The sequence below is a fragment of the Oceanobacter mangrovi genome, from assembly GCF_019740315.1.
GTDB classification, from domain to species: Bacteria; Pseudomonadota; Gammaproteobacteria; order Pseudomonadales; family Oceanobacteraceae; genus Oceanobacter; species Oceanobacter mangrovi.
The window spans coordinates 173,015-230,523 of record NZ_JAHXZR010000008.1; the positions used below are offsets into that span (position 1 = coordinate 173,015).

Annotated in this window: 57 protein-coding genes (2 of these 57 running past the window's edge); 24 read left to right on the forward strand and 33 right to left on the reverse strand. The window is 54.0% G+C overall.

Going from position 1 to position 57,509, the window contains the following annotated elements:
• A protein-coding gene (gene gcvP / locus K6123_RS16585) for an aminomethyl-transferring glycine dehydrogenase (RefSeq protein WP_221799750.1) crosses the window boundary here: on the forward strand, positions 1 to 2,609 show its 3' portion. It extends 304 nt beyond the left edge of the window; 2,609 of the gene's 2,913 nt are visible here — the last part of the coding sequence; its start codon lies beyond the left edge, outside the window; the stop codon is at positions 2,607 to 2,609.
• Between the two features lie 151 nt (positions 2,610 to 2,760).
• Here the strand turns inward: gcvP and K6123_RS16590 are convergent, their stop codons facing one another.
• Entirely contained in the window at positions 2,761 to 5,016 is a 2,256-nt protein-coding gene (locus tag K6123_RS16590; RefSeq protein WP_221799752.1) for an NACHT domain-containing protein, read from the reverse strand.
• Between the two features lie 729 nt (positions 5,017 to 5,745).
• Here K6123_RS16590 and K6123_RS16595 point away from each other — a divergent pair.
• From K6123_RS16595 to K6123_RS16605, 3 genes are all read left to right on the forward strand, one after another.
• The gene (locus K6123_RS16595) at positions 5,746 to 6,411 is read left to right on the forward strand and encodes a L,D-transpeptidase (RefSeq protein WP_221799754.1); all 666 of its coding nucleotides are present in this window, start codon (positions 5,746 to 5,748) and stop codon (positions 6,409 to 6,411) included.
• Positions 6,392 to 7,027: a hypothetical protein gene (locus K6123_RS16600; protein ID WP_221799756.1), complete on the forward strand. Its 636-nt coding sequence runs from the start codon at positions 6,392 to 6,394 to the stop codon at positions 7,025 to 7,027. Before K6123_RS16595 ends, K6123_RS16600 begins: the two co-directional genes overlap by 20 nt.
• Before the next feature lie 345 nt (positions 7,028 to 7,372).
• Complete coding sequence (locus tag K6123_RS16605; RefSeq protein WP_221799758.1) at positions 7,373 to 7,960, forward strand: hypothetical protein; 588 nt, start codon at positions 7,373 to 7,375, stop codon at positions 7,958 to 7,960.
• Between the two features lie 42 nt (positions 7,961 to 8,002).
• On the opposite strand, the gene K6123_RS16610 is transcribed toward K6123_RS16605, so the two are convergent.
• A complete protein-coding gene (locus K6123_RS16610) occupies positions 8,003 to 8,245 on the reverse strand; it encodes a hypothetical protein (RefSeq protein WP_221799760.1) in 243 nt (80 codons plus the stop codon).
• Between the two features lie 103 nt (positions 8,246 to 8,348).
• Positions 8,349 to 8,912, reverse strand: a complete 564-nt coding sequence (locus tag K6123_RS16615; protein ID WP_221799762.1) for an NADPH-dependent FMN reductase — start codon at positions 8,910 to 8,912, stop codon at positions 8,349 to 8,351.
• Positions 8,913 to 9,063: 151 nt separating this feature from the next.
• Here K6123_RS16615 and K6123_RS16620 point away from each other — a divergent pair, with 151 nt between their 5' ends.
• The 4 genes from K6123_RS16620 to K6123_RS16635 all read left to right on the forward strand — a co-directional run bounded on the left by K6123_RS16620 (position 9,064) and on the right by K6123_RS16635 (position 11,894).
• Positions 9,064 to 9,804: an IclR family transcriptional regulator gene (locus tag K6123_RS16620; RefSeq protein ID WP_221799764.1), complete on the forward strand. Its 741-nt coding sequence runs from the start codon at positions 9,064 to 9,066 to the stop codon at positions 9,802 to 9,804.
• A 278-nt stretch (positions 9,805 to 10,082) separates the two neighbouring features.
• On the forward strand, positions 10,083 to 10,421 hold the full coding sequence (locus K6123_RS16625) for a hypothetical protein (RefSeq protein ID WP_221799766.1): 339 nt from the start codon (positions 10,083 to 10,085) through the stop codon (positions 10,419 to 10,421).
• Positions 10,422 to 10,589: 168 nt separating this feature from the next.
• Complete coding sequence (locus tag K6123_RS16630) at positions 10,590 to 11,153, forward strand: cyclin-dependent kinase inhibitor 3 family protein (RefSeq protein ID WP_221799768.1); 564 nt, start codon at positions 10,590 to 10,592, stop codon at positions 11,151 to 11,153.
• A gap of 24 nt (positions 11,154 to 11,177) precedes the next feature.
• Positions 11,178 to 11,894: a hypothetical protein gene (locus K6123_RS16635; RefSeq protein ID WP_221799770.1), complete on the forward strand. Its 717-nt coding sequence runs from the start codon at positions 11,178 to 11,180 to the stop codon at positions 11,892 to 11,894.
• 5 nt (positions 11,895 to 11,899) lie between these two features.
• Here K6123_RS16635 and K6123_RS16640 read toward each other — a convergent pair whose 3' ends face one another.
• Together K6123_RS16640 and K6123_RS16645 are read right to left on the reverse strand one after the other, a co-directional pair.
• On the reverse strand, positions 11,900 to 12,184 hold the full coding sequence (locus K6123_RS16640) for a DUF3817 domain-containing protein (RefSeq protein ID WP_221799772.1): 285 nt from the start codon (positions 12,182 to 12,184) through the stop codon (positions 11,900 to 11,902).
• 111 nt (positions 12,185 to 12,295) lie between these two features.
• Positions 12,296 to 13,195 (reverse strand): DMT family transporter, encoded by a 900-nt coding sequence (locus K6123_RS16645; protein WP_221799774.1) that lies wholly within the window; start codon positions 13,193 to 13,195, stop codon positions 12,296 to 12,298.
• A 204-nt stretch (positions 13,196 to 13,399) separates the two neighbouring features.
• Here K6123_RS16645 and K6123_RS16650 point away from each other — a divergent pair, with 204 nt between their 5' ends.
• A complete protein-coding gene (locus K6123_RS16650; protein ID WP_221799776.1) occupies positions 13,400 to 14,269 on the forward strand; it encodes a helix-turn-helix domain-containing protein in 870 nt (289 codons plus the stop codon).
• 12 nt (positions 14,270 to 14,281) lie between these two features.
• On the opposite strand, the gene K6123_RS16655 is transcribed toward K6123_RS16650, so the two are convergent.
• Entirely contained in the window at positions 14,282 to 15,109 is an 828-nt protein-coding gene (locus tag K6123_RS16655; protein WP_221799778.1) for an amidohydrolase family protein, read from the reverse strand.
• A 174-nt stretch (positions 15,110 to 15,283) separates the two neighbouring features.
• On the opposite strand from K6123_RS16655, the gene K6123_RS16660 reads away from it, so the two are divergent.
• Complete coding sequence (locus K6123_RS16660) at positions 15,284 to 16,642, forward strand: TrpB-like pyridoxal phosphate-dependent enzyme (protein WP_221799780.1); 1,359 nt, start codon at positions 15,284 to 15,286, stop codon at positions 16,640 to 16,642.
• A 78-nt stretch (positions 16,643 to 16,720) separates the two neighbouring features.
• Here the strand turns inward: K6123_RS16660 and K6123_RS16665 are convergent, their stop codons facing one another.
• Positions 16,721 to 17,425 (reverse strand): TOBE domain-containing protein, encoded by a 705-nt coding sequence (locus K6123_RS16665; RefSeq protein ID WP_221799782.1) that lies wholly within the window; start codon positions 17,423 to 17,425, stop codon positions 16,721 to 16,723.
• 281 nt (positions 17,426 to 17,706) lie between these two features.
• On the opposite strand from K6123_RS16665, the gene K6123_RS16670 reads away from it, so the two are divergent.
• From K6123_RS16670 to K6123_RS16700, 7 genes are all read left to right on the forward strand, one after another.
• Positions 17,707 to 18,204 (forward strand): MarR family winged helix-turn-helix transcriptional regulator, encoded by a 498-nt coding sequence (locus tag K6123_RS16670; protein ID WP_221799784.1) that lies wholly within the window; start codon positions 17,707 to 17,709, stop codon positions 18,202 to 18,204.
• 30 nt (positions 18,205 to 18,234) lie between these two features.
• Positions 18,235 to 20,448 (forward strand): FUSC family protein, encoded by a 2,214-nt coding sequence (locus K6123_RS16675; protein WP_221799786.1) that lies wholly within the window; start codon positions 18,235 to 18,237, stop codon positions 20,446 to 20,448.
• The gene (locus K6123_RS16680; RefSeq protein WP_246624861.1) at positions 20,438 to 20,635 is read left to right on the forward strand and encodes a DUF1656 domain-containing protein; all 198 of its coding nucleotides are present in this window, start codon (positions 20,438 to 20,440) and stop codon (positions 20,633 to 20,635) included. The genes K6123_RS16675 and K6123_RS16680 overlap by 11 nt, the downstream gene beginning before the upstream one ends.
• Positions 20,636 to 20,644: 9 nt before the next feature.
• Positions 20,645 to 21,643: an HlyD family secretion protein gene (locus K6123_RS16685; protein WP_221799788.1), complete on the forward strand. Its 999-nt coding sequence runs from the start codon at positions 20,645 to 20,647 to the stop codon at positions 21,641 to 21,643.
• Positions 21,644 to 21,809: 166 nt separating this feature from the next.
• A complete protein-coding gene (locus tag K6123_RS16690) occupies positions 21,810 to 23,054 on the forward strand; it encodes a dicarboxylate/amino acid:cation symporter (RefSeq protein WP_221799790.1) in 1,245 nt (414 codons plus the stop codon).
• Positions 23,055 to 23,321: 267 nt separating this feature from the next.
• Positions 23,322 to 24,098: a hypothetical protein gene (locus tag K6123_RS16695; protein ID WP_221799792.1), complete on the forward strand. Its 777-nt coding sequence runs from the start codon at positions 23,322 to 23,324 to the stop codon at positions 24,096 to 24,098.
• Between the two features lie 142 nt (positions 24,099 to 24,240).
• Complete coding sequence (locus tag K6123_RS16700; protein ID WP_221799794.1) at positions 24,241 to 24,669, forward strand: hypothetical protein; 429 nt, start codon at positions 24,241 to 24,243, stop codon at positions 24,667 to 24,669.
• A 185-nt stretch (positions 24,670 to 24,854) separates the two neighbouring features.
• Here the strand turns inward: K6123_RS16700 and K6123_RS16705 are convergent, their stop codons facing one another.
• The 3 genes from K6123_RS16705 to K6123_RS16715 form a co-directional block, all read right to left on the reverse strand.
• Positions 24,855 to 26,189 carry a ferredoxin reductase family protein gene (locus tag K6123_RS16705; protein ID WP_221799796.1) on the reverse strand — a complete coding sequence of 445 codons (1,335 nt, stop codon included), beginning with the start codon at positions 26,187 to 26,189 and terminating at the stop codon, positions 24,855 to 24,857.
• 127 nt (positions 26,190 to 26,316) lie between these two features.
• Positions 26,317 to 26,991: a DsbA family oxidoreductase gene (locus K6123_RS16710; protein ID WP_221799798.1), complete on the reverse strand. Its 675-nt coding sequence runs from the start codon at positions 26,989 to 26,991 to the stop codon at positions 26,317 to 26,319.
• 127 nt (positions 26,992 to 27,118) lie between these two features.
• Positions 27,119 to 27,730: a TetR/AcrR family transcriptional regulator gene (locus tag K6123_RS16715; RefSeq protein WP_221799800.1), complete on the reverse strand. Its 612-nt coding sequence runs from the start codon at positions 27,728 to 27,730 to the stop codon at positions 27,119 to 27,121.
• Between the two features lie 97 nt (positions 27,731 to 27,827).
• Between K6123_RS16715 and K6123_RS16720 the strand changes: the two genes are divergently transcribed.
• Genes K6123_RS16720 through K6123_RS16730 form a run of 3 tightly spaced genes read left to right on the forward strand, consistent with a single transcriptional unit; the run spans position 27,828 to position 32,061 of the window.
• On the forward strand, positions 27,828 to 29,324 hold the full coding sequence (locus K6123_RS16720) for an efflux transporter outer membrane subunit (RefSeq protein WP_221799802.1): 1,497 nt from the start codon (positions 27,828 to 27,830) through the stop codon (positions 29,322 to 29,324).
• Between the two features lie 17 nt (positions 29,325 to 29,341).
• Positions 29,342 to 30,508 (forward strand): HlyD family secretion protein, encoded by a 1,167-nt coding sequence (locus tag K6123_RS16725; RefSeq protein ID WP_221799804.1) that lies wholly within the window; start codon positions 29,342 to 29,344, stop codon positions 30,506 to 30,508.
• 5 nt (positions 30,509 to 30,513) lie between these two features.
• Positions 30,514 to 32,061, forward strand: coding sequence for a DHA2 family efflux MFS transporter permease subunit (locus K6123_RS16730; RefSeq protein ID WP_221799806.1), 1,548 nt, complete (start codon positions 30,514 to 30,516; stop codon positions 32,059 to 32,061).
• Between the two features lie 61 nt (positions 32,062 to 32,122).
• On the opposite strand, the gene K6123_RS16735 is transcribed toward K6123_RS16730, so the two are convergent.
• From K6123_RS16735 to K6123_RS16755, 5 genes are all read right to left on the reverse strand, one after another.
• Positions 32,123 to 32,656: a cytochrome b gene (locus K6123_RS16735; protein WP_221799808.1), complete on the reverse strand. Its 534-nt coding sequence runs from the start codon at positions 32,654 to 32,656 to the stop codon at positions 32,123 to 32,125.
• Between the two features lie 93 nt (positions 32,657 to 32,749).
• Complete coding sequence (locus tag K6123_RS16740; protein ID WP_221799810.1) at positions 32,750 to 33,874, reverse strand: ATP-NAD kinase family protein; 1,125 nt, start codon at positions 33,872 to 33,874, stop codon at positions 32,750 to 32,752.
• A 54-nt stretch (positions 33,875 to 33,928) separates the two neighbouring features.
• Entirely contained in the window at positions 33,929 to 35,035 is a 1,107-nt protein-coding gene (locus K6123_RS16745; protein WP_221799812.1) for a phospholipase A, read from the reverse strand.
• A gap of 79 nt (positions 35,036 to 35,114) precedes the next feature.
• Entirely contained in the window at positions 35,115 to 35,564 is a 450-nt protein-coding gene (locus K6123_RS16750; protein WP_221799814.1) for a hypothetical protein, read from the reverse strand.
• Between the two features lie 72 nt (positions 35,565 to 35,636).
• Positions 35,637 to 36,545 carry a DMT family transporter gene (locus K6123_RS16755; protein WP_221799816.1) on the reverse strand — a complete coding sequence of 303 codons (909 nt, stop codon included), beginning with the start codon at positions 36,543 to 36,545 and terminating at the stop codon, positions 35,637 to 35,639.
• Between the two features lie 294 nt (positions 36,546 to 36,839).
• Here K6123_RS16755 and K6123_RS16760 point away from each other — a divergent pair, with 294 nt between their 5' ends.
• Positions 36,840 to 37,409 carry a MarR family winged helix-turn-helix transcriptional regulator gene (locus K6123_RS16760; protein ID WP_221799818.1) on the forward strand — a complete coding sequence of 190 codons (570 nt, stop codon included), beginning with the start codon at positions 36,840 to 36,842 and terminating at the stop codon, positions 37,407 to 37,409.
• A gap of 33 nt (positions 37,410 to 37,442) precedes the next feature.
• Here K6123_RS16760 and K6123_RS16765 read toward each other — a convergent pair whose 3' ends face one another.
• Complete coding sequence (locus K6123_RS16765; RefSeq protein ID WP_221799820.1) at positions 37,443 to 38,216, reverse strand: ferredoxin--NADP reductase; 774 nt, start codon at positions 38,214 to 38,216, stop codon at positions 37,443 to 37,445.
• Between the two features lie 148 nt (positions 38,217 to 38,364).
• Here K6123_RS16765 and K6123_RS16770 point away from each other — a divergent pair, with 148 nt between their 5' ends.
• On the forward strand, positions 38,365 to 39,243 hold the full coding sequence (locus K6123_RS16770) for a LysR family transcriptional regulator (protein WP_221799822.1): 879 nt from the start codon (positions 38,365 to 38,367) through the stop codon (positions 39,241 to 39,243).
• Between the two features lie 70 nt (positions 39,244 to 39,313).
• Here the strand turns inward: K6123_RS16770 and K6123_RS16775 are convergent, their stop codons facing one another.
• Genes K6123_RS16775 through nudC form a run of 3 tightly spaced genes read right to left on the reverse strand, consistent with a single transcriptional unit; the run spans position 39,314 to position 41,022 of the window.
• The gene (locus K6123_RS16775; protein ID WP_221799824.1) at positions 39,314 to 39,874 is read right to left on the reverse strand and encodes an LOG family protein; all 561 of its coding nucleotides are present in this window, start codon (positions 39,872 to 39,874) and stop codon (positions 39,314 to 39,316) included.
• 37 nt (positions 39,875 to 39,911) lie between these two features.
• Complete coding sequence (locus K6123_RS23520) at positions 39,912 to 40,178, reverse strand: cysteine-rich CWC family protein (protein WP_221799826.1); 267 nt, start codon at positions 40,176 to 40,178, stop codon at positions 39,912 to 39,914.
• Between the two features lie 4 nt (positions 40,179 to 40,182).
• On the reverse strand, positions 40,183 to 41,022 hold the full coding sequence (nudC, locus tag K6123_RS16785) for an NAD(+) diphosphatase (protein WP_221799828.1): 840 nt from the start codon (positions 41,020 to 41,022) through the stop codon (positions 40,183 to 40,185).
• Between the two features lie 150 nt (positions 41,023 to 41,172).
• Between nudC and K6123_RS16790 the strand changes: the two genes are divergently transcribed.
• Positions 41,173 to 42,771, forward strand: coding sequence for a tetratricopeptide repeat-containing sulfotransferase family protein (locus tag K6123_RS16790; protein WP_343224009.1), 1,599 nt, complete (start codon positions 41,173 to 41,175; stop codon positions 42,769 to 42,771).
• A gap of 79 nt (positions 42,772 to 42,850) precedes the next feature.
• Here the strand turns inward: K6123_RS16790 and K6123_RS16795 are convergent, their stop codons facing one another.
• The gene (locus K6123_RS16795) at positions 42,851 to 44,149 is read right to left on the reverse strand and encodes a homoserine dehydrogenase (protein WP_221799832.1); all 1,299 of its coding nucleotides are present in this window, start codon (positions 44,147 to 44,149) and stop codon (positions 42,851 to 42,853) included.
• A gap of 334 nt (positions 44,150 to 44,483) precedes the next feature.
• On the opposite strand from K6123_RS16795, the gene K6123_RS16800 reads away from it, so the two are divergent.
• Positions 44,484 to 44,993, forward strand: a complete 510-nt coding sequence (locus tag K6123_RS16800; RefSeq protein ID WP_221799834.1) for a glycine cleavage system transcriptional repressor — start codon at positions 44,484 to 44,486, stop codon at positions 44,991 to 44,993.
• Here the strand turns inward: K6123_RS16800 and K6123_RS16805 are convergent.
• The 13 genes from K6123_RS16805 to K6123_RS16865 all read right to left on the reverse strand — a co-directional run.
• Positions 44,980 to 45,615, reverse strand: a complete 636-nt coding sequence (locus K6123_RS16805; protein WP_221799836.1) for a class I SAM-dependent methyltransferase — start codon at positions 45,613 to 45,615, stop codon at positions 44,980 to 44,982. The two genes, K6123_RS16800 and K6123_RS16805, sit on opposite strands and share 14 nt — an antisense overlap.
• A 258-nt stretch (positions 45,616 to 45,873) precedes the next feature.
• Complete coding sequence (der, locus tag K6123_RS16810; protein ID WP_221799838.1) at positions 45,874 to 47,400, reverse strand: ribosome biogenesis GTPase Der; 1,527 nt, start codon at positions 47,398 to 47,400, stop codon at positions 45,874 to 45,876.
• A 67-nt stretch (positions 47,401 to 47,467) separates the two neighbouring features.
• A complete protein-coding gene (gene bamB, locus K6123_RS16815) occupies positions 47,468 to 48,682 on the reverse strand; it encodes an outer membrane protein assembly factor BamB (protein ID WP_221799840.1) in 1,215 nt (404 codons plus the stop codon).
• Positions 48,682 to 49,341, reverse strand: a complete 660-nt coding sequence (locus K6123_RS16820; protein ID WP_221799842.1) for a YfgM family protein — start codon at positions 49,339 to 49,341, stop codon at positions 48,682 to 48,684. The genes bamB and K6123_RS16820 overlap by 1 nt, the downstream gene beginning before the upstream one ends.
• A 64-nt stretch (positions 49,342 to 49,405) precedes the next feature.
• On the reverse strand, positions 49,406 to 50,686 hold the full coding sequence (gene hisS / locus K6123_RS16825) for a histidine--tRNA ligase (RefSeq protein WP_221799844.1): 1,281 nt from the start codon (positions 50,684 to 50,686) through the stop codon (positions 49,406 to 49,408).
• A gap of 7 nt (positions 50,687 to 50,693) precedes the next feature.
• A complete protein-coding gene (ispG, locus tag K6123_RS16830) occupies positions 50,694 to 51,824 on the reverse strand; it encodes a flavodoxin-dependent (E)-4-hydroxy-3-methylbut-2-enyl-diphosphate synthase (RefSeq protein WP_221799846.1) in 1,131 nt (376 codons plus the stop codon).
• A gap of 22 nt (positions 51,825 to 51,846) precedes the next feature.
• Complete coding sequence (locus tag K6123_RS16835; RefSeq protein ID WP_221799848.1) at positions 51,847 to 52,641, reverse strand: tetratricopeptide repeat protein; 795 nt, start codon at positions 52,639 to 52,641, stop codon at positions 51,847 to 51,849.
• Between the two features lie 12 nt (positions 52,642 to 52,653).
• Complete coding sequence (rlmN, locus tag K6123_RS16840) at positions 52,654 to 53,772, reverse strand: dual-specificity RNA methyltransferase RlmN (protein ID WP_221799850.1); 1,119 nt, start codon at positions 53,770 to 53,772, stop codon at positions 52,654 to 52,656.
• An 81-nt stretch (positions 53,773 to 53,853) separates the two neighbouring features.
• On the reverse strand, positions 53,854 to 54,279 hold the full coding sequence (gene ndk / locus K6123_RS16845; protein ID WP_221799852.1) for a nucleoside-diphosphate kinase: 426 nt from the start codon (positions 54,277 to 54,279) through the stop codon (positions 53,854 to 53,856).
• Between the two features lie 231 nt (positions 54,280 to 54,510).
• On the reverse strand, positions 54,511 to 55,668 hold the full coding sequence (locus tag K6123_RS16850) for an aminotransferase class V-fold PLP-dependent enzyme (protein WP_221799854.1): 1,158 nt from the start codon (positions 55,666 to 55,668) through the stop codon (positions 54,511 to 54,513).
• A 126-nt stretch (positions 55,669 to 55,794) separates the two neighbouring features.
• The gene (gene iscR / locus K6123_RS16855; protein ID WP_221799855.1) at positions 55,795 to 56,280 is read right to left on the reverse strand and encodes a Fe-S cluster assembly transcriptional regulator IscR; all 486 of its coding nucleotides are present in this window, start codon (positions 56,278 to 56,280) and stop codon (positions 55,795 to 55,797) included.
• 98 nt (positions 56,281 to 56,378) lie between these two features.
• Positions 56,379 to 57,227: a serine O-acetyltransferase gene (cysE, locus tag K6123_RS16860; protein WP_221799883.1), complete on the reverse strand. Its 849-nt coding sequence runs from the start codon at positions 57,225 to 57,227 to the stop codon at positions 56,379 to 56,381.
• Between the two features lie 21 nt (positions 57,228 to 57,248).
• On the reverse strand, positions 57,249 to 57,509 hold the 3' portion of the coding sequence (locus tag K6123_RS16865) for an RNA methyltransferase (RefSeq protein WP_343224008.1). The gene runs 648 nt beyond the window's last position; the window shows 261 of its 909 coding nt (coding positions 649-909); its start codon lies beyond the right edge, outside the window — the gene reads right to left on this strand; the stop codon is at positions 57,249 to 57,251.

Genomic DNA, 57,509 nt, shown 5'->3' on the forward strand with positions numbered 1-57,509 from the left:
TGATTCTGCGTAACGTGCTGGAAAATCCGGGCTGGTACACCGCCTACACCCCTTACCAGCCTGAGATTGCCCAGGGCCGTCTGGAAGCTCTGCTGAACTTCCAGCAAATGGTCATCGACATGACCGCCATGGAACTGGCCAACGCCTCCCTGCTGGACGAAGGCACCGCTGCTGCCGAAGCCATGGCAATGGCCAAACGTTCGGTTAAAAAGAACAAGTCCAACACCTTCTTCATCGACGAAAACTGTCTGCCACAAACCATCGACGTGGTGAAAACCCGCGCCGAAGCCTTTGGCTGGGACATTCAGGTGGGTCCGGCTGACGACGCCGCCACTGCCGACGTCTTTGGTGCGCTGTTCCAGTATCCAGGCAAAAACGGTGACGTGCGTGATTTCACCGCACTGATCGAAGCCCTGCACGGCAACAACGCCCTGGTTGCAGTAGCGACTGACCTGATGGCACTGGTAAACCTGAAAGCCCCTGGCGAAATGGGCGCTGACATTGTGCTGGGTAACGCCCAACACTTTGGCGTGCCAATGGGCTTTGGTGGCCCACACGCGGCTTTCTTCACCACCCGTGACGAATTCAAGCGCGCAATCCCGGGCCGTATCATTGGTGTTTCCATCGATGCCCAGGGCAAACAAGCGCTGCGGATGGCATTGCAAACCCGCGAACAGCACATCCGTCGTGAGAAAGCCAACTCCAACATCTGTACCGCCCAGGTGCTGCTGGCCAACCTGTCGTCTTTCTACGCCGTTTACCACGGCCCGGCTGGCCTGAAAAACATCGCCGCCCGCATTCACCGTCTCGCCGATATTCTGGCTGCCGGTCTGCAACAAGGTGGTGTGGAACTGGTCAACCACAGCTGGTTCGACACCCTGACCATCAAGGTAAGCGACCGCAATGCCGTGCTGGCCCGTGCCGAAGCCGCTGAACTGAACCTGCGTAACGATGCAGCACTCGGTTTGGCCAGCGACACCCTGGGTATCACCATCAGCGAAAAAACCTCTGCTGCCGACGTGCAACAGCTGTTCGACGTAATTCTGGGTGAAGGTCACCAGCTCAACGTTTACGCGCTGGATACTGACATTGTTGCCGCCGGTTCCAGCTCGATTCCGGCCGAACTGCAACGCAGCAGCGAATTCCTGACTCACCCGACCTTTAACCAGTACCACACCGAGCACGACATGCTGCGGTACATGAAGCGTCTGGAAGCCAAGGACCTGGCCATGAACCACAGCATGATCACGCTGGGTTCCTGCACCATGAAACTGAACGCCACCACCGAGATGATCCCGGTGACCTGGCCAGAATTCGCCAACATGCACCCGTTTGCTCCAGCCAGCCAGACTGCCGGTTACCAGCAAATGATCGGCGAACTGGAAGATTACCTGAAAGCCATCACCGGCTTCCCAGCCATCTGTACCCAGCCAAACTCCGGTGCCCAGGGCGAATACGCAGGTCTGCTGGCGATCCGGAAATACCACGAAAGCCGTGGCGAAGGTCACCGCAACGTCTGCCTGATTCCACGTTCCGCCCACGGTACCAACCCGGCTTCTGCCCAGATGGCGTCCATGCGCGTGGTGGTCACCAACTGTGACGACGAAGGCAACGTTGACTTCGACGACCTGAAAGCCAAAGCCGAAGAACTGAAAGACCAGCTGTCCTGCCTGATGCTGACCTACCCGTCAACTCACGGCATCTACGAGCAAGGCGTTAAAGAAATCTGCGACATGATCCACGCCAACGGCGGTATGGTTTACATGGACGGCGCCAACCTCAACGCCCAGGTCGGTATTACCCAGCCAGCCTTTATCGGCGCAGACGTCACCCACATGAACCTGCACAAAACCTTCGCCATTCCACACGGCGGCGGTGGCCCGGGCATGGGCCCAATCGGCGTAGCCGCCCACCTGGCACCCTTTGTTGCCAACCACAGCGTGGCCCCCATCGACAACGAATCGAAAGGAAACGGCGCTGTTTCCGCAGCCCAGTACGGCTCTGCCAGCATTCTGCCAATCAGCTGGATGTACATCACATTGATGGGCGGCAACGGCCTGCGTCTGGCTACCCAGAACGCACTGCTGAAAGCCAACTACCTGGCCAAGCGTCTGAGTGAACACTACCCGATTCTGTACTCCGGCCAGAACGGCCGTGTCGCCCACGAATGTATTGTCGACCTGCGCCCGATCAAGGCCGAAACCGGCATCACCGAAGTGGATATCGCCAAGCGCCTGATGGACTACGGTTTCCACGCCCCGACCATGTCGTTCCCGGTAGCCGGTACCTTCATGATCGAGCCGACCGAATCCGAATCGAAAGCCGAAATCGACCGCTTCGCCGACGCCATGATCAGCATCAAAGGTGAAATCGACGCCGTACAACGCGGTGAACTGGATGCCGAAAACAACCCGCTGAAACACGCCCCACACACCGCCGAAGTGGCCGTGGGTGAATGGGACCGTCCATACAGCCGCGAACAAGCCGTCTACCCGGTGAAAAACCTCGGAGCCCACAAGTTCTGGCCATCCGTCGGCCGCATCGACGACGTCTACGGCGACCGCAACCTGATCTGCTCCTGCCCGGCGATTGAAAACTACGAGGATTGATCCTCACCTGGGAGCGCGGGCCTCTGGCCCGCATCTATTTGCGGACGAGCCGTCCACGCTCCCGGACATATAGCAGCTCACGGCAAACGCTTCATGTAGGAGGTGGCTTGCCGCCGATCTAAAACACCAAATAATTTTATATAAAATATAGTCAGTCACTTAATTCTTTAACTTCCAGCCAAATTGGATCGTCGCTAAGCCATAATTCATCTTTTATAGACTTCATTCTCGAAGTAAACTCTCGCTTTGGATTATATATAATATTAGACGAATCTTTACTCCTCTCAACAAAGCCACGCTGAACGAGTATATTTAATATTTTATCAATCATCTTCCTATCATACTCAACACCAAACCCGCCTTTATACAAAGAGTTCTCTTTGCGACCTCCCCCTCTTTGAAAAAATATTTTCTGAATAATAGATAAGAACAACTTCTGAGACATAGACAAACCACTATCCTTAATTCTTTTAGAATTAGGAAGAGTTTCAAAATTCACAACTTTACAACTTTTAGATATCCAGCTTGGTAAAGCAGAGAGAGAAGAGAGCCCATTAATATTTAGAATCTCACTCGAATCAATAAATATCCCATCATCGACATCCACTTTAGAATCCATAAACGAGACATTTTCAAACAAACATTCATCAAAGCTGATATTTTTAAACTTTCTAACCCCAGTATCTAAAATTGCAACCTCTGCCACTGTTACTGCCAGCCCATTGAATGATATTTCTCCTCCAGGGATAATAATCAATGCACTCGCAATCTCAGATATAGCTTGAGAATTAACTGAGTTGCTACTTCTAAGAATCAAAGACAATGCATCATTTTCAAAAGAAAACACCTGCAACCACTGAGCCAAGAAAACAACCCCTCTCTCATCAAGAGATTGAATATATGCTTCCGACAACAGTTCCCCGCGCTGAGATTGAATATCTTTAACTAAGCAGTCAGCAAAAAGCAGTTGTACGATGTATGAATCTGAAAACTGCCTATCTGGAGATTCTGGCTCTATACGTCCCAAAGTACAAAGCCGAGACAACATTAAGTTCCCAGCTTCATCGGGAACCATACCAGTAGCTCTCTCAAAGGATTCATTGATATCATTTGGAGTAATCCGTCCCAAAGGACTTTTGCCTAGCCTTACTATTCGTGCAAGCTCAAGCAAAACATCTCTTACTGAGTCAGGGTCGATTGAGCCATGTATTTTTGCTTCCCTAATGCATACCGTATCGATGAACTGCCCCCAAAAGCCAATTTCACCATTTTCAGATTCCAAAATACGCTCAGCATCACTTCGCTCCAATGAAGAAATTATCTGAAACATCAGAGGTTTCTTAGGCAGCCAACGAGGGCTCTTAGAACTCAGTCCGAGTATAGAAAGGTATTCATTAGCTTGGTCTTCATTAAATTCATCTGAGCACTTTAGCAGACTAACATTTCGTCCTTTTAAAGATAACCCTAAAGCGCTCAATAGTTCATCATCACTCTCAAAATAGTTTGGCCTTCCCGTTATAAAAACACCAGCCTTACAACTAGATATTAAATCCCTAACACCAGACAGAGCATCACGCCTAACTTGATAACGCTTCTTGATGCTGCCACCAAAAGTTTGTGATCCGACTTCATCAAAACCATCCAGCAACAAAGAAATCTTACCCGCATTCAACATTCTTATTATAGAGTCGAAGGAAGCAGAAAGTCCGAGTCTTTGTATATGCCCAGATATTATCTCGATGCCCGTCGCTGCCCCCCAATGATCCCTTAGATCAATCGCAACCGGATAAACCAGTTTATCGAAATAATCTCTCGACATAACAGAAAAAAGCTCTTTGACACATCTACTTTTACCTGTGCCATAATCACCTTGCAAAACAACATGCCTATTCTGAGACAGTTCTTTAGAAATCCTAATTATATCCCAACTTTCATTATTATTTGAAAAATATTTTACAGGAATATAGGATTTTTCATCCGAAGCTCCTGATCTTGGGTCAAATGCACTACCAAATGACTTAGATTCCCGCAAGTGCTTATATCGTCTGTAGGCGAATGCTCTCGATATAAAGTCTTCTATAGAACAAACAGTAACTTTATTTTCCCTGCCTGATTCAACCATTGAATTCGATGGAGCACCATTCATGATAATAAAAGATCGAACTAGAACCCCATCATTAATTTTTGAATTTCTAGCAAGAGATATCTTTACAATATCCTCTCTGACTTTCGATAATGTTTGATTCTCAGTTACTTCAATAATCACCCACTCTTCATCGGAAACACGACCAACAGCGTCATAATCAACCCCACTAATGTGTTCTGGGCGAAAACTACACGAGTATATGACAGAGGCAATATCAATGACGTTATTCTCTAGTTGCTTCCAACTCGGAGTATTTTTCATTATAGACACCCTATTTTTCGATCATTTTTGTTAGGAATAATTATCGAATCCAGTATATTCCGAACATTGAAACTTCTATGGTACACGAATAACAGCTTAATTTTGTACCATTTCCCCCTGTAATGTACGCGTGAGCCGAGCCAACTGCATCTAGCCGAGAGGTGCATTGACCAACTTACAGCAACATACCTGCCCACCGATGTAATCTCTCGCACTGGAGTAACGCCAGTGTTCCACCTGATCAACATATCCCCGTTTGACCGGATTCTGATGAATGTACTCGATCTTCTCCGCATCATCTCGACGCTGCTAATCTACTCTCTACTTTGGCCTTCGGGGGGATGAGCGCCTCCTGCCAGAACTGGAATTCACGGTCGGTCTTATGGGCCAGTTTAAGATGCTGTAGCTGGTTCAGCAGTGTTGTGGCTTTTTGCTGTTGCAGGTATGCCAGCAGTTGATGGGCGGTGAAGGATTCTCCTCGTTCCCACGCTCCGCATGGTAATGAACACCCTCCATTGAACACCTCTTTGGCGACAAGGTTACCACCTATCTGGGTGTCCGGGATTATTGAACCACTACATACACTGAATAAGCAAAGTGCCGAAATTATGAGTATCTAATCACAGCTTGAATATTGAACAAGTGCTCACAGTAGCATAGTGCGAAGTAACACCAGAGTTAAGCGTTCATCGCGGCTAAAGTGCCCGAAACTCTTCGAGGGATTGATAAATGAAACTGCACTTCTACCCGGGTCAACATCTGCTCGTTCTAACCGAAAAGAACAAAGTTGTTGGCCGCTATGAGGCCATTGGTGGCCCCTCCCAAATTGGACAAGACCAACGTATGCCAGAAGAACCAACCTGGCCAGGTAGTTACCTCATCCATTCGACCCAGCGTTACATAACGCCAACATGGCAAATGTCGAGCTTGGCCTGGGGTACAGAACTGCAGGATAAACCGTCTCTTAATGATGTCTGGTACAAATTGCAGAGTGGTAAATGGGGTTCACTGTTAAAAGATTTCAAGATTAGCCGAGACGTCATTATCTTCTATAACAAGCGGCTGTACGGTAAAAATGCTGTTCCATCCCAATGGATATTTAATGATTTTGGACCTCTGGCAATACGCTGGTTCAAAGATCTTAATGGGAATGGAAAGCTGGATGCCAAAGAAAGATTATCCGGGCAAATGTTCCACACGACTCCTGACAATGAGGCTGAGCATTACCAAGGAATGGAAGTTAAGCTATACCCCTCTCATGGCTGTATACATATGAAGCCTGGTGATCGAGATACCATCCTTTCTCGCGGAGGCTTCAAAAAAGGAACGCCGTTTGTTGTTCACAAATATGCGGAACGTTTCAACCAAGAAAGGCTTGAAAACAGTGCTCAGTAAAAAGGTGACTTCCTTGCACATACTACCACTTTGCATTTTGTTTTCTGCGTCGTTATATGCAGAAGAAACCAAACTGCTCGATGCTACGCAGTATGTGTTTGAAAACAAACACTCAACGTTTCAGGTTGGCTACAAGCTTAAAAATGGCGAAACGATTACGCATGTGCTTCGCTCCGATCTTGGCGGTCAGCTGACCAACGACTCCGTATTCGAGGACAGCATCTTTCAAATTACTGACTTTGCTGGCCAGACCTATGCTATTCAGATGGATGGAGAATCATTCATGTGGACCGGCCAGGGCTGGCAAGTAACAGACTTTGACTTCGATATGCTGACGAAGATTATTTCCCACGATCAAAATCTGGTGTATTGCAGCGCAACCTTCCCATCCAAAGCCATGATGAATCAGGGCCGTTGTATGGGAGAAGGTTGGGAAACGCCTCAAAACGTTTTCTGGTACGACATAACCCCAGAAATTTGTGACAATGAGCTTTGGGTGGTTGAACCTGTTGGGTCTGCAAACCAACTGAAGCAGTTTGATCGATTTAGCGGAAAGTTGATCAAAACGCGTAGCATCCGTTTCGTAAAACCGGAATTGGATGTTTGTACTTTCTAGCCAGGCAGAGCAAGCCGAAATTCCCCAGGCATTCACTCCGCAGCATTCCTGAATAGACTTGGTGTATTACGCCTCCGGCTAATACATCCTGCGAGATGATTGCTACCTGATCTGCAGTCAAAACTACGCCTTGTGCATCGTCCGTCGCTGCGATTCCTCGTTTCCTCTCTCCGCGCAGCAATGCAACGGCTCAGCCCAAGACTACCACGCGGAGCATGGGAGCCAGGTCTGATTCAACAGCCTGCCCTTGCCGCCACTCCCGCTTGCTCCGGCACTTTGAGGCAATATGCTTGTCACTGGCGATGGCTATTCTGGTTTGACTGCTTGTCAGGGAGGGATTCCGTGATGTTCAGAACCCTGGTTTTGGTGCTTGCCCTGTCCGGTTGGATGGGTGAGGCTGTGGCCGCTTGTAATCCGGAGTCGCCCGGTTTGCTGAGCAGCCTTTATCTGAATGGTCTGGTGTTGCTGCGCAGTGAGGAGCTGCGTGATACCGAAATTTATAATGTCGCGTTTGGTGGTGAACACACGCGCTGGTGTTTGTCGGATAATCTGGAAGCATCCGTGGTTGGCCAGGTGTATTACAGCCAGCGGGAGATTCGTCTTGAAACGGCCCGTATCCACACCCAGATTCTTGGCCTGGGGTTGGCGCGCCTGGAATACAACACCTGGACCCCTGCGCAGGGATTTACGCCCTATGGCATTCTCAATCTGGAACGTACCAACACGCACCAGCGTAACAGTAACGGCACCACGGTGCTGGACCATTCCAGTGTGTTTGTCTGGGGTATCGGGATTGAACAAACCATTGGGCCCGGCAAGGTGCTGACGCTGGATCTCTCGCACCGACTCAAATTCGACAAGATCGCCAGCGACCGTATTGCCGATGAAACCCTGTTAACGCTGAAAGTGAATTTTCTGGCGTTGCTGAAATAGCGCCTTGCGCTTGCTTTTATGCGAGCCTGATTCGATCCAGAGCTACTTCTGAAAGCCGTAGAGCCGGTTCGGGTAGTAATAGGACTGGATTTCCTGGCCATCGACATGGATGCCAATCAGGGTATTGGAATAGCTTTCAATAATCGCCTTGCCTTCGCGGTCGGTGTATACCGCTGGCAGCAAGCGGGGCTGCATGTCCATATAAACGCCTTCCAGCGCGACGCCACGGATTCCTTTGCCGTGTTGGTCCATCACGTGAAAATAAAAACTGTTCTCTGCCGACATGCCGGTATTCCTGATTGATACGAGCCAATACTCGGCAAAAAAACGGCTTATTTCAACTATTCGGGCGGTCTGTCCGGGTTGTTGGAAAACCGCCCACCGTTTATCAAACGCGGTTCATTTTGGTCGCGAATTTGCTGAACGCATCCAGCTGGGCACTGAGGAAGGTACGGGTTTCTTCATCGACCAATACCCCTTCACTGATCTTGTTATGTACCTGCGGCACCATGGCCTCCGGCTTGTTCATCACCATGGCATCAAAAAACACCAGCACCTGACGCAGATGATACTGGGCGCGAGCACCACCAGCCTGGCCTGGCGTGGCAGTCTGGATCAGCACCGGCTTGCCTGCCAGTGGCTGTGGTGCCACGCGGGACAACCAGTCGAGGGCATTTTTCAGTACACCAGGAATCGAGTAGTTGTATTCGGGAGTGATGATAATCAGGCCGTCAGCAGCTTCGATAGCCTTGGCCATGGCCAGTACTTCCGCCGGGAAGCCCTGTTCCTGTACATCGCTGTTGTAATGTGGAATGTCGCCAATAGAGCCCAGTGGCTGAATGGTTACACCGTGAGGAACCAGTTCTGGCAAGGTTCTGGCGATGGCGGCGTGATGAGAGCCTTTGCGCAGGCTGCCAACCAGGGTTACGAAGGTTTGGGAAGTATCACTCATATCAGTACTCCTGATCGGGGATGGATGAATATCCTGAATCCACAGAGCTATGCTATTTAAGGGCTTACAGGACCTGTGGATGGTTGCCCGACACAACCAACCACAATACGATACAAGAATGTATCACCATACGATTCAAAAGAGTACCAGCATGGAAAATGACAAAAGCTCGTCCGGAGGAATTCAGGTCATCGCGCGGGCTGCTTCTATCCTCAGGGTGCTGGGTGATCAGGCCCAGAGCCTGGGAGCGATTGCCAGCCAAACCGGGTTACCCCGCTCCACCGTGCAGCGGATTGTGGATGCGCTGGCGCAGGAAAGTCTGGTGGAAGCAGGTAGTGGTGGCGTACGGCTGGGATGGGGGCTGCTGGAAATTGCCCAGAAAAGCCAGACCAGCATGGCTGAAATCGCCCGGCCAGTGCTGGAAACCCTGTTTGCCCGAACCCACGAGACGGTGGATATTTCAACCGCACTGGGAGCTGAGGTGTCTTTTCTGGACCGGATTATTTCCGATCAGGAGTTACGGGTGGTCTCATTTCCCGACAAGCCCCGGCCACTGTATGCCAAGGCCAATGGCAAGGCCTTGTTGGCAGCCATGAGCGACAGCGAAATCGAACGACTGTTCAGCTCCGGCATGAGCGCATTAACCCCTCATACCATTACCAGTCTGAGCGTTTTGCTGGAGCAAATCGCCGCTGTTCGCAGCACGGGGTTTTCCTACGATCTGGAAGAACATGCGGAGGGGGTATGTGCCATTGGCACCAGCTTTGTCAGCCCGGATGGCAAGGCTTATGCGTTTTCAGTGGCAATGCCGGTGAGCCGTTACGACATCATGAAGCCGATAGTCGAAAACGCCCTGAAAGAATGCCGGGAGATGATAAAAGGCTTGCTGTAAACCATCATGACTCAGGACGGCTTTGACCACAGCGAGCATCTAACGACCGCTTCATAGTACTTTATCCCCCTGGGTGCAAAAACACGGTGCCCGAGTCTGGCTTCCAGCAGCCATATTTATTTCAGCAGAACCAGGCCAATAATGACCTGGTTCTCAAAACTTATAAGAATCTCAATATTCCGTTCAGCGCTGCCCAATTTGCCCTCTCTGAATCAATTTTCAGCCCTTCGGCAGCTGGTAGTTTTTTCTGGTCCCCAATCAAACAGGAAAACAAGTCCATGCCTGTATTCAGACTTTTCTTCTTGATGCTCGTCTGCAGCAGCGTCAGCGCCGAAATATCCGACAGCGAGCTGACCCGTTACCAAACCACCATCCATTGCGTCGATAAGGTCTATTACGCCGACGGTTATAGCTCCGATGAAGCCGGTGACCGTACCATTCTGCTCAACAAGGCACTGGCAATTGCCAACCTGCCTTCCTACAACAGCGAACTGGAACACCGCAAACTCGGCCAGCTGGACTCCAAGGCCTATCTGGCAGCCCGAGATGCCTGTGAATCCCACTGGCCGGAAATCTCCCAGGTCGCCCAGTCAATGGGCATGCACCCAGCGTATTAAGCGAGATCCATAAGCGAGATCCGGATGGTGGCCAAATGGTGATTGATTCAGCTTGTCGACAATCGCCATTTGGCTCAATCAGCGTTCGCATTGACCTCGATTGAGTCGATTCTGCAGGCCTCATGGTAACGTCCATAACCCTTGAGTTTGCATACACAGGACGTCTCTATGCCCCCAGCTCGCACCAGCATGACCCACCCGCTGCAAATCGCCGAAGTTCGGGCAACCCCGGAACACGGCCGTATCGGGATCACCTTTTGCCCCGGCAAGCAGGATCGTTTTGCAGCCACCGGAGCCTGGGAACGGGACTTGCCGACCGACCTCAAGGTCATCAAGGACTGGGGGGCAACGCTGGTCCTGACACTGGTTGAAAGCCATGAACTGAAATCGCTCAAGGTGCCGACACTGGGTGAAGAAGTGGTTCAGCAGGGTATGACCTGGTTGCATATGCCGATTGCCGACTACTCCACGCCCACCGCAACCTTCGAACAGCGCTGGTCCTCCGAAGGCCGTGAAGTGCGGGAATTGTTGCGCCGGGGCGAAGATATTCTGGTGCATTGCAAAGGTGGCATGGGCCGCGCGGGCATGATGGCAGCCCGTTTGTTGGTGGAACTGGGTAACGACCCGGAAGACGCCATTCACCAGGTTCGCCGGGTACGTTCAGGAGCCATTGAAACCCCGTCGCAGCTGGCGCTGGTACGCAATACCAAAGCGATTCTGGATGATCTCTAATCAATTCCGAGGCAGTGACTATTCATGACAACGGATGCCACGACAGCTCCTTCAGGCGCCACCATCAGCTTGCTGGACAGCAGTCAGCTGGCGCGGGTTGGCAATCAGCTGGGTACGAATCCTGCCGGGGTTTATGCCGACGCCCAGGGCAACCGTTATTACATCAAAACACTGGAATCGCTGGCCCACGCTCGCAACGAACGGGTCGCCGCCGCGCTGTATCAGCTGGCGGGTGCACCAACACTCGAATATATCGATACCAGTGACCCCTGCCAGGTCGCTACCCGCTGGTTGGCACTGGACAAGAAACACCTGGCCTATTTCACCGACGACGAACGCCTGCAGGCCCAGCAGTGGCTGGCGGTGCATGCCTGGACCGCCAACTGGGATGCCGCCGGTTACGATGGTGATAATCAGGGCTGCTGCAACGGCACCGTGTTAACACTGGACGTCGGTGGTGCACTGGCCTTTCGGGCCCAGGGCGATCCCAAGGGCAAGGCGTTTGGCACCGAGGTAAACGAACTGAACAGCCTGCGTACCGACCCGGATAATCCCAATGCCGTGCGCCTGTTCGGTGATATGAACAAGACTGAGATTCAGCAATCCATCGAACGCGTGATCCGACTGCCAGACAACCAGATTCGGGAGGTCATTCTGGCCCATAACGGCAGCGAAAAACTGCTGCTCAAAATGCTGGCACGCAAGGCCGATATGGCCTCGCGTCTGATGGAATATCAGTAACGCTGTTAGCTGGCCAATGCCAGCTGCTGTTGTTTGCGCAGCCAGATTTCCACCGGCACAAACGCCAATGGCAACAGCGATGCCACAAACAGCATCATCACCTGCCAGATCGACCAGCCCTGCTTGTTAGCCAGACTGAATGCCACCAGCTGATAACCAATAAACAGCAAGCCGTGAGTCATCCCCAGAGCAGCGACATAGTCACGTGAAATAAACCCCAGCGTGACGCTCAGAATCAGCAGATAGGAAATGCCTTCCAGCACAGAAATCGATCGAAATACCAACAGCATGAGGTTACCGTTTTATAGCCACTTTAAGCGCCGCCATGCTGCAGGCACACCGTTATGCTTTACTGGTTGTATTTGGTTACGACTTTCAGATCAGCCCAACGAACCGCTTCATCAATTAACGGCGACCGCGACTCTTTGGCCAGGCCAGCGTTTAACAAACATCACCGCATTGCCCAGCAGAATCAGCAGCAGCCCGACGACTGCAGACAAACTCCACTGATAGCCTTCAAACACCGTCGAAACACTCAGCGCCACCAGTGGAAACATCACGGTGGCGTAGGCAGCCGGGCCAGTGCCGACCCGGCCGATCAACAGGAAATAGCTGCCAAAACCAATCACTGAGCCAAAGATCGCCAGATACAAGAGTGCCGAAACATAACTGGCCGTAGCTTCAAAACCGAATTCGGTCCCCGACAGCAAAATCACCATCAACATGGTGACGGCTCCGTAAGACATCGCCCAGGCATTGGTGGAAAACACATCCAGGCCGCGGCGCTGATGACGGGCACTGATCATATTGCCGAGCGAAAAACCGTAAGTGCCAAGCAGGCACAACCCCACGCCGAGCAGCACCTCGCCGCCAAAACCATCCTGCTGAATATCTCGCCAGAACAAACTGATCATACCGACCAGCCCCAGCAGATTGGCCAGCATCAGTTTGCGGGTAACCTGCTGCTTCAGGAAAATCACCCCATTAATGGCGTTAAACAAGGTCGCCATCGAAAAAATCACCGACTCCAGACCACTACTGATATAAGCCACCGCCGTATAAAAACAGAGGAAGTTAAAGCAGAACACACACATACCCTGCAGCAGACAAAACAGGTGATCACGGCCAGCCAGTGGTTTGAGCTTGCGCGTCAACAACAGCCCAACCATCAATACCCCGGCGGCCAACACAAAGCGGTAAAACACCGACACCATGGGTGCCACGTCACCTGCCTGCAGGGCAATGGCAATCCAGGTGGTGCCCCAGATAAGAACCGTAGTGAGATACAAAAACGCGTTCATCAGTAGCCTGACTCCATCACAAGTTACATACAACCTGGGCTCATTATCGAGATCGCGCCCGCGGCTGGCTTGCAGCAGCTTGCGGCCATTTGCATATTCTTGCGGTTTTTTCTGTCAGCAGGCTTGGTGATACCCGCCGGGCTTTTTAAGATAGCGATTCACCTTACCCATCCATTGCCACCAAACGCCGGAGTACCTGCCACTGTGATTGAGGACTATCAGGTCTTTCACAACTTGCAGCGTCATAAAACGCAACTGCTGCTGGCTGCCGATCTGGCGGGCGGAACCGGTTTGGCATCGTGGCACAACAGCCATGACCGGGTGGTGGTGGAAAGCCCGGATCACCATACCCTCAGTCTGTACGTCAACGACGGCTATGAGTCCTACCTGAAAACCAAACACGGCTGGCGTAACGGTGGAGCACCGGATCGGATGTGCCTGATGCCGCAGGGGTATGCCTCAACCTGGGATATTCGTGGGCCACTGTCGTTTGTACATTTCTATTTTACCGATGCTCACTTGCGCGACGTCGCTGAGAAGGTGTGGGACAAAAGTCCGACCCAGCTCAGTGTCGACGAACGTATTTTTGCCGACGATGCCCAAATAGCCACTCTGTATAGGCAGTTTTTACTGAGCGGCCAATGGCATGACAACAGTGATCAGCTGATGCTGGGCACCGCAGCGACCCTGTTGCTGAATCAGCTGGTGCAGAAATATTGCCGTTTCCAGTGGCAGCCAGTAACGGTTCGTGGTGGCCTCGCCCCATATCAGCTGGCGCGCGCCAAAGCCTGGATCGAAGCCCATATTGATCAACCGATTTTGCTGGCTGAACTGGCAGCACTGGTAGATTTGAGCGAATACCATTTCGCCCGTATGTTCAAACAAAGTCAGGGACTGGCGCCACACCAATACGTCATGCAGCAACGACTGCAACTGGCCCAACAGCTGCTGCAACACACTCGCTTACCGCTCACCGACATTGCCGGGCGTTGTGGTTTCAGCTCATCAAGTCACTTCAGCAACCGTTTTCGCCAAACCTTTGGTATGGCTCCCTCAGCATTTCGACAATCCTGATTACCAACGGGATCAGAACCCCAGCAACTCAGCCGCATTTCGCCAGAAATAGTTGGCCCGCTGTTCAGGCTCAGGAAACTGTCGCTCGGCCAGTGCCAGCAAGGTGCCGTAATCCAGTCGCTGACGAGGCTTCAGGAATGGCCAGTCAGAACCCCAGATCAGCTTGTCGTCACCAAAGGCCTGTTTGATTTGTTCAACCACTGGTTGGGTATCTGCAAATGGCCAGGCTTGCTGCGAAAACTTGTCGAAGCCAGATACCTTGATCCAGGCTCGGCCGCTGTCCGCCAGTTGCAATACGTCAGCGAAGCCAGGCGCATCCAGGCCCTGTTCCAACACCGGCCGACCGCAATGATCGATCAACAGCCGTGCACCACTGCCTGTAAATTTGTCTTTCAAGCCACCACCCAGCTGGTCACCAGCGATCTGAAACTGGGCGATCAGACCCAATTGCGCCAGCTTGTCGAGCAGGCTGTCGCAGCGGGCGAAATGCTCTGGCCCATAAAAGGCAATATTGAAGGTCACTCCAGCAATACCTTGCTCGGCCAGCTCCTGCAATTGCGCCAGCGAGGTGTCCATCGATACCACTGCCATGCCTTTGCAACGCCCGTTAGAACGGGCAACGGCATCCAGCAAGGCGCGGTTGTCGTTTTCGCCATACGCAGAGTTCGGCCCGACGATCAGGGCGTGGCTGACGCCATAGGTATCCATCACGGTATAAAACGTATCAGCACTGGCGATCTCAGCACCGGACGGATGATAGGTATTGGCCTGGTAGGCAAATCGTTGCGGGTCAAAGATGTGATTATGGCAGTCGATCTTGCGCTCGCTGAAAACAGACATAACAAAAGCCCCGGACAAAAGGCCAGCCTAGCCCGCTGCAAACCGCGAGGCCAATGAGTTTTGCGCTGTTGCGGATTCGTTTCCGTTATTGAACAGCTGATCAGTTGGCCCCAACCACGATCTGTTTTATGGTTCGTTCAGGAACCCACGTCCCAAACAAGATAAGGAACTGCCATGAAGCAAACCAAGATCATTCTGCCCGAAACCGAGATGCCGACGCACTGGTACAACATCGTAGCAGATATGAAGAACCCACCTGCTCCGCCGGTTGGCCCGGACGGTAAGCCGCTCGACCCGGCGATGATGCAGGCGATCTTCTGTGATCCGATCATTGAGCAGGAAATGACTGCCGAACGCTGGGTAAAAATCCCCGAGCCCGTGCGGGAAATCTACCAGCAATGGCGTCCTACGCCGATGTTCCGGGCCCACCGTCTGGAAGCTGCACTGGGAACACCGGCTAAGATTTATTACAAGTATGAAGGCATCAGCCCGGCCGGTTCCCACAAGCTGAACTCGGCAATCCCACAAGCCTGGTACAACAAGCAGGCGGGCGTAAACCGCCTGACCACTGAAACCGGTGCTGGCCAATGGGGTTCCTCGCTGTCGCTGGCTGGCCAGATGTTCGGTATCGACGTACGCGTTTACATGGTGAAAATCAGCTACCAGCAGAAGCCTTTCCGTCGTTCGATGATGGAAACCTGGGGTGGCGAGGTACTGGCCAGCCCAACCGACCTGACCGAAACCGGCCGCAAGATTCTGGCTGCCGACCCGGATAACCAGGGTTCACTGGGCATCGCCATTTCCGAAGCGGTAGAAGAAGCTGCCGGTCGTGCAGACACTTGTTACAGCCTGGGTTCCGTGCTCAACCACGTGCTGTTGCACCAGACCATTATTGGCCAGGAAGCCAGGAAGCAATTTGAAATGGTGGGTGACTACCCGGATATGATTTTTGCGCCCTGCGGTGGTGGTTCCAACTTCGGCGGCGTGGCCTTCCCGTTCTTTGCCGACGAAGCCGCCGGTGGCAAGCCGGTGCGTCTGGTTGCCGTTGAACCATCATCCTGCCCGAGCCTGACCCGTGGTCACTTTGCTTACGACTTCGGTGACAGCGTTGGCCTGACCCCAATCATGCTGCAATACACTCTCGGCCACGACTTTATGCCGCCCGGTATTCACGCCGGTGGTCTGCGTTACCACGGTGCGTCCAGCCTGGTTTCACAGATGTACCACGACAAGTTGATCGAAGCGGTTGCCGTGCCACAGGTAGCAACCTTTGAAGCAGGAGTTCAGTTTGCCCGTTCTGAAGGCATTATTCCTGCGCCAGAATCCAACCACGCGATCCGCGCCTGTATCGACGAAGCGCTGCGTTGCAAGGAATCCGGTGAAGCCAAGACCTTGTTCTTCAACCTCTCCGGTCACGGCCACTTCGACATGGTGTCGTACGACAAATACCTGTCCGGCAAGCTGGAAGATTATGACTACCCACAAGCGGAAATCGACGCCGCGCTGGCACGTCTGCCACAAGTAAAAGCCTGATACAGGCTCTGTCTGGTCGGTCCCGGTAAGCCGGGACTGACTCTACAGGCAGACCCAACCAGAGTTTTACGCTCCAGCCTACAAGTCCAGCGCCGCTGATTTGATTTGTACCCACAGTTTCAACCCGGGAGCCAGCCACAATTGTTTGGCCGAGCGCAGGGTGACCAGCGCAATAATCTCTGATGCTGCCAAACCATGCTCGAACAACCGTAGGCTGACCCGGCATAAACCTGGCTGGGCTGCATCAGCGACATGACTTACCTGCGCCCGTAGCTGATTCACAATGCTGGAGTCGTCGTGAGGCGTCAGTGTCAGACTGACATCACGGGCATCAATCCGAACCGGCAGGCGATCATCGACCACAAAACCTGTGCCAGCCACCCACAACGAACCACCCGGAATCGATAACCGGGTCAGATCCCATTCGTCGCAGATTTCCGCCACTCGCGCCCGCACCACGACATAGTCTCGCTCCTTGTTCTGTTCGGCGGAGTGATGCAGCCGAGCCAGATGTTTCTGTAATTCGGCAGTTGGCTCATGACTTTGCAACAACTGATGCGCCGAGCTGCCCGGTTGCTTGATCGCCCGCAACAAGTCCAGAAACAAACGCGCCTGGGTTCGACTGAGCTGACTGGTATACAGAGGTGCACAGATCGGAGAAATATCGCCTGCCACGTCATCATTAATTGGCTGTGGCTCGCGGGAGCTGTACAGCATGGCGGGCTGATTGCTGCGCAGCCGAATAGACAACCAGGTATCCTGCAGCTGGGGTTCGTTACTCATGCCGATCTCCTGAACAATTGGTGAGCCCGACTCGCAGATCCCACCCCGAATTTTGACAACGGCCACGGCACCGTTATTTACATCAATATATAACGAATAACCCTACTATTTTTCCAGTCTTTCATGGCCAAAGCGGATAACAGGCCTCACATTCCGGACCATTAGTCACACCGAACAAGATTGTTCCAGTCAGTCTGCTGATCAATCGGCCACAGCAGCTTGGCAAATTTCTTTTACTTATATAAATTACACAACTGAAATAAATATAAGTGAAATTCTTTATGTCGAGCTTTGATGTCATCGAAAAGCAGCTGGATCTGTTCAGTGGTCACAATCCGGGATTTGCCCGTGAAGAAGCAGGTCTGGTGCGGCTGATTCGGGCAGTCGACAAACAGGTTACTGACCGTGCCAATTTACAATTACGCCGTTTTGGCCTGTCGATGAGTGAATACAACACCCTGACCATGATGGACCCGGCGGGTCATGGCGTCAGTGTGTCCGAGCTGGTTGCCCGTACCGGTGAAAAACCGTCAAACATCACCCGTCTGACGGATCAGCTTTTAAAGAAAGGTCTGATCAAACGCTATATCAACGAAGATGACCGACGGGTCTGGATGGTCAGTCTCAGCGACGCAGGCATCGACCTGCTCGACCAGATCATTCCCTATATTTCCGACCAGCTGCACAAGGTGTTTATGCACGTTCCGGCCGACCAGCGTGTGGCCATGGAACAGTCGCTCAAGGTACTACTCACCAGTCTTGCCAGTGAACCGATTTAACCGCGCCCATTCAGCCAACGTGATGCTCTGATGAATTCCGAACCCCAGCGAACTGCCAGTAATCCATTCGTTAACCTGTGGCAGCAATGGCGGCAGGCCATGCAAGGCGAATCTGCCGCCTGGCTGTTTGTGCTGAAAGCCATGTTGTCGATGTACATCGCCTGCGGACTGGCAATGGCACTGGAATTACCCTCGCCCAGCATGGCCATGCTGACGGTACTGGTAGTGATGAACCAGCAGTCCGGCATGATCATGGCGAAAAGTTTTTACCGCATTATCGGCACTTTGATTGGTGGTGTGGCGGCCGTCACCATAGTCGCACTGTTCCCGCAGCAACCCATGCTAATGTTGGCGGCGATTGCCATCTGGAGTGGTGTTTGCGCCGCCGGAGCGTTAATGAACCGGGGCTTTCGCGGCTACACCTTTGTGCTGGCCGGTTATACCGTCGCCATGATCACATTACCTGTGGTGAACCACCCGGCGGCTATTTTTGAAGTGGCGATCAATCGCTTGGTCGAGGTCATGCTGGGACTCGGCGTTACCACACTGATCTTTGATGGCCTGTTTCCCAAACAGATGGCTGCCGGGGTCAAACAGATGGCCCGCAATAACCGCGACTATTTGATTGCCGAAGTCGCCGCCGGGCTGGCTGGCAACTCCGGCACACCACAACAGCTGCATATGGAAAGCTCTGGTAAAGCTGCGACGCTGGATGATCAGCTCAGCAATGCGGTGTTTGAAGGCCCCTGGCTCAGCAGCATCAGCCGACCGCTAAGACGCAGTAACCATTATTTCATGCAGTCGATCACCCGTTTACAGGCGCTGCGCCGGTTACAACAACGATTGCTGCAACAGCTGCCAAACGCTCATCAAACGCTGCAGCAATATCTGACACCCGTCAGTGAACGCTTGCAGGATAGCAACGATCAGCAGCTGATTGCCGATCTGCAACAAATGCAAAGCCGCCTGCAAGAACAATTGCAGCAAGCTGATGAAACAGCGTCATCGCAGTTAACCCCTACTGTCGAGATACAATTTGCCGAACAATACAGCGCTGAAGAACAACAGGCCATTGCCACGGGTCTGGCGCTGCTACAGCAATTATTAAAAGCCCTGATTCGCTGCCTGCATACGTTCGAGCTGGCAGAAAACTACCTGACAGACAAACAGCCTGACGCCCGCTATACACGGTTTTCGCGCGTCTATGACCCGGTGATGATTCTGATCGCCCTGGTTCGCACCACAGTGATAACTTTCAGCGTCGGCATGTTGTGGATTCTCAGCGGCTGGTCGTCCGGGGCCACCGGCATGTTTATTGTGCTGGCCTTGACCATGATGCTGGCACCGTTACCAAACCCGCTGGCGGCAGTGAAATTTGCCGTCGCAGGCCATACGCTGGCGCCTTTTATTGCGCTGATCTGCTTTACCACGTTGCCGTCGCTAACCAGTTATCCGATGCTGATTGTTGGTACTGCGCCATTTCTGATGGCAATGCTGTATGTGGTTACCCGGCCACCCTTGATCGGCTTTGGTATTCCACTCAACTTCGGTTTTATGGTGGCGCTGAACATTGGCCATACCGTCAGCCTGGATTACGGCTACTTTTTTAATGAAATGGTCGCCGCCATTATCGGGGTCTCGATGGCGGGGATTGGTTTTGCGCTGTTTCCCGGTGTGCATGGCACGGCTGGTCAGCGCCGACGTTTCCAGCAAATGCTGGATCAAAGCATTGGGATGGTGGTGCATCAGCCATTGGCGGGCTTGCCGGAACAGCTGGAAAGCCGCAACCGCGATATCACCCTGTTGCTGGCCAGCCAGCTGGAGGCTGGCAGCACTGCCGCACAACAATTTATGCGGCGCTCGCTGCTGACCCAGGAAGCCTGTTATGTGCTGCATTCATTACGGCAGCAGCTGCAATCCGGCAGTTTGGCAGAAACCGAAATCGCCCAGTTACAACAGCTGATCGGTTGGGTCGGTGACTACTGGCAAGACGGTTTTGTCAAAGCCGAAGGCCATCAACGTATTGATGCCAGCCTGGCGTTGCTGTACCAGAATCTGACATCTGACCAACAGCCACTGGCGACAGAAAAACGGCAGTTACGTGACCACCTGTATCTGCTGGCTGACGTGCTCGACGAGCTGCAAGCGTCGCAGCAACCCCATCAAACATCAAAGCCATCCGACTCATCCGGTCCTGACTTATCCGCTAAAGCCACATCCAGGGAGAACGCCCTTGCCTGCTGAATTTTCAATGGCGGGTATTTACCTGCCACGCGCCATGGTGCTGCTGGTCGCCTTGCTACCGGTGTTTGCCATTTCCGATCGGCTGCTGCTGAAGAGCGGTGTTTACCGCTGGATCTGGCATCCAGCGCTGGCTCGCATGGGCATTTTCATCACCACCTATTCACTTTGTTTTTCCTTGCTGGGGTAACACGTCACCATGAGCAAATCATCCATGATCCGGGTAACCACCACCGGGCTGATCGTTCTGGCTGCGGCATTTTCCGCTCACTGGGCCTGGTCCAGCTACACCACCGCACCCTGGACCCGGGACGGCCGCGTCAGGGCCGATATTGTCCGGGTTGCTGCCGATGTCTCCGGTCTGGTAACCAATGTCGCCGTCCACGATAACCAGACGGTCAAAGCCGGCGAGCTGTTGTTTGTGATTGACCGCGACCGCTTCAAACAGGCCGTCGATAAAGCCAGTTCTGACCTCGAATTGGCGCAGGCCGACGCCGCTGCCGCCCGTGCCAACCAGCAAATGACCGAAGAAAAGATCAAAGCCAGTCAGGCGCGTTTTGAAATGGCCCAACGGCGGGCCAAAAGCCGCGAAAAACTGAACCAGCTGGTATCGGATGAAATCGTCAAGGACAGCTATTCCAGTGCCGCCGAAGCCAAAGCTGAATTGAACCAGGCGCAGGCCGAAGCCAGTTTGGCAGCAGCCAATGTCACCAAGGCCGAAGCAGCGATCAAACAGGCAGAAACCCAGCTGGCAATGGCCGAGCTGAACTATCAGCGCACCGAGGTACGCGCTGCGGCTGATGGCACCATCACCAACCTCGACATCAAGCAGGGCGATTATGTTAGCGCCGGGATCGCCGCCATGGCGCTGCTGAAAAACAACAGCCTGTGGGTCTATGGCTATTTCGAGGAAACCAAGATTCCTGCCATTCACATTGGCGACAAGGCAGAAGTCACACTAATGGCTGGCGATCTGGTACTGCCGGGCGAAGTTGAAGGCATTGCTTCCGGTATTGCCGACAGCGCAGCCGCCACCAGCAACAATATGCTGGCAAACGTTACCCCGACGTTCAGCTGGATTCGACTGGCGCAGCGAATTCCGGTGCGGATTCGACTCGATACCAGCCACTTGCCCGCTGGTTATAACCTGGTGGCCGGTATGACGGCAGCCGTTGCTGTGACGCCAGCGCAGCCATAAGTGCCAAAGCGCTAACAGCAAAGCTGGCCAACGGAAACGCCGCTTTGGCAGCTTCACCTTGTTGTAAAACTTAATTCCATCACTGGTTAGCACGGCCGCTGCTGACAGCAGCGGCTGCAAGCCTTATTGTCCGAGCGTATAAGAACGACGATCAAGGAACCAAGTGATGACATCAACACCTCGTGGCTGGCCAAGCCTCAACAGCCAGATTCTGATCGCTGCGGTCATCGGCCTGGCGCTGGGCTACTGGCTCAATGGCATGGCCGATGAGTCAGCCGTCAAATCCACCATTCTCTACAGCGCCAACATCGCTGGCCGGTTTTTTATCGACCTGCTGAAAATGGTGCTGATCCCATTGATTTTCACTTCTATCGTGGTTGGGGTCGCCAATCTGCAGGCCCACCAACAAGCCAGCCGGGTGTGGAAACTGACGCTGGGATTTTTTGTGCTGTCTATGCTGTGCGCCATGGTGCTGTCACTGGTAATGACCAGCATTGTGCGGCCCGGCTCAGATATGCAGCTGGATATGTTTGCCGACAGCATGGCCAACTTCGAGGCCAAGCAAATGACCGGCAGTGAGTTTTTCGCCCAGCTACTGCACAGCCTGTTTATGAATCCGATTGCCGCGATGGCGGATTTCAAGATACTGCCGGTGGTGACCTTCGCGCTGTTTCTGGGCGTCGCACTGGTCAGTGCTGGCGACAAGGCCAAACAGATCAACACCCTGTTTCAGGAATTGCTGGAACTGCTGATGACCATCATTCGCTGGATCATGGTGCTGGCACCGCTCGGCGTATTGGCGCTGCTGACCAAACTGATCGCCACCCAGAACCTGCAACTGCTTGGCAGCATGGCTGAATTCATCGTGCTGGTGTTTGTTATCACCATTATCCACGGTGTGCTGGTACTGCCAGGGCTGATGTGGCTGTTTACCGGCAAAAGCCCCTGGTGGTTGTGGAAAGGTTCGCGCCCGGCGCTGGTCACGGCATTTGCCACCAGCTCCAGCGCTGCGACACTGCCCTTGAGCCTGCGCTGTAGTGAAGAAAACCTGGCGGTACGCAAGGAAGTGGCCGGTTTTGTCTTGCCGATTGGCGCCACCATGAATATGGACGGGACCGCCCTTTACGAAGCCTCGGCGGCGCTGTTTATTGCCTATCTGGCGGGTATTGATCTGTCGGTCGGAGCCCAGATTATTGTGATGCTGACTGCCATGATTGCCTCCATGGGCGCTCCCGGCATTCCCAGCGCAGGCATGGTCACCATGGTGATGGTACTGCAGTCGGTTGGCTTGCCCGCCGAGGCCATTGCCATTCTGCTGCCGATTGACCGCATCCTCGACACCATTCGCACAGCTGTGAACGTCGAAGGCGATATCGTCACCAGTGTGGTGGTTAATTCAAAAATCCATTAAAAACCGCCACTTCAATATCCATTTAATAAACAATCAAAGCCGGGCGATTATCAATTAATCGCCCAAGAATAATAAGCATTCCAATCGCCAGCTAATTACAGATTACACACTTATACATATAGAAATATACAAACCAGTCAAAGCCAATTCTCACCGATTCAATATTCAACCCTTTCATAAAATACAGTTTGTATGTTTTTTATCAGAACTATATATTTAATTCTGATAACCCTGTCTCTTCCTTATTCTCAAAAGGTAACCTGATTGATGAAATTGGCATTAGCGACTGCTATTTCTACCGCCAGCCTGTTTTCTGCAATTTCCTATGCAGAGCCTGTTTCTGCTGCAGAAGTTGAATACCTGACCGGTAGCCTCTGCACCCTGTCCCAACGGATATCCAAAGACTATCTGGCAATTGGTGCCGATATTCGTCCGGATATTGCAGAAAAAGACATGAATGACAGTATTGGCTTATTTGAACAGCGGATAGACCAACTGACCGAATACGCGCGTAATTCGAATATGAAGGATGAATTCGACAATCTGGCGAGCCTGTGGTCTTCATACCGGCTTGATATCCAGGCGCAGCCAACCAAAACCAACGCCCTCTCTATGCTGAAAGACAGTGATGCCCTGCTGGTTGCCTGTAACAGAGTGGTCGATTTACTCGCCAGTCAAAGCGACTCACCCTACGCCCAGCTACTGGACATATCCGAGCAGGAAACCACGCTGACTCAAAAAATCGCACGTGACTATTATGCCTTGTACTGGAATATCGACTCCGATCACTCCCGCACAGATTTCCAGAAGTCAGTAAAGGATTTTGACTCCAATCTGCAGCGTTTGCTGTCCAGTGCCGATAACAGTGCTGAAACCCAGGCCCTGTTGGAAAAAATCGCAGCACAGTGGAAATTCTCCAATGCGGGGTTCCAGCTCGACCTGTCTGGCCAGTATGTGCCCACCGTCATTTCTGTGACCACAGATTCGATTTACAAGAAAATGGCTGACGTTGCCATCCGCTACGAAACACGGCTGGAAAAATAACTCTCGCGGCATGGACGCCACCTGCCTTCCCGAGCCAGCATGACCATATCCTGCGATTTCCCCTTGGCTATGCCATACAGACCCGCTATTGTCACAGCCCTTTTTTAGACTCGCTGATTGTCATTCCAAGCTGGAGGCCGTTATGAACGCCGCCGTGCCATACCCCATTCAAAATCCACTGAAAGAACTCGCCCTAAATGGTGTCTGCAAATATTTGCTGGATAACCGCACCATTCATATTCAGGTTGAAGAAGTGTTGAACCTGCGTGGTCAGGGTAACCTCAGTGGCACTCTGGTACTGGAAGTCTGGGCGCTACCGCAACGCTACGCGGGCGGTGATTTTAGCGGTTATCTGCTCGCCAGCCAGACGCTGGGAGAATTGGCCGGACAACATTGCTTACGTCAGTGTGACTATGCGCTGCCTATCAGTGAGCCGGAGGCGGGGGTGTGGGAAATGGTGTTAATGCTGCGGGAGTGGCACAACGGTGCTTACATCACCCGCGATTACATCAATTTTCAGTATCGGTTGCGGGCAGAAAATACCATCGCATTAAGCCTGGAAGGTGTGTAGGGGCAAGGCATGCCTTGCCAGCAGATGCGGGCGGGACGCCCGCACTCCCGTCCCGTTGTAGTCTCAATCACGGCTCTGTCCCGACATGTCGGGACCCTACGACGTTATAAAAAATCGATTTTCGTAGGGGCAAGGCATGCCTTGCTACCAGAGCGGGCGGGACGCCCGCGCTCCCAGCCAGCCGCTTAACGCATCTGGAACAGCTCCTGATGGAAGTGGCTGGTATCAAAACCCTTGCTGCGGAAGTCCTGTTTAAGCTTATCAGCAAAGGCCACCGGGCCGCAGAACCAGACACTGGAAACCTGCCAGTCTGGCACTTGCTGACAGATACGCTCAACCGTCAAACGGCCATCGACACCAGACACAATAAGATTGAGCGTTACACCCGCTGCTTCGGCATCAGCCTTGAGTTTGGCCAGCGCGTTTTCATCAATATCCGCCGTTGAATGAAACAGGTCGACGGTTTTCCGGCCAGGCAGTTGCGCCAGTTCCTGCAAGCGCGCCACAAAGGGGGTAATGCCGATACCGGCACCAATCCAGATCTGGTGTGGACGGTCATCTTCAAAATCAAAGCAGCCGTACGGCCCTTCCACCTCAACCTCCAGACCCGGCTTCAAATAGTCGAGCATCCGACTGGTGTGGTCGCCCAGCGCCTTGCTGATAATGGTCAGGCATTGACTGGATTCATCCCAGGCCGAAGCAATGGTAAAGGGATGCGGGCCTTCGCGGTCATTGGTGGTAACAAAGGCGAACTGCCCCGCCTTGTGACCAGGCCAACCGGCTTTCACACGAATCGAGGTTTCGACCGTACGCAGCTCCGGGTAATGCACCACCGCGGCAATTTCACCGCCGACACGACGGTTTTTACCCACCTGACGAGCCAGAATCCAGATACCAGACAAGCTGCCGCCCAGCATCAACAGCGCCAGTAGCCAGCCTATTGGCTGCGTCCAATAATCAAATTTGATCAGAACCAGCGAGTGGAAGACCAGCGCCAGATAACCAATCGCCAGCAAGGTGTGGGTTTTCTTGAACAGGTGATAGGGGAATTTCTTGATCAGCGCCAGCACCATCAGCAAGGCTGCGGCGTAAAAGGCCCATTCACCGACACTTTCAGCAAAACCACGACTACTGCGGAACAGGCCTTCGATATAACCCAGAGTTTCTTCCGGCCGCGGACCACGCTGGGGTTTTTCCAGCCAGCCCCAACCAACCATCCATTTGGTGCCCTTGGCCATCCACCAGTGCAGGGTCGCCGCGACCAGCGCAGAAATCCCCAGCCACTTATGTAGCCGGTACATTTTATCCAGACCATTCAGACGGCTTTCGAGCCAGCGCGAACGTACCGCCAACATCATGGCAACACTCATCACAGCGATCGCAATCGCACCACTGTATTGCACAAATACCGTACGGAATGAGAAATAGGTAAAAGGGTCAGGCAACAGACTGTCGGCCAAAAACCAGAGAGCACTGACCAGCACCAACAGGCCCCAGAAAGTACGGCTTGCAGCTTTCATGATGATTCCTTGAAAAGCCAAATTCAGATTTGGCTAATCATAAAGAATGGCCGGTTAAGCGAACCTTAAGATTTATATGCGGGGATGATCTACGGCATCCTTGCCGCGGAATTCACTGTTGCTGGATTCAGTGCGACGCTTCGATCAATCGATCGATGACTTCGAGAATGGCTTGTGGAGGCTGGGCACCGTTAATCAGATACTGGTCGTTCAGGATCATCGCCGGTACGGAACGAATACCCCGCTCCTGCCAAAGCTGCTCTTCGTTACGGACTTCGTCAGCGTAGAGGCCTTGTTCGAGCACGTCGCGAGCTTGCTGGCCATTCAGGCCACACTCTTCGGCAACAGCAACCAGCACATCATGGTGACTGACGTTACGGTTATCGGTGAAGTTGGCCTGTAGCAGTGCAAATTTCAGCATCATGGGCTTGCTGCTGTCAGGCAAGGTAGCGACCCAATGCAGCAGCCGGTGAGCATCAAAAGTATTCCATTTACGACTGTCGTCGTTGAAGTCGAAGCGGAACCCGACTGTGTTGCCACGCTGGGAAATCAACGAGTGATTTTCCCGTACTTGTTGCTCGGTCAGACCGTATTTATCACGCAGATACGGCATCACCAGTTCGCCATCTGCCGCCATCCCCGGCGACAATTCAAACGGCCGGAAATGGATTTCGACCTTGAGATCCCGTTGCCGCAACTCCAGTGCTTTCAGCAAACTGGCCAGGCCGATAGCACACCATGGGCATACAACATCAGAGACAAAATCGATTTTAACAGGAGTCTTTCGCTCGTTTGAGGTCATGAAGTTGGTCCAGACTGCAAATGGTTTACACTCGTACGACAATACTCCTGCCCGGCACGGCTGCCAAGCTATCGGCCACGAAGCATGCCCAAGTGGTCAAAATCCCGCCACATTGACCATTTTGTAGTCAGTCTGACTGTTTGCCGTAAGCCATCCAGAACACATCCACCGCTCGTTCAACCGCCGCTTGCAGTTGCGGCTCGGTCAGTTCCGGAGCATCACGCCAGACCAGCCATTCGGTAAATTCAGACTCCAATAACCCCAACAGGTGAGTCGTCATCCGATTAGCATCAACTGTTTTCAAAATTCCCTTGTCGATTGCCAGCTGCAGCCGCTCAGAAATTCGTTGCTCACCCAGCTTGCGACTGCGGCGATAACAGTCGTGGCCGAGGTCAGAACGCAGGGCTTCGGCAATCACCAGACGCCGCACCGATAGTACATCTGGTGAGAAAAGCAGTTTCAGTAATGCCACCCCAAACTGTTGCAACGCTTGTTTAAACGTAGCGTCGGAGAAATCCAGTAAAGCCTGGGCGGCATCAAATTGCTGTTGGTTGGAGCTCACCATTACTTCCAGAAACAGCTTCTCTTTCGAAGAAAAGTAGTTGTAAAGCGTGGCTTTGGAGCCTCCGACCCGCGCAGAAATCTCCGCCATGGAGGTGCGTTCAAAACCGGATTCCCGAAACACCTCGGTGGCAACCTCAACAATATGCAAACGTCTGGCTTCTGATTTTGTTTTCATTCTCACGCTCAAAACTGTACTGACTGGTTCATTTTACGCTTGACTACGGAAAAATCAAAATTAAACTGTACAGTACGGTTCACTTATGGAGTTCGTCATGTCCATCCCCCCTGCTTTTCCTGCGTCTGGCCCCTCGCGTTATTGGCCACTCGCCAGCCTGCTGACCTTGTTGGTACTGGGTGGCTGCGCCCAATTACCACCAGAGCAAGCCTCTCCGGACATGATGACTGCCAATAAAGATACATTCGCCAGTCAGCAGTCGCTGGCTGGCACTGCCGCAGCCTGGCCACAACAACAATGGTGGCAGCAATATGGCGACGCCCAGCTGGATCAACTGATCAGTGAAGGCTTGGCCAGCTCACCAGATATGACCATTGCCGCAGCGCGGGTACGAGCGGCTGCCGCCTTCAGTGATGTCACCGCCTCGGCTACCTCCCCGCAGCTGAGCGCCAATGTCGACATCACCAAACAGAAACAGAGCTACAACTACCTGACCCCGGATGCGTTCACGCCGCAAGGCTGGAACAACTATGGTCTGGCGACGCTGAACCTGAACTGGGAAATCGATTTCTGGGGCAAGAACAGCGCGGCGCTGGCATCAGCGATTTCCAGCCTGCAAGCCAGCCAGGCTGAACTGGCAGATGCCCGCCTGACGCTAGCGGCCAATATTGCCACCCGCTACGCCGAGCTGGCACAGCTGTTCGCCAGCCGTGACACTCTCATGCGGGCGCTGGAAATCCGTAACCAGACACTGGAGCTGATTAATCAGCGTTATGACAACGGCCTCGAAACCCTCGGCAGCCGTTATCGCGCGGAATCTCGCAAGGCTAATGCTGAAAACGATCTGCTGGCGATTGATGAGTCCATCGCGCTGAAGCGTAACCAGTTGGCGGCACTACTGGGCCAGGGCCCGGATCGTGGCCTCGCCATTGAACGCCCGGCGATCAAGCTTGATAAGGAATTTGCACTGCCAGATCAGGTGGCACTGGAACTGCTCGGTCGTCGGCCAGACATCAGTGCGGCCCGCTTGCAGGTTGAAGCCATGGCCAGCGAAGAGGAATCTCGCAAAGCCGCCTTTTATCCCAACGTAAACCTGTCAGCTTATTTTGGTTTGCAGTCGATTTATCTGGATCAGCTGGTTGAAAGCGGCTCTACCGTTGGCAGTGTTGGCCCAGCGATTTCGCTGCCGATTTTCAACGGCGGCCGCCTGCGTGCCCAACTGCGCGACAGTCAAGCGCAATACGATCTGGCGGTTGGCAGTTATAACCAGACCGTCACCCATGCGCTGCAACAGGTGGCCGACACCGCCGTCAGCCAAAAAGCGCTGAACGGCCGCATCAGCAAGGCCGAGGAAGCATACCAGGCTGCACAACATGCCTGGCAAATTGCCCAGAACCGTTATCAGGGCGGCCTCGACAGCTACCTCGACGTACTGTCTGCCGAAGACCTGCTATTGGGTAACCTGCAGACCCTGACCGATTTACGCTCTCGTTCCTTTGTGCTCGATATCGCCATGCAACGCGCGCTCGGTGGTGGTTATCAGCAAGCCTCTGAGCCGCAAACAGAACAACAGCAAGTCAGCAGCGCTGAATAATTTTTTGGAGAGTCATCATGTCAGAACAACACAACGCCGCTGGCCAGCCATCGCAAGCCAATAACAGCCAGCGTCGCAACAAGCTTTTAATGGGTCTCGGTGGTATCGTCGCCGCAGCAGCAATCGGTTACTTCAGCTGGTATCAACTGGTTGGCTCCCACTATGTCAGTACCGACAACGCCTACACGGCTGCCGAAATTGCCCAGATTACCCCAGCGGTTTCCGGCACCATTGCCGAGGTATTGGTGAGCGACACCGACAAGGTTCACAAAGGCGACCTGCTGGTCGTCATTGACCCGGCTGATGCCAACCTGGCCTTGCGTCAGGCCGACGCCGAGCTGGATCAAACCCTCCGTCGTGTACGTGGTTATTACGCCAACGACCGCGCCCTGCAAGCCCAGGTTGACGCCCGCAAGGCAGAAAAAGCCGCTGCTGACGCCCAGCTCGAAGCCGCCAAGGGTGACTTCGAACGCGCCAATATCGACCTTGACCGTCGCAAGGCGCTGGTAAAATCCGGTTCCATTTCCGGTGACGAGCTGACCCGCGCCCAGAACGCCTGGTCTTCTGCTCGCGCGTCCCTGACCGCCGCCCAGGCCTCTGCTGCCCAGTCACAGGCGATTCTGATTGCCGCCCAGCAACAGCTGGACGCCAACTCGGTACTGATCAGTGGCACCGAAGCTGAGTCCCACCCGGAAGTGCTGGCCGCCCAGGCTCGTCGTGACCGTGCCCAGCTGGATCTCAGCCGTACCGAAATCCGCGCGCCAGTTGATGGTGTGGTCGCCAAACGCAGCGTGCAGCTGGGTCAGCGGGTACAGGCTGGCACTCCGTTGCTGTCAGTGGTTCCAGTGAACCAGATGTACGTTGATGCCAACTTTAAGGAAGGTGAGCTGCAACAGGTTCGGGCTGGCCAGCAGGTCGAAATTACCGCCGACCTGTACGGCAAAACCGTTACCTACCAAGGGGTTGTGGAAGGATTCTCTGGCGGTACAGGTTCGGCCTTCGCGGCGATTCCGGCGCAGAACGCCACCGGTAACTGGATCAAGGTCGTGCAGCGTCTGCCGGTTCGTATTCGTCTCGACCAGCAACAGCTGGAGCAATATCCGCTGCGTGTTGGCCTGTCAATGCAGGTAGAGATTGATACCAGCAGTCATGATGACTCCTCAGCGGTCACCTTCGCCGAGTAATTCCGATGAGCTACGATCCCGCTTATCAAAATCATGAGAAGCCGCTGCAAGGCGGCATGCTGATCCTTGCGGCACTGGTGTTGGCAGCAGCCAACTTCATTGCCGTACTGGATATGACGATTGCCAACGTCTCGGTGCCAACCATTGCTGGCGGCCTTGGTGCCACCACCAGCCAGGGAACCTGGGTAATTACCTCCTACGCGGTGGCAGAAGCCATCACGGTTCCGTTAACTGGCTGGCTGGCAGCACGCTTTGGTGCGGTGCGAGTGTTTGCCGTGTGCATGGCGCTGTTCGGCGTATTTTCCATGCTTTGTGGCCTGGCTACGTCGCTGGAAATGCTGGTGATTGCCCGGATTTTCCAGGGTCTGGCGGGCGGCCCGCTGATGCCCTTGTCACAAACCCTGTTACTGCGGATTTTCCCTCCCGATAAGGCTGGCGCAGCAATTGGTTTGTGGTCAATGACGACCCTGATTGCACCGGTACTGGGGCCGATTCTCGGTGGTTACCTGTGTGATGCCTACAGCTGGCACTGGATTTTCCTGATCAACCTGCCAGTAGCTGTAGTGTGTTCCATCGCTGCCTGGCGTTTGCTGAAACGTTATGAAGAACCGTTGAAAAAAGCATCAATCGACATTGTTGGCTTGCTGCTGTTGATCGGCTGGGTTGGCTGTTTGCAGCTGATGCTGGACGAAGGCAAGAACCTCGACTGGTTTGAGTCGGCAGAAATTGTTGGTCTGGCGATCTTTGCGGTGATCGGTTTTGCCGCCTTTATGATCTGGGAACTGCATGAGGCCAACCCGATTGTCGATCTGCGGGTATTCCGTCACCGCGGTTTCTCGGCAGCGGTACTGACCATCAGCCTGGCTTTTGCGGCCTTCTTTGGCATCAACGTGCTGACACCGCAATGGCTGCAGGGCTTTATGGGCTACACCTCGACCGAATCCGGCATGGTAACCGCATGGACCGGTGTGCTGGCAGTTGTTGTCGCACCAATGGCCGCCGCTCTGTCGATGAAGGTGGATGCCCGCAAACTGGTGTTTGGTGGCGTGATGTGGCTCGGCATCATTACTCTCTGGCGTACCTATGCCAGCACCGACATGGACTATTGGGATATTTCACTGCCGCTGCTGTTTATGGGCCTCGGACTACCGTTCTTCTTTGTTCCGCTGACTGGCCTGGCAATGGCCAGTGTGGAGCCAGAAGAAATGGCTTCTGCAGCCGGTTTGATGAACTTCTTGCGGACATTGTCAGGCGCCTTCGCCACTTCGCTGATTACCACCAGCTGGGAAAACCAGACCACCCGTAACCATGCGGAACTGGTTGGTCAACTGGATGCGGATGGCAGTGTGACACGGCTGCTGGAGCAATCCGGGATGAATGCAGGGGCAGTAAATCAAACACTGGATCAACTGTTAACCAGCCAGAGTGTGATGCTGGCGACCAACCAGATCTTTACGGTCGTCGCCATCGTGCTGTTTATCGCCGCATTTGCGATCTGGCTGGCACCCAAGCCCGCCAAAACCGTAGATCCGGCGGCAGCTGGCGGTCATTGATGGATGCAGAGGGCTGCCACCCAGGAGCGTGGCAGCCCGACAGCTTGTTCACTAGGCAAAATCAGAGTTTACGCAAGCCCATCCGCAGCAGCGTGCGATCTTTCATAAAGATGTGGTGATAAATGGCTGCGCCCGCATGACCCAGAATCAGCAAAATCAACACATTGGCCGTGACACCATGAACACCTTCGGTAAATTCATGGAAATCATGTTCCTTACCTACCAGCGTTGGTAATTCCCAGCCAAACATGCTGACCGCATGGCCACCACTCTGAGACATCAGAATGCCGCTGATCGGCATGATCAGCATACACAGGTACAAGAGCCCATGACCCATTTTGGCCAGCTTGATGTTTTTGGCAGTCATTTCCGGCAGATCATCCACCGGATTGAGGAAACGGTTAAGAATACGGGCAATGACGATGAACAATAACAGCGCCCCAAAGGACTTGTGCAGCCCCATCAGCTCGAATTTCTCCGGCCCTTCCATATCTTCCATCATCAGCCCGACCACAATCATGCCGAGAATCAGCACCGCACTGCCCCAATGGAACAGTTTGCTGACGAGGTTGTAATTCCGAATATCGCTGGTCATTTCAGTCGTCCACCTTGTTGTAGATATTTTCCCTAATTACCAAATTCATCTTAAGGCTTTATTAACGAGCCACTGACTTGTACAGCCGGGCCATTATTCAGCATAGCCGACCGGATACAGAATGCGGTCCTGATAGCCTGTCAGGATTTCCATTGTTCCAGCCCAGCGGTGGTCAAACTCGTTGTCACCACTGTCGATAATCAAATGGCGCCCCCCCAGAGCGGTAATCTTGGTTTTGGTGGAAACCAGAATCAGGTTGTCACGTCCCAGTTGCTGCAACACCTGCAGGCTGAATTGCTGGTTGCCACGGCCGATAATATGCCCCTGACCACCCATAATACTGAGAATGGCTTTGCGTTGTGGATATTGATCCAGCAGCTGCAGGATTTGTTGTTCGTTGATATCGGTGGCAATCAGCTCACCATTGAGCAAGGCATCAACCCCCAGCAAGGTGCCTGCAAGACCCATTTCCTGCAGCAAGGCCTGGGTGGTTTTGCCGGAGCCAACCAGATACAGGCAGTCGTCTGCCATTTCCTGTTGCAGGGTCGCGGCAATGTCCGCCAGCACCAGCTCCTCGACTTCGACACCGCCCTGCTTCACTGCCTGCACAAAATGACCAACTTGCGGTACTCGCATATCGCCATAATGACGGGCACGTACGACGCCCTGACGAAACGCATCTTCATCCAGGTCTCGGACCTCGGACTCGCGCATATCCACCAGCTCACCTTGCATCAAACGCAGAATCACTTCTGCACTGGCCAACGGGGTAATGCCGTAAACACCCGAGTGAATCTTGACGCCAGCAGGAATACCCAGCACCGGCAGCTGCTCACCAACGACGGAGCAAATATCCCGAGCGGTACCGTCGCCACCAGCGAACAGCAACAGATCAAGTGACTGCAACAGCATCAATTCGGCCGCTTTGAGCGTATCTGCAGCGGTCGTTGGCTGCGACAGAGGAACATCGAGGGTTTCAAACGACAGTCCGGCCTGTTGCAGCCAGTCGGCCCCCATCTCACCTGGACAGCTGACAAAATAACATTGAGCCTGCAATGGCTTTAATAACTGCAGGGCCTGCAGCGTCCTCAGACCGGCTTTTTTCTCCGCCCCCAGCGCCAGTGCCTGCGCTACGGTTGCTTCACCATCACTGCCCTTGAGGCCAACCGCACCACCAATGCCTGCCAGTGGATTAACGATCAGTCCAATTCGAATCATAGGAAGCTCCTGAGCAGATATTCAGCGTGTTGGTACGCGTTAACCAAAACGCAATTATATCCAGTCGCTCAACTTGATGCCGAGGCCAATCCGCCGCTGATAATGGTTGTAGTCGATCAGGCTTTCACCATAACCGTCAAAATAATGCACAAACCAGCTCAGCCGCTCGGTTAACGGGAACGTCACGTCGAGCGAGAAGGCACCGCGATTGTTATCAAAATCGAGGTTGTTGCGCATCATCGCCGATATCGAATGGCGGCCATAATTACGGATGTAATACAGCTCGCCGTAGCCCAGATAATCTTCGATATCCGGGTTGTCGTTGTCTGACGGGTCATAGGGATCGGCTTTTTTGCCTTCCGGAATCCGCCACCAGCTGCGCAATGCCCACACGCCATGGGAAAACGCCACGCCACCGGTAAAGGTGATGCGGTTCCAGCTGCGCGACAATGAACTGGTCTGGCCATTCGACTGGTGGTTCAGCGCCAGCGAGGCATGATCCAGCCAGCGGGTTTTTGGCAACCAGCTGTAGATGATTTCCGGCTCGTGATTGGTTTCGCGAAAGGGTTTGGAAATGCCGGAATTGTAGGCCTGCCAGAACGAGCGATTGGTGTAGGCCACCTCGAGGCGGTCGAGTTTGCTGAAGATATTTTCTGAGAGAATGTATTTGATGCTGATCTGCATTACTGCTTCGACATGGTCGTAGCCAGCGTTGTAGTCCTGACTGCCGTCAGAATAATGATCAACCAGCTGCTCCAACTCACGATTATTGGCGTTCTGCATGTAGCTGAACGGCATGATGTAGTTGGGCCGATGTGGCAGCAGCACAAATGGGCTGGAGGCTGCCAGATCTTCCACCTGCATGCGCTCTACCGCCCGAGGAGCGTATTCGCGTACTGAGGGTTTGAATTCTTCCGGTGCGATTAACTCAACGTCCATCGATTGGCGCTTGAGCGGCTCATCTTCCAGCAAGGGCGTATCCGATGCTTCTGAACTGCCTCCCAGTAGCGGCGGTTCTTGCGCCGCCGCTTCAGCCGCTGTTGCGACTGCAGCCTGAGTCACTGAGGCCAGGGACAACAGCAGACCAGCCACAACCGTTAACGCCAGGCGGCACAGACCCGCCGGACGCTTTCCTCCCCCCATCAACTCAACACGGCGCATAACAACGGCATCCCAAACAAAACCGTTCACATGTTAGGGCAGCCGTTGTTACAGCTCAACGAGCAACAATGCAGGCGTTCTAATAAACAAGCGTGTCCGCATCCAGATAAGGGGTGCGCTGGGCCTGATACTCATTTTTGCAGTGTGGGCAGATACGCACGTCTTTCTTGAGAATACGATTGTGCAAGTGATACTGCTTCTGTTCGCCTTCCCAGCAATAGGAACAATAAGGCTGGCCATACAAACGGCCATCACGGCTTTTGTAATAACCATCACCACGACGACGCAGGTTAGCCTTGGCATGCAGCAGCTCGCCCATGGCTTTTAATTCAGCATCCTTGTCCTGCAGATGGCCCTGCATAATGCCGAGTTCCATCTTGGCTTCGGAGATTGCTCCGGTCAGTTCCGCCAACAGGGTTTTCAACTCGGCTTTTTCCAGCACAAAGCCGGCTTCCCGAATCCGGAAGCCAACCTCATTTGCCTGATTCAGACTGCGCAGAATATCGCTTAAACGCCCCTGACCCGCCATAGTTCACCTCTTTTCTGACGCTTGTTGGTAGCAGAGCGCCAGAGTCCCGTCACTTTCCGGCTGCTGGCGTCTTTACAGAGGAGATTTAGCAGCTTTGATGCCAGTTTCCGTAGCAGTGCTCAGGACGCTCTCCATACGGCGACGAAATAACGAAGGTTTCAGCTGTGCCAGCACCACACAAGCCAGCACCAGCGCCATGCCCAGTCCTTGCACCAGCGACAGCTGCTCACCCATCAGGGCAATGCCACAGAACACTGCGACCAGCGGATTCAGCAACCCCAGGAACGACAGCTGATCAGACGGGATGTGTTGCAGCGCCTTGAACCAGCACAAATAGCCAACGCCCATACCAACCGGCGCGATCCACACCATCGCCAGCACCGCAGGCAGATCAAAGTGCGGCAGTGGGTGGCCGCTGGCCCACACCAACGCGACCAGCACCACACCACAAATCAGGAACTGGCCAGCCGCCATGGGCAGTGGTGGAACACCTTTGGCAAAACGGGGAATCATCAACATTCCGACCGACATAAAAAAGCCCGCCAGCAATGCCAGCACAATACCAATCGGGTCCAGCGGCTCAGCAGCTCGCCATACCAACAGCGCAACGCCTGCTGAACCACCAATGGCCGCCAGCATCTGCAACAAGCGCGGTGCCTTCCCAGTAACCCAGCGGATCAGCAAAATCTGCAACGGCACCGTCGAAACCAATGTTGCCGCGACACCACCCGGTAAACGGCTGATGGCCTGAAACAACAACATGGTGAAAATACCGATGTTGAACGTGCCCAGAATGACCATCGACTTCCAGGCTTTTTGCCACACGCTCAGCGGCACAAACGGCATCAACAAAAGGCCTGGAATCAAAATCCGCAGGGAAGCCACCCAAAGCGGGTCCATGCCTCCCATCCAGTGCTGGGTGACGGCATAAGTTGTGCCCCACAGCAAGGGAGCCACCAGTCCGATCAGCCAGTAAATCATATTCACCTCATTTATCTTCAAGCAAAGATAGTTAGTTAGCGCGTCGGCGTGGACCAATGGTTGCTACCGCCACCCTCACCAATTTGGTGCCCAGAGCCTTTTCAGCACGATTTGACGCATTTTTATCTTCACATGAAGATAGTTTCTCAATTCTAACGCCAAAACTATCTTCACATAAAGACAAAAAGCACACCTCTGCGCATAAATATCTTCACATCAAGATTCTTGATCGGGATAATCCATTTCAACACCGTCAGAATGACGATCCCGTGTCCCTGTGCATAAGAACAAACCATGAGCCAGACTGACCATCTCGACTTTATTTGTGGCCAATGGGCCGAACAATTGCCAGATCTGAATACCGATGCCATGCAGCTGATTGGCCGGGTTTATCGGCTTTACCACTACCTGTTGCCGGAAATCGAAGCCTGCCATAAACGCTTTGGCCTCAATTTCGGCGAGTTTGATGTGATCGCGACCCTGCTGCGCAGTGGTGATCCCTGGACTCTGACGCCAACCGAGCTGTTCCAGAGTGCCATGCTGTCATCCGGCGCCATGACCAATCGTCTCAACCGGCTCGAAAAGGCGGGTCTGATCAGCCGCAAGCCATCAGCAACAGACCGCCGTTCCTTATTGGTAGTGCTGACTTTTGCAGGACGGGCAGTCGCCCACCGGGCTGTTATCGCCCATATGGAAAATCTCAATCGATTAACGGCGCATCTGGCCAAGCAAGACAAACAACTGCTGACAGGCCAATTACGTAGCTGGTTATTGGGTTATGAACTGCCTGATGAAGCAGAAAATGGCCAGCAAAATGATGACGGGGATGAAGATAGTGATGGAGAAGATACGGCCACCAGCTGATCAGGTGGCCGCTGTCTGTTTCTGAACGAAGACTTATTTCTCAACGAAAGCCCGTTCGACAACATAATGACCCGGTTGGCCGCCACGGGCTTCACGGAAACCCATGCCATCCAGCATATCGGTCAGGTCTTTCAGCATGGCCGGGCTGCCACACAGCATAAAACGATCATTTTCGGGATCTGGCTGTGGCAAACCAATGTCAGCGGCCAGCTTGCCGGAACTCAACAGGTCGGTCAAACGGCCCTGATTACGGAATGGCTCGCGGGTTACCGTTGGGTAATAGATCAGTTTGTCACGTACGGTTTCACCGAAATATTCGTTGTTTGGCAATTCGTTCTCGATACGCTGCTGGTAGGCCAGCTCACTGACATAGCGAACCCCGTGGGTCAGAATCACTTTGTCGTACTGCTCGTAGATCTCGTAATCCTTGATGATGCTCATAAACGGCGCCAGCCCGGTACCTGTGCTCAACAGGTACAGATTCTTGCCCGGCAGCAGGTTATCAGTGATCAAGGTACCTACCGGCTTGATACCAACCAGGATTTCATCACCGACCGCCAGCTTTTGCAGATGTTTGGTTAATGGGCCATCCTGAACCTTGATGGAAAAGAACTCCATTTCCTCTTCATAATTGGCACTGGCAATACTGTAGGCGCGCAACAGTGGCTTGTTTTCAATTTCCAGCCCAATCATGGTGAAATGGCCGTTCTTGAATCGTAACCCCTGATTGCGGGTTGTGGTAAAACTGAACAAGGTGTCATTCCAGTGGTGTACGCTGGTGACGGTTTCTTTAATCAGATTGCTCATTAATCCTCCCGAACCGGAATGAAGTCTGTGTTAGTGCTGGAGACAGGATGTGCTCAACAGCGCTCAGTGATTGATGAACTCACTGTACGCCCGACACTTTTTTCTGGAAAACAAATTGTTTAAATATTACTAATCGGATTTACCGAACATGCGATACACCCTCAGACAACTGGAAGTCTTCATCGCCATCGCCCAGAACGGCAACCTCACTCGCGCTGCCGACCAGCTGGCGATGTCACAAAGTGCTGCTTCATCAGCCCTCAAGGATCTCGAAAACCAGTTCGATATCCAGCTGTTCGACCGGGTTGGCAAACGTTTGCAGCTCAATGAACAAGGACGCTTGTTATTGCCCGAAGCCCTGTCACTGATGGAGCAGGCCTACAACCTGCAAGCCAACCTGATGCAGCATAGCAACACCGGCAAGTTGCGACTGGGCGCCACCCTGACGATTGGCAACTACCTCGCAGTCGGCATGATTGCTCAATACATGCAGCAGCACCCCGGCGCCGACGTCTCCCTGACGGTCGACAACACCGAACACATCGTCGCCAAACTGCTCAACTTTGAACTCGACGTCGCCATGATTGAGGGTGAAATCAATCACCCCGACCTCGATATCCACCGCTGGCAAGATGATGAACTGGTAGTTTTCTGTAACACCAAACACCCGTTAGCCAAGCGTGGGCTTGCCAGCGATGAAGAACTGACCCATGCACGCTGGATTCTGCGCGAGGAAGGTTCCGGCACCCGACAGGCATTTGACCGTGGTATGCACGGCTTGTTGCCGCAACTGACTGTTGCAATTGAGCTGGAACACACCGAAGCCATCAAACGGGCGGTGCAGGCCGGACTGGGGATTGGTTGTTTGTCGCGTATTACGCTGGAAGATGCTTTCAAACGCGGCGATCTGGTGGCGGTCAGAACCCCGCAGCGGGACTTTGGCCGCAGCCTTTATATCGTCTTGCATCGGCAGAAATTCCGCACCGCCGGCCTGAATGCCTGGCTGGAGCTGTGCGGTAACCTCTAACGATTGCTGGCACCAATACGCCCGGAGCATTTGCCCCGGGCATCACAACAACGTCTAACGCTGCAGCGGACTAGTCCCACTTCAGTTCGGGAGCCTGATAACTCCGGAACGCTTCAAGCAAGGACTCTGGTGTATCAGCCTTGATCGCCATTTCATGGTGGTGGGACTTGAGAAAACCGGCCTCCGCCATATGAGCCAACATAGCATGCAGGTGATCGTAATAGCCGTTCACATTGTAGAAAGCACAGGGCTTGGCATGATGACCCAGCTGGGCCCAGGTCCAGGCTTCAAAGATTTCCTCAAAGGTGCCAACTCCACCAGGCAAGGCCACAAAGGCATCTGCCATGGATGCCATCATCGCCTTGCGCTCGTGCATATCGGCCACCACGTGTAATTCAGTCAGCCCCTGATGGCCAATTTCCTTTTGTTCCAAATAAGCCGGAATCACACCGTAAACCTTGCCACCCTGCTCCATCACAGCGTCAGCAATCGTGCCCATCAAACCGACCTTGCCGCCACCATAAACCACCTCAATATGATTGGCGGCAAAATAGTGGCCAAGTTCTTTGGTGGCTTGCTGGAATATCGGGTCATGGCCAAAACTGGAGCCACAAAAAACGGCTACTTTCATAATTCTGCTACTACCCTCGAGAAACACATCAACTCCGTCATTTGTTCACTGAGAGCTCAGGCAAATGACCATGCTGTTTGAAAAACATCAGACAAGCATCACACAGGCAGCGTTCCGGGTCGATCAATTCCAGCTGCTGCTTTAGTTCTGGCGGGAAGCCGCGACTCATACACCAGCACTCTGATGCCTCACGCTGGTTGGCAACCGCACACTCGTTAGTTTTCTGGCAAACAGGGCAACGTGTTTCCGCTGCGGCCATATTGTTCGCAGAGTCTTTGAGCTCATAAAACAGTGGTTTGCTCATGGCTTCAGGACTGCTGACAACGGTCAACAAAATGCTGGATCAGCTGGCCGGAAATCGAGACGGTTCCCGGCACTTGTGGCAGCTCGGAATAATGGAACCAGCGGGCGTCGTCGATTTCATCGCCATCAATACAGATGTCCCCTTCGGCATGTTCTGCCATAAAGCCCACCATTAACTGCCCCGGGAATGGCCAGCTCTGGCTACCGAAATAATGCAGATTGGTAACCCGAATACCTACTTCCTCGAAAATCTCCCGATGTACCGCGTCTTCAATGGTTTCACCGGCTTCGATAAAGCCAGCCAGAGTGCTGTAGAAATCGGTGGCATAACGGGTGTGATGTGCCAGCAGACAATATTCCCCCTTGGTAACGATGGTAATCACACAGGGATTAATGCGCGGGAAATAGAACTTGTTGCAGGCCTCGCAGTGCATTGCCCGTTCCTTGCCATGCAACACGGTTTTGGCCCCACAAGAGCCACAATAGGCGTGATCGCGTGCCCAGACACCCAGCTGTAAACCACGTGATACCAGAGTGTATTCCGCCGCCGTCAGGTGCGGTAACACGGCACGTGGCGGCTGCCAAAGGGTATTGGCAAGCTCGACTGGCTGCTCCAGCACCACCAGCTGACAGGGATGCCGCTGATTGGCGATCCCCACATAAGCGGGGCCATGGCGAATCTGCAGACGATCCTGCACCACTTCAAATTCATCCCGGGTCAACAAGGCCAGCTCCCCGGATGACAGCGACAGCAGTTCGCCGCCTGCGACCAGCAAATAGCAGTCTGGCTCAATATGCTGCTCCGCCTGATATTCACACAGTTCAAAGTGCTCGATTCTGCCCATTATGTTCGCCTGTATTGTTATATCTGTTATCTGTCACCGTGGAATCGGCAACCATACACCCCGCCTATGACGCTTCGCAAACCGGTCGAAGTAGCCAAGCCAGTGGTAGCTACCGCACAAATCGCCCGCTTTGGGGCATAATGCTTGCCAGTGGATACAACCAGCGAGAGCAGTAGCGTGGTCAAAACGGCAGCAGCAAAGGCCAAAACAACCAGCGCCCAAAACAGCGCCAAGGAAAACAAGGCAGCACAGAAGCCGGTCAAGGTGAGCCTGCCGGGCAGACCACCACAGGTGATGCCGGGTAGTGAAGCCCTGGCGCAGGCCCAACGCCTGTTAGCCAGCCAGCAAACCGCTGCCGCTATTCCATTATTACAGCAGCTGACCAGTCAGCTGCCAGCACTTGCCGCTGGCTGGTTGATGCTGCTCGATGCCCTCAACCGGGTTGGTGATCTGGTTGGTGTTGGCCGCGCTGCGGAAGCCTGCTTGCAGCACAAGCCCAGATTTGTTGCCGCCCTCACTTCCCTGTCACTGATCAAACGCATTAACCAGCAACATGCGGAAGCGCTGGCGTTGATCGACAAGGCCATCAAGCAGGAACCGGCCAATGCCGAGCTGCACAACCACCATGGTGTGATCCTTAAGGAAATGGGTCAGATGGACAAGGCACTAAGCAGTTTCCAGCGCTGCCTGGCGCTGCAACCGAATAACGCCAATGCGATCTGGAACCGCTCGGATATGATCCACCAGCTCGATGAGTACGAATATCAGCAACTGCAAAAACTGGCTGCCAGTAATCAGCTACAGGCCAACAAACGGGCGATGATTTATTACGCGCTGGGCCGCAGCGACGAAGCTGGCGGTCGTTATGCCGAGCAATTCGACAATATTGCCGCAGGTGCCGAGCTGAAGCGTTCGGTGATCCCTTACCAGCATGACACCGAGCTGATACAGTTCGACAAGGCCATTGAGGCGTTCCCGGCAGCTCCTGTTGTTACGCCGACGGAACAGCAGGCCAAAGGTCCGATTCCGATCTTTATCTGTGGCCTGCCACGCAGCGGCACTACACTGACCGAGCAAATCCTGTCGAGCCATCCGTCTGTCACCGCCGGTGATGAAATCAATGATCTGCCACTCGCCTGTGGCAAATTACTGGCCCGCAAGGGCATTCGCAAAAGCTTCCCGGACTGGTCTGGTGATCTGACCGAACAGGATTGGCAAACCATTGGTGAGACCTACCTGAGCAGCACCAGGGCGCTGCATGGCGGTGGCTGGTTTACCGACAAGAACCTGCAGAACTACAAGGCCGTTGGTCTGATTCGCAAGTCGCTGCCCCAGGCCCGTATTGTGATTTGTCGGCGCGATCCGATGGATAATCTGTGGGGCTGCTACCGCCAGTTTTTTTCTGATGGCCAGTATTTCACCTATCGCCAGCAGGAACTGGCGGATATCTGGAACGCCACCGACCGCCTGATCAAACACTGGCAGGCCACTGGCAAGGATATTTTTGTGATGGATTACGAAACCCTGATTGCGGAACCGGAGCCAACTATCCGCGCACTATTGGATTTTGTCGGTTTGCCGTGGGACGAGAACTGCCTGAACTTCCACCAGAACAAACGCAGCGTGCGTACGCTATCGGCTACCCAGGTTAGACAGCCGCTGTCTAACAGTCGTGTGGCACAGTGGAAACGATATGAACAGCAGCTGCAACCCATGTTACAGCGTTTACAGCTGGATGATCCGGCATAGCAAGCGGCTGCCATCGAACAGCCGTTGAACAGACCATAAAAAAGGGAGCCGAAGCTCCCTTTTTACGTTTGCGACTGAATCAGCTCAGCTGCTCAACACGAATACGGGTCACCTTACCCACAGTGCTGTCGAGACCTTCAATCGCCACGATGGCATCATTCATGGTTTTCTCAACGATGCGGTGAGTCAGAATGATGATCTGGGCCAGGTCTTCATCCTGCTCAGGTTCTTTCTGAATCAGGGCTTCGATGTTGATATCGCGATCCGCCAGAATGGTGGCGACCTTGGCCATCACACCACTGCGATCCTGCGCCTGAATACGCAGGTAATAAGCGGTTTCCACGGCTTCAATCGGCAGCACCTGCACATCTTCAATGATGTTGTAAGCCAGGTGGTTAACCCGCGCAGTGGCGTCGGCTTCCATGGTCCGCGCCAGGTCAACGATGTCGGCAACAACCGCAGAAGCAGTTGGACCAGCGCCAGCGCCAGCACCAACGTAGAGAGTGTCCCCAACGGCGTTACCATTCACCATCACAGCGTTCAGTACACCATCAACCTTGGCAATCGGACGATCTTCCGGAATCAGGGTTGGGTGCACACGCAGGTCGATGCCTTCAGCGGTCTGGCGGCTGATGCCCAGATGCTTGATGCGGTAACCCAGCTCTTCAGCGTATTCAACGTCAACACGGGTGATCTTGCTGATACCTTCGGTGTAGCAACGCTCAAATTGCAGCGGGATGCCGTAGGCAATGGAAGACAGAATGGTCAGCTTGTGAGCCGCGTCGATACCTTCAACGTCGAACGTCGGATCGGCTTCGGCGTAACCCAGCTGCTGGGCTTCCTGCAGCACGTCCGCGAAATCACGACCCTTGTCGCGCATTTCGGTGAGGATGAAGTTACCGGTACCATTGATGATACCCGCCAGCCAGTTGATGCGGTTGGCCGCCAGGCCTTCACGCAGCGCCTTGATGATTGGAATACCACCCGCAACGGCCGCTTCGTACATGACGGAAACGCCCTGACGGTCAGCCGCAGCGAAGATTTCTTCACCATGAACCGCAATCAGCGCCTTGTTGGCAGTCACAACGTGTTTACCGTGTTCGATGGCCGTCATTACCAGTTCACGGGCAATGTCGTAACCACCGATCAACTCAACCACGACGTCGATGTCCGGGTTTTTGGCAACCTCAAATACATCAGCCGTTACAGGAGTATCGCCGGTATCACAGTTCGGGTTAGGACGACGGGCACCAATCTGGGCCACAATAATGTCGCGACCTGCCCGGCGTGTAATGTTTTGCGCATTGGAGGTCAGCACGTTAAATGTACCGCCGCCGACTGTACCTAAACCACAGATACCAACTTTAACCGGTTTCAAGGTCATCTCCTCTTGAATCAAATACGGCTTTTACCGGGCCTTGAGGGCGCGGCAAGCGTCATGTAATCACTGCACTGGCGCCAGTGCCGGTGAGCCAGTATCCCGATTTCGGGCTGGCCGTCACAAAGGGCTGGAATTTATCACATTCCGCCACAAAACTGCGATGAGTACATGAGCCAAACGAAGCGCCACAGGCTACTGGAAGGTTTGGCGATGATCAATCTCGCCAGCGGCTATTTTCATCGTCTGCTGACACAACACCAGACAGGCTTGGTGTCGACGCCAAGCCTTGCTAACCTCTGGGTTCTGATCCAATCACCAGCTGGCCACCACTATGACAATTTCTCTGGTTCTGACTGTAATTGCCGATGACAAACCCGGTATCGTGGAAAACATCTCGGCCGCCATCTCCGCCCACCAGGGCAACTGGACTGAAAGCCGCATGGCCAGTCTGGCGGGCAAGTTTGCCGGTATCATTCAGGTAAAGCTGGACGACAGCGCCTGCGAAGGACTGATCGCCGATCTCGCTGCACTGGCGGCACAAGGGATTGAAATCCGTGCTGAACGCGGCAGTTCTGACAACGAGGGCACTCATCACCTGAATATGAATCTGGTCAGTAACGACCGTGCGGGAATTGTCCGGGAAGTATCCCAGGTACTGGCGCATCTGGGGGTCAACGTTCTCGAGCTGACAACGGAATGTTTCCAGGCAGAAATGTCGGCGGTACCCATGTTCCGCGCTGACGCGGAACTGCAGGTACCAGACCACCTCGACCAGGACGACATTGCCACCGCACTTGAACAACTGAGCAACGAACTGATTGTTGAACTCAGCCCGGCGTAAGCGGCTGACGCCGTAAAATCAGGGTTTGCCACTGCACTTCATCACGTCCGAACAAATCCTTGCTGCGCAGCGGAGCACCAATCCGCTGCACACTCAGCTTCATCGGATGGGCTATCGCCCGCACTTCCACTTCACTGACCGGATACATCGGCCGATCCATCTCCGATGGGCCATTACGCATGGTCATCACCAGCATGCCGTCATCTGCCAGTAACTGCGCCATCCGGCGTAACGCCATCGGTCGATGCGCAGTCGACAAATGCATCCACACCGCTGATACCAGAATCAGCTGATAGGCATCCCCCGGTACATGGCCGAGCGACGGCAAGGCGTCATCGACCCAACGCAGGGCTTCCTGACCAATTCCCTGCTCCGACGCCTTGTGACGCGCCAGTTCCCGCATCGCGGTGGCGGGCTCCACTGCGGTGACATGCCAACCATGGGACGCCAGCCAGCAGGCGTCACGGCCACTGCCACAACCAATATCCAACGCCTTGCCAACCGGCGTCTGGTCATTGAACCAGTCACTGTACAGCTGTTCGAATTCGAGGTCGTCGTAAAGCCGCGCCAGTTGGGCGGCGTGTTTGTCGTAGAAAGCAACACTGGCAGTTGGTGAAGGCATGGCAAGCCTCTTGTCGTCTGAACGACGTAACAATTTGATGAAAAAACAATGAAAAACCCGGCAGATGTACAGCCGAACACAAAGCCAGACCACAAAAGCGCTCCGGCGTTCCGGTTATTTCTCAAGCAAACGTCAAGAGTGTCAGACTGGCCTGTCTGGTGGTATCAGGGAAGGATTGCTGAAAGGCACAAACAACAACGGCCCTTGCGGGCCGTTATGGAATAGAAAATGGGAACAGAAAACGGATACACCTGAAAATCAGGAGCCCTTGCTGTTACGCTTGCGGCTTTCCTTGCGTACCTTTTCCTGTTTGATCTTGCGTTTGTTGGCGGTCCGTTCCACCGCCTCGGCACGGCGCCTGCTGCGGTGACGCACTTCCTTCTTGGTATCCGAGAAGGGGTTTTCGCCCTGCCGGAATTCGACCCGGATTGGCGTGCCCTTGATGTCCAGTACCCGACGGAAGGTATTGGCCAGATAACGCTTGTAGTCATCCGGCAGGTCGTTCACCAGGTTGCCGTGGATCACCAGCAGTGGCGGATTGGAGCCACCCTGGTGAGCGTAACGCAGTTTCGGACGACGGCTGCGTACCATGGGCGGCTGGTGACTGGCGACCGCGTCTTCCAGAATCCGCGTCAGCATGTTGGTCTGCCACTTGCCCATGGCCGATTCATACGCCTGATCGACAGACTCGTACAGGTGTCCAACACCAGTGCCGTGCAGTGCTGAAATAAAGTGCATATCAGCAAAGGTCAGGAAGTCGAAGCGACGGTCAATCTCGTCCTTGACGCGGTCCTTGGCGTCCTGGTCCATGCCATCCCACTTGTTGATGGCAATCACCAGGGCCCGACCGGCGTTCAGCACGAAGCTGAGCATGTGCAGGTCCTGTTCAACAATACCGGTACGGGCATCCAGCACCAGAATACAGACGTGACAGTCCTGAATCGCCTGCAGCGTCTTGATGATGGAGAACTTTTCTGCCGCTTCGGAAATATTCTTGCGACGACGCACACCCGCAGTGTCGATCAGGGTGTATTCCTGACCATGACGCTCGTACGGAATATAGATAGAGTCGCGGGTCGTGCCGGCTTCGTCGTACACCACTACCCGGTCTTCACCGAGGAAACGGTTTACCAGGGTTGATTTACCCACGTTTGGACGACCAACCACGGCGATCTTGACGCCCTTGATGTCGAGCTCTTCGTGGACAACTTCAGAGACGTTGCCTTCATCGTCTTCGTCCCAGACGTAGTTCCACTCGTCTTCGTCACTTTCTTCAGGCTCGTCCTTGCTGACGCCGTGAAGCTCATCCATAACGTATTCGACCAGCGCGGAAACGCCACGGTTGTGCGCTGCCGCAATACCGAGTGGCTCACCCATGCCCAGCTCGTACATCTCTGCCAACACCAGATCCGGGTTCTTGCCGTCGATCTTGTTGGCAACCAGATAGGCAGACTTGCCGCTCTTGCGCAGGTGTTCAGCAATGACACGGTCACCTTCAAGAATGCCGGCACCGGCATCAACCATGAAGAAAACGATGTCGGCTTCCTGAATCGCCTGATAGCTCTGCACTGCCATGGCTTCGTCGATGCCCACTTCTTCACCACTGATACCGCCGGTATCAATCACGATAAAGGGATAGTCACCAACCTTGCCCTCGCCGTATTTACGGTCGCGGGTCAGACCGGCAATTTCGGCCACCAGCGCATCGCGGCTTTTGGTCAGGCGATTGAACAGTGTGGATTTACCGACATTGGGTCGACCGACCAGGGCAATGACAGGAACCATGTAAAAACCTCAAGCAAAAAAGGGAGCCTGCGGCTCCCATTCAAAATAGGTGTTGGCAAGCCGGTGATCAGGAATCCTGATCGCCTTTGCTTACCAGCATAACGTCGCCATTGTTGGTGTATACCACCAGACCTTCCGGTGTTACCAATAACGGACTGTAGGCGCCAAAGTGCTGGCCACGCACACGACGCCAGCGAGTTGCCTCTGTCTGATTAGGGTAGCTGATGTGCAGTGCATTCGGTATCAGAGGCAGACGCGCCTGCAAATCTCCGTCTACCTGGCTCAGCAGATAGAGGTAACCTTCCTCATCAACCACTGCCAGCTGACTGCCCCAGCTTTCGACCGCACCCAGTTGACGACCTGCCAGGGTGGAAGATTTCCACACCGGGTTACCGGAGTAGACGTCAAACGCCCGCACACTGCTGTCGTCGAGGGTCAGGTACAGGTTACCCAGTCCCATCGCCGGGCTGGTGTAGCTTGAACCGTCGGTTTCCCAGCGGGTCTGGCCATCAGCACTGATAGCGGCCAGTTTACCGTGGTAACTGGCAGCATAAATCAGCTTGCCATCCACATGCACTGTGCCATCGGCATCGACCAGACGCTCCAGCTCGGAACGGCCTTCCGGCGTTGCCAGCCGCACATCCCAGCTGGGAACCCCCAGCCGTTTATCAATCGCAACCACCTTGCCATTAGCCAAGCCGGTTACCACCAGATTGTCCATGACGACCGGCGAAGCCGTACCCCGTACCGACAGGATCGGCATTGAGGTTTCGTACGACCAGCGCTGGGCGCCAGTGGCCAGATCAAAAGCTGAAATACGACCGTCAACCGTATGCACATAAGCCTTGTCAGCATCGAAACCGGCAGGCGAAACCGCTTCGCTGGTCATCGGTGCCTGCCAGATGGATTCCCCATCATCGGCCGACAGCGCATGCAGTACACCATCCCGGGTCGCCAGCAACAGTTTGCCATCAACCAGTGATACGCCGGCGCTGATCTTTTGATCCAGCGATACGGACCAGACTTCCGAACCATCATCCAGCTGCAACGCGACAACGCTGCCACTGCGATCCGCCATGTACAGCACGCCGTCCGCCACAACCGGCTGAATGCGGGTGTAATGGGTGCCGGAGCCAGTACCTATGGTGCGACGCCACTCAATCTGCAAGCCATTTTTGCCAACAGTCAGTGACTCCGCCGCGTCCTTGCCGTCAGCCGAAGGCTGGGAAGCACAGGCTCCCAGCATCAGCGCAACCAGCAAGGTACCAATACGAAACATCATCAGGCGTCCTCAGCGGCTACCAGAAAATCGGCCTTGCGCTTCAGCGGCTGGCTGTCGAGGCCCAGTTCGGTAGCAGCATCAACGGCTTCCAGGTAGGCCGCACGCGCGCCCTGGTTGTCGCCCTTCTGATACAGCGCATCGCCTTTGGCTTCCAGATACTGGGAAGCATAGGCTGGATCATCAACCTTGCTAACCAATGCCAGCGCGCCATCGGCATCGTTCTGGGCAATCAGCACATTGGCCAGGCGTACCCGGGCCATGTAGTTGATTGGGGCTTCGGCACTGTCGGCCAGACCACGCAGCTCTTTGGCAGCGCTGTCGAGATCACCGCTTTCAGCAGCAAAACGCGCCAGGAACAGGGTCGCAAACTGGCTGTAGGAAGAACCGTTAAAATCCTTCCGCAGTTGTTCGGCCAGCGCCACGGCTTCCTGCATGGCAGCATCGTTGGCTGTCGAGCTTGCCTGGGCTGCTTTTTCAGTCATGGATGCATACAGCGCAGAGGCGGCTTCGCCAGTGGCTTGCTGCTGGTCCTGATAAAAGTTCCAGCCGATCCAGCCGCCTGCCACCAGTACCACGGACAGCAAGGTGCTCTTGCCGTTTTCCGCCCACCAGCGTTTCAGCATTTCTGTCTGTTCTTCATCCGTACGCAGTTCAGTCATTGCCTGACGTCCCCTTAATCCAATGCGTTAAAAATTTGTTGTTGTATGCAGCGGTCTGGCCGCCTTACACCATGGCTTCGGTAAGCCAGCTGGCCAGTTCGGTCTGCGCGACGGTTTGCTGCTCAGCTTCACCGCGCAGATCCTTGATACCAATGGTGCCGTCTGCCAGTTCTGATTCACCCAACAGCAGCGCGTAACGGGCACCACTCTTGTCGGCTTTTTTCATCTGGCTCTTGAAGCTGCCACCACCGCAGTGGGTTTGTACACGCAGCCAGCTGTGTTCTTCACGCAGCTTGTCGGCCAGCAACAACGCCTGCAGATCAGCACCATCGCCCATCGCACAAATGTAAACGTCAACCGTCTGGTAGACTTCCGCCGGAATCACCTGCAGGGTTTCCAGCAGCAGAATCAGACGCTCAACGCCCATGGCAAAACCCACCGCCGGGGTCGGTTTGCCACCCAGCTGTTCAACCAGACCATCGTAACGGCCACCGGCACAAACAGTGCCCTGGGAACCGAGCTTGTCGGTGACCCATTCAAAAACGGTCTTGTTGTAGTAGTCGAGACCACGAACCAGACGCTGATTGATTTCGTAGCCAACGCCAGCTGCATCGAGAATCGCCCGTAGCTTGGCGAAATCAGCCGCGGATTCTTCATCCAGGTGATCGTGCAGCTGCGGCGCGTCTTTCAGCAACGCCTGGGTGTTCGGGTCTTTGGAATCCAGCACCCGCAGCGGGTTGGTTTCCAGACGACGCTGGCTGTCTTCATCCAGCTGGTCCTTGAACTGGCTCAGGTATTCCACCAGCGCAGCACGGTATTCTGCCCGGGCTTCGTTGCTGCCAAGACTGTTCAGCTGCAGGGTCACCGCATCTGCAATACCCAGCTGTTTCCACAAGCGCGCAGTCATCAGAATCAGTTCAGCGTCGATATCCGCCGTGCCAATACCAAAGGTTTCCACGCCAATCTGGTAGAACTGACGGTAGCGGCCTTTTTGTGGACGTTCGTGGCGGAACATCGGGCCGGTGTACCACAGACGCTGGGTCTGGTTGTACAGCAGGCCGTGTTCTTCACAGGCACGTACACAGGACGCAGTGCCTTCCGGACGCAGGGTCAGGCTGTCGCCGTTACGGTCCTCGAAGGTGTACATTTCTTTTTCAACAATATCGGTCACTTCACCGATAGAGCGCTTGAACAGGTTGGTCTGCTCGACAATCGGCATACGGATTTCGTTGTAGCCATGACCTGCCAGCAGCTCTTTCACCGTGCCTTCCAGGTACTGCCAAACCGGGCTGTCGGTTGGCAGGATGTCGTTCATGCCACGAATGGCCTGGATCTTCTTGCTCATACTTACCTTATTCTTGATTAACCAGCGCGGCGTCGGTTGCGATCATGGATTCACGTTGCGCATCCAGTTCAGCCGCGCGTTGACGAATCAGACGTTCCAATTCATCAACCAGATTTTCATTACCCAGTTTCTGGGCTGGCTTGCCATCGATATAAATCAGGTTGGGCTGACCACCGGCCAGACCCACATCCGTTTCCTTGGCTTCACCGGGACCATTCACCACACAGCCGATCACGGAAACATCCATATTGGTACGGATGTCTTCAACGCGGGCTTCCAGCTCGTTCATGGTCTTGATGACGTCGAAGTTCTGACGCGAACAACTCGGGCAGGCAATGAAGTTGATGCCACGGGAACGCAGCTTCAGCGACTTCAGCATGTCCCAGCCAACCTTCACTTCTTCAATCGGATCAGCCGCCAGCGATACCCGAATGGTGTCACCAATGCCGTCCCACAGCAGCAGACCAAGGCCAATGGAAGACTTCACCGTACCGCCACGCAGGCCACCGGCTTCGGTGATACCCAGATGCAACGGCTGTTCAATCTGACCGGCGATCTGGCGATAGGCCGCCACGGTCATAAAGATATCGGAGGCTTTCAGACTCAGTTTGAAATCCTGGAAATCGAGCTTGTCGAGGATATCAATGTGGCGCATGGCAGATTCGACCAGCGCTTCCGGCGTTGGCTCGCCGTATTTTTTCTGCAGTTCCTTTTCCAGAGAACCGGCGTTGACGCCGATACGGATAGGAATGCCGTTATGACGAGCCGCATCCACTACCGCACGAACGCGGTCATCGCGGCCAATATTGCCCGGGTTGATACGCAGACAATCAGCGCCCAGATCAGCCACCCGCAAGGCGATGCGGTAGTCGAAGTGGATGTCCGTAACCAGAGGTACCGAGACCTGCTTGCGGATCTGGCCAAAGGCTTCGGCGGCTTCCATCGTCGGAATCGACACCCGCACAATGTCAGCACCGGCGTCCTGGGCGCGCTTGATTTGCGCAACTGTAGCCGCAACATCGAGCGTATCGGTGTTGGTCATGGTCTGGATGGAGATGGGGGCATCACCACCTACCGGTACATCGCCGACCCAGATTTTGCGGCTTTTACGACGTTTGATCGGATTTTCGAAATGCATGACTCGTCTCGCTTACCTGTCTTCAGGAGCCGCTGAGGGATTCCTGATACAAGCGATATTCAGTGGAATTCGGGTAGTCATCTTTCAGAATGCTGGCCAGTCGTACAGCCTGGGCAGTGTCCTGGAAGATAGTCGCCAGCTTGATACCCAACCAGGCACTATTGGCCGTGTGGCGGGTGGTGCCCTTCTGCACCATACGATCAAGCCGGGTGAAATATTTGTTGGCGTCGTCGTAACGCTGCGCTTCAAACAGCAAGGTTGAGATGTTCAGCAAGGCATCAGCGTTGTATGGCGACAGCCGCAATGCTTCCTTGTAACTATCGATGGCCTTGATTGGCTGACCTTGCAGGTAGAAGTTCATTGCCAGATCAGAGTAAGCATTGGCACGACGTTCGTAATAACGATCACCAGCAGCCTTGTTGAGCCAGTCTTCAGCCTGCTGGTATTGCTTCAGCTGGGTATACAGGCGGCCAAGATGGTGCTTGGCGGCAGTGAAACTGCTGTCGAGCGCCACTGCTTTCTTGAGAAATTCTTCCGCCAGGTCGTATTCACCTTCAATCTGCCACACCAGACCCATCGCATCGTTGGCAGGTGCATAGTCACTATCAATTGCCAACGCTTTCTGCAGGCGATTACGCGCCATGTCAGGACGATCTTTCTGCAGGTAGCCATATCCCAGCTGGGTATAGTTTTCGACAGCCTTTTGCGGGTCCTTGTTCTTTTGCAAACCGCCTTCCGTGACTGTGACACAGGAAGCGAGGACTGAAATCAGCGAAATCAGTGTCAGGTGTTGCAGAATCTTGCCGGGCTGTCTCATACCTGAGGAACCTTATTGGTTGGAATCCAGTTGAACTGCATTGATGTATTTGGCGCTGCGGCGGGTACGGTCATCCACACGTCCGACCAGCTGGCCACAAGCGGCATCAATATCATCACCACGGGTAGATCGAATGGTGACGATATGGTTCTGACTCAGCAAATAATCACGGAAGCGGTACACGCGGTTGTTGCTGGGACGCTTGTAGCCGGAGTTCGGGAACGGATTGAACGGAATCAGGTTAATCTTGCACGGCACCTGCTTCATCAGCTCAGACAGTTCCTGAGCGTGTTCAAGACTGTCGTTGACGTTCTCGATCATGGTGTATTCGATGGTCGCCTTGCGGCGGTCCGCCAGCTTGTTGAGGTAGCGATTGGTGGCCGCAATCAGTTCCTTGATCGGATATTTGCGGTTCAGCGGTACCAGCTGGTCACGCAGGGCATCGTTTGGTGCGTGCAGCGACACCGCCAGCGACACGTCAATCACATCGCCGAGCTTGTCGAGCATTGGCACCACGCCGGAAGTACTGATGGTCACGCGCCGCTTGGACAAGCCATAGGCGTTGTCGTCCATCATCAGTTGCATGGCATCAACCACATTGTCGAAGTTCAACAGTGGTTCGCCCATCCCCATCATCACCACGTTGGTAATCTTGCGCTCACGACGCTCGCCGGGCGCGTGAAAACTCATCGCAGCCACATAAACCTGGCCGATAATCTCAGCCACGGTGAGGTCACGGTTAAAGCCCTGCTTGCCGGTGGAGCAAAAACTGCAGTCGAGTGAACAACCGATCTGCGAGCTCACACACAAGGTGCCGCGGTCTTTTTCCGGAATATAAACGGTTTCAATCGAGCTGCCGCCGGGCATACGCATCACCCACTTACGGGTGCCGTCGGCAGAAATATCTTCATACACAACTTCGGGCAGACGGATTTCCGAGATCTCGGCCAGTTTGGCACGCAGACCCTTGCCCATGTTGGTCATTTTTTCGAAGTCGGCTTCGCCAAACTGATGGATCCACTTCAGCATCTGCTGCGCACGGAACTTCTTTTCGCCCAGTTCGGCAAAAAATGCTTCCATTTTGGAGGGGGATAATCCCAGCAGATTGATTTTTTCTGAGGTTTCGGACATCGAGCAATTTACCTGGCGTAGCGCTTCCCAGCAGGAATAAGAAAATAAGTGAGGGCATCCGCCCTCACTCAGGCGACAAGCTTAGCGAGCGCAGATTTCTTCAGCAGCGAAGAAGTAGGCAATTTCGCGAGCCGCAGATTCTGCAGAGTCAGAACCGTGTACAGCGTTGGCATCGATGCTCTGGGCGAAATCAGCGCGGATAGTACCAGCAGCCGCTTCCTTAGGGTTGGTAGCACCCATCAGTTCACGGTTCAGAGCGATAGCGTTTTCACCTTCCAGAACCTGAACAACAACAGGACCAGAAGTCATGAAACCAACCAGATCCTTGAAGAAAGGACGCTCTTTGTGCTCAGCGTAGAAACCGCCAGCCTTTTCGTCATCCAGACGAACCATTTTGGCAGCAACGATGCTCAGACCGGCTTTTTCAAAACGAGCCAGAATTTCGCCAATTACGTTTTTGCCTACGGCGTCTGGTTTAACGATGGACAGCGTGCGTTCAACAGCCATTTGTGTGCTCCAATATATAGCAGGGTATAGAGTTAAAAATCGGGCGGATTATACGCACGTTTTAACGAAAGTTGTACGCAGGATTCAGGCCAGATACCAGAAACCTGCGGGCAATTATGTCGCGTACAGATAATCAACAGACTCTTGCCGTAAAACGGCAGTCAGACAAGCCCATTCCGGTTTGGTTTCCGGGCTTGTCCGGAGTTTGTTGGCCCGGCGTATTTGAGTGTGTTATTTGCGCAGTGCCTTGACGACCCGGCTGACGTGTTCAATGGCAAAGTCGATGTCTTCGTCAGTGACAAACCGGCCCAGGCTGAAACGCAGGCCCGCATGAGCCAGCGCATCGCTACGACCAATCGCCTTTAATACATAGGAAGGCTCAACACTGGCCGAAGTACAGGCCGAACCGGATGACACGGCCACCTGCGCCAGCGACGCCAGCAGGATTTCGCCATCCAGGCCATCAAACGACAGGTTCATATGGGCCGGAGAACGCTGCTGACGATGGCCATTGACGTACACGCCACCCAGATCGAGCAAGGCGTTTTCCAGCTTGTCGCGCAAAGCCGACAGCTTGATGACATCGGCTTCAAAATTCGCCGCGGCCAGCGCTGCCGCTTCTCCCATCCCCACCAGCTGATGCGTCGGCAAGGTACCGGAACGCATACCGCGCTCATGACCACCACCGTGCATTTGCGCCGCGACGTGAGCCAACGGCTGGCGCCTGACATACAAGGCGCCGACACCCTTGGGACCATAAAACTTGTGGGCCGACAGCGATACCAGATCCGCGCCCCAGACATTCACATTGCAGGCTACCTTGCCCACCGCCTGAGCGGCATCAACGTGCAACAGCGCCGCATGACTTTTCAGCAAGGCGCCAATCGCGGCGATGTCTGTAACCGTGCCCAGTTCGTTATTGACCGCCATCAGCGACACCAGCACAGTGTCATCACGCAGGGCGTCCGCCACTTGCTGTGGATGAATCAGACCGTCGGCATCCGGGCTCAGCAAGGTGACGTCAACACCCTGTTGCTGCAGCCATTTGAGGGTATCGAGAATCGCCTTGTGTTCAATACAGGAGCTGATGATGTGACAGCGGCGACCGGGGTCATGACTGCGAAGGTATTCGACCACCCCCTTCAGCGCCAGATTGTCACTTTCGGTGGCGCCGGAGGTCCAGACAATTTCACGCGGGTCTGCCGCCAGCAAATCTGCCACCTGACGTCGCGCCTTCTCTACCGCGGCTTCCGCCTGCCAGCCAAACCGGTGTGAACGTGAAGCCGGGTTGGCAAAATTGCCGTCCATGGTCAGACAAGCCGTCATGGCTTCAGCCACCGCAGGGTCCACCGGCGTGGTGGCGGCATAGTCCAGATAGAGAGTTTTCATGCAGATTCCCAAAATCAAACAGGCAGAGCGGGTCATTGTCTCCACTCTGCCTGTGAGTGCAAGGGGCTAATGAGCAGCCAATGGCTGATCGCGCCTTGCGGTTAGCGCCTTGTATTCGCGGACAAACTAGCCGTTAACAGCGGCTTCGCTCAGAAAGGCTTCGATGCGATTGTCGTTGTTGCCATCCTGGCGACGCGCAGTTTGCTGGATTTCATTACGACTGATCAGCTGTTCAAGGCTGATCTTTTCCAGAAACTCGTGAATCTGGTCACTCAAATCGAGCCACAGGTGATGGGTCAGGCACTCGAAACCTTCCTGACAGTTACCCTGCTTATTACAGCGGGTGGCATCCATCGACTCATTCACTGCATCAACAATTTCGGCAACATTGATTTCCGGCGTTGCCCGGCTCAGCTGATAACCACCACCCGGGCCACGCACGCTGGATACCAGCCCACAGCGGCGCAAGCGGGCAAACAGCTGCTCCAGATAGGACAGGGAAATTCCCTGACGACCGGAGATGTCGTTCAGGCTCACCGGGCCGTCTTCTGCATGGATGGCCAGATCCAGCATGGCCGTCACCGCATAGCGGCCTTTGGTAGTCAGTCTCATATCAAACCCTCTTCGTGCTGGCCGCATTATGTTTATTTCCTACTAATTCAGTCAAGTTTAAACCCGACTTGTGTTGAAAAAACGACCAGCTCAATTAATTACGAACGAGAGGCCTGCTCTGCCGTGTCTGAGTCAGACGCTGCAACACTTTCGGTTGCAGCGCTTTCATCAGTATCGTTCTCGTCTACGGCAGCCAGACTGACAAAGTCTTCACGCTCAAGTTCTGGCAATGCGTCATCACAATTACGCACACCAATTTCACTCATCGCCTTGCACATGCGGTCAATCTTGCTGTCGACCGCGTCCATGTGCTCCATCATATTATGAATCGAACGGGCGATAGGGTCCGGCATGTCGTTGGAAATGCCATAGGCGTCAAAGCCGAGTTTTTCAGCCATCCGCACCGTACCTTCCGAAAGCGGTTTTTTCTTGCCGTTAACCCGCACAATGCGACCCGGGATACCCACCACTGTAGCGCCTTCCGGTACCGCCTTGGTAACAACAGCGTTGGAGCCGATGCGGGCATCCTTACCAACCACAATCGGACCCAGCACCTTGGCACCGGCACCCACCACCACGCCATCTTGCAGGGTCGGGTGACGCTTGCCCTTGTTCCAGCTGGTACCACCGAGGGTCACGCCGTGGTAAAGGGTACAGTCGTTGCCGATTTCGGCGGTTTCGCCAATCACCACGCCCATGCCGTGGTCAATAAAGAATCGCTGGCCAATGGTGGCACCCGGATGAATTTCGATGCCCGTCATCCAGCGGCTGAAAGTTGATAAAACCCGCGCCAGCCATTTGAAACCTCGACGCCAGAGGGCGTTGGCCAGCCGGTAATGCAGGATCGCATGGACGCCGGGATAGGTGGTGAGCACCTCAAAGGTGTTACGCGCCGCCGGGTCGCGTTCGAATACGCACGCTACATCTTCACGCAGTTGCTTCAGAATCAATGTGACTACCCTCGCTTGCTATTTATGGTCAGCGTCCTGTTCCGGCGCTGACGTCGCTGCTGACGCCTGTTTTTTTTGTTGCGTCTGCAGTTGCCGGGCTTGCTGTCGAACTGACGCAAACATGCCCCGCAAAATATTGATTTCCATCTGATCCGGCTCGGCGCGCTGAAACAGGCGACGGATACGGGTCATCAGTTGCTTTGGTGTATTGGGGTCCAGAAAGCCGATATCAACCAGGGTTTCTTCAAGATGCTGGATCATACCGTTCAGCTGTTGGTG

Coding starts and splice junctions, on each gene's coding strand:
- K6123_RS16590 (WP_221799752.1), bottom strand. CDS start 5,016: ATGAAAAATACTCCGAGTTGGAAGCAACTAGAGAATAACGTCATTGAT.
- K6123_RS16595 (WP_221799754.1), top strand. CDS start 5,746: ATGAAACTGCACTTCTACCCGGGTCAACATCTGCTCGTTCTAACCGAA.
- K6123_RS16605 (WP_221799758.1), top strand. CDS start 7,373: ATGTTCAGAACCCTGGTTTTGGTGCTTGCCCTGTCCGGTTGGATGGGT.
- K6123_RS16610 (WP_221799760.1), bottom strand. CDS start 8,245: ATGTCGGCAGAGAACAGTTTTTATTTTCACGTGATGGACCAACACGGC.
- K6123_RS16615 (WP_221799762.1), bottom strand. CDS start 8,912: ATGAGTGATACTTCCCAAACCTTCGTAACCCTGGTTGGCAGCCTGCGC.
- K6123_RS16620 (WP_221799764.1), top strand. CDS start 9,064: ATGGAAAATGACAAAAGCTCGTCCGGAGGAATTCAGGTCATCGCGCGG.
- K6123_RS16625 (WP_221799766.1), top strand. CDS start 10,083: ATGCCTGTATTCAGACTTTTCTTCTTGATGCTCGTCTGCAGCAGCGTC.
- K6123_RS16630 (WP_221799768.1), top strand. CDS start 10,590: ATGCCCCCAGCTCGCACCAGCATGACCCACCCGCTGCAAATCGCCGAA.
- K6123_RS16635 (WP_221799770.1), top strand. CDS start 11,178: ATGACAACGGATGCCACGACAGCTCCTTCAGGCGCCACCATCAGCTTG.
- K6123_RS16640 (WP_221799772.1), bottom strand. CDS start 12,184: ATGCTGTTGGTATTTCGATCGATTTCTGTGCTGGAAGGCATTTCCTAT.
- K6123_RS16645 (WP_221799774.1), bottom strand. CDS start 13,195: ATGAACGCGTTTTTGTATCTCACTACGGTTCTTATCTGGGGCACCACC.
- K6123_RS16655 (WP_221799778.1), bottom strand. CDS start 15,109: ATGTCTGTTTTCAGCGAGCGCAAGATCGACTGCCATAATCACATCTTT.
- K6123_RS16660 (WP_221799780.1), top strand. CDS start 15,284: ATGAAGCAAACCAAGATCATTCTGCCCGAAACCGAGATGCCGACGCAC.
- K6123_RS16665 (WP_221799782.1), bottom strand. CDS start 17,425: ATGAGTAACGAACCCCAGCTGCAGGATACCTGGTTGTCTATTCGGCTG.
- K6123_RS16670 (WP_221799784.1), top strand. CDS start 17,707: ATGTCGAGCTTTGATGTCATCGAAAAGCAGCTGGATCTGTTCAGTGGT.
- K6123_RS16675 (WP_221799786.1), top strand. CDS start 18,235: ATGAATTCCGAACCCCAGCGAACTGCCAGTAATCCATTCGTTAACCTG.
- K6123_RS16685 (WP_221799788.1), top strand. CDS start 20,645: ATGAGCAAATCATCCATGATCCGGGTAACCACCACCGGGCTGATCGTT.
- K6123_RS16690 (WP_221799790.1), top strand. CDS start 21,810: ATGACATCAACACCTCGTGGCTGGCCAAGCCTCAACAGCCAGATTCTG.
- K6123_RS16695 (WP_221799792.1), top strand. CDS start 23,322: ATGAAATTGGCATTAGCGACTGCTATTTCTACCGCCAGCCTGTTTTCT.
- K6123_RS16700 (WP_221799794.1), top strand. CDS start 24,241: ATGAACGCCGCCGTGCCATACCCCATTCAAAATCCACTGAAAGAACTC.
- K6123_RS16705 (WP_221799796.1), bottom strand. CDS start 26,189: ATGAAAGCTGCAAGCCGTACTTTCTGGGGCCTGTTGGTGCTGGTCAGT.
- K6123_RS16710 (WP_221799798.1), bottom strand. CDS start 26,991: ATGACCTCAAACGAGCGAAAGACTCCTGTTAAAATCGATTTTGTCTCT.
- K6123_RS16715 (WP_221799800.1), bottom strand. CDS start 27,730: ATGAAAACAAAATCAGAAGCCAGACGTTTGCATATTGTTGAGGTTGCC.
- K6123_RS16720 (WP_221799802.1), top strand. CDS start 27,828: ATGTCCATCCCCCCTGCTTTTCCTGCGTCTGGCCCCTCGCGTTATTGG.
- K6123_RS16725 (WP_221799804.1), top strand. CDS start 29,342: ATGTCAGAACAACACAACGCCGCTGGCCAGCCATCGCAAGCCAATAAC.
- K6123_RS16730 (WP_221799806.1), top strand. CDS start 30,514: ATGAGCTACGATCCCGCTTATCAAAATCATGAGAAGCCGCTGCAAGGC.
- K6123_RS16735 (WP_221799808.1), bottom strand. CDS start 32,656: ATGACCAGCGATATTCGGAATTACAACCTCGTCAGCAAACTGTTCCAT.
- K6123_RS16740 (WP_221799810.1), bottom strand. CDS start 33,874: ATGATTCGAATTGGACTGATCGTTAATCCACTGGCAGGCATTGGTGGT.
- K6123_RS16745 (WP_221799812.1), bottom strand. CDS start 35,035: ATGCGCCGTGTTGAGTTGATGGGGGGAGGAAAGCGTCCGGCGGGTCTG.
- K6123_RS16750 (WP_221799814.1), bottom strand. CDS start 35,564: ATGGCGGGTCAGGGGCGTTTAAGCGATATTCTGCGCAGTCTGAATCAG.
- K6123_RS16755 (WP_221799816.1), bottom strand. CDS start 36,545: ATGATTTACTGGCTGATCGGACTGGTGGCTCCCTTGCTGTGGGGCACA.
- K6123_RS16760 (WP_221799818.1), top strand. CDS start 36,840: ATGAGCCAGACTGACCATCTCGACTTTATTTGTGGCCAATGGGCCGAA.
- K6123_RS16765 (WP_221799820.1), bottom strand. CDS start 38,216: ATGAGCAATCTGATTAAAGAAACCGTCACCAGCGTACACCACTGGAAT.
- K6123_RS16770 (WP_221799822.1), top strand. CDS start 38,365: ATGCGATACACCCTCAGACAACTGGAAGTCTTCATCGCCATCGCCCAG.
- K6123_RS16775 (WP_221799824.1), bottom strand. CDS start 39,874: ATGAAAGTAGCCGTTTTTTGTGGCTCCAGTTTTGGCCATGACCCGATA.
- K6123_RS23520 (WP_221799826.1), bottom strand. CDS start 40,178: ATGAGCAAACCACTGTTTTATGAGCTCAAAGACTCTGCGAACAATATG.
- nudC (WP_221799828.1), bottom strand. CDS start 41,022: ATGGGCAGAATCGAGCACTTTGAACTGTGTGAATATCAGGCGGAGCAG.
- K6123_RS16800 (WP_221799834.1), top strand. CDS start 44,484: ATGACAATTTCTCTGGTTCTGACTGTAATTGCCGATGACAAACCCGGT.
- K6123_RS16805 (WP_221799836.1), bottom strand. CDS start 45,615: ATGCCTTCACCAACTGCCAGTGTTGCTTTCTACGACAAACACGCCGCC.
- der (WP_221799838.1), bottom strand. CDS start 47,400: ATGGTTCCTGTCATTGCCCTGGTCGGTCGACCCAATGTCGGTAAATCC.
- bamB (WP_221799840.1), bottom strand. CDS start 48,682: ATGATGTTTCGTATTGGTACCTTGCTGGTTGCGCTGATGCTGGGAGCC.
- K6123_RS16820 (WP_221799842.1), bottom strand. CDS start 49,341: ATGACTGAACTGCGTACGGATGAAGAACAGACAGAAATGCTGAAACGC.
- hisS (WP_221799844.1), bottom strand. CDS start 50,686: ATGAGCAAGAAGATCCAGGCCATTCGTGGCATGAACGACATCCTGCCA.
- ispG (WP_221799846.1), bottom strand. CDS start 51,824: ATGCATTTCGAAAATCCGATCAAACGTCGTAAAAGCCGCAAAATCTGG.
- K6123_RS16835 (WP_221799848.1), bottom strand. CDS start 52,641: ATGAGACAGCCCGGCAAGATTCTGCAACACCTGACACTGATTTCGCTG.
- rlmN (WP_221799850.1), bottom strand. CDS start 53,772: ATGTCCGAAACCTCAGAAAAAATCAATCTGCTGGGATTATCCCCCTCC.
- ndk (WP_221799852.1), bottom strand. CDS start 54,279: ATGGCTGTTGAACGCACGCTGTCCATCGTTAAACCAGACGCCGTAGGC.
- K6123_RS16850 (WP_221799854.1), bottom strand. CDS start 55,668: ATGAAAACTCTCTATCTGGACTATGCCGCCACCACGCCGGTGGACCCT.
- iscR (WP_221799855.1), bottom strand. CDS start 56,280: ATGAGACTGACTACCAAAGGCCGCTATGCGGTGACGGCCATGCTGGAT.